At 71.6% G+C, this 49,135-nt stretch carries 46 protein-coding genes and 2 riboswitches; of the genes, 32 read left to right on the top strand and 14 right to left on the bottom strand.

Annotation, left to right across the window (positions count from 1 at the left end; genetic code table 11):
• From E1295_RS22705 to thiO, 4 genes are all read right to left on the bottom strand, one after another.
• Positions 1 to 891, bottom strand: an 891-nt coding sequence (locus E1295_RS22705) for a protein kinase domain-containing protein (protein WP_132632388.1), incomplete at its 3' end; no start/stop codon positions are given.
• Positions 892 to 1,244: 353 nt separating this feature from the next.
• Positions 1,245 to 2,000 (bottom strand): thiazole synthase, encoded by a 756-nt coding sequence (locus E1295_RS22710; RefSeq protein ID WP_132632390.1) that lies wholly within the window; start codon positions 1,998 to 2,000, stop codon positions 1,245 to 1,247.
• A complete protein-coding gene (gene thiS, locus E1295_RS22715) occupies positions 1,993 to 2,193 on the bottom strand; it encodes a sulfur carrier protein ThiS (RefSeq protein ID WP_132632392.1) in 201 nt (66 codons plus the stop codon). The genes E1295_RS22710 and thiS overlap by 8 nt, the downstream gene beginning before the upstream one ends.
• Positions 2,190 to 3,338 carry a glycine oxidase ThiO gene (gene thiO, locus E1295_RS22720; protein ID WP_166427365.1) on the bottom strand — a complete coding sequence of 383 codons (1,149 nt, stop codon included), beginning with the start codon at positions 3,336 to 3,338 and terminating at the stop codon, positions 2,190 to 2,192. Before thiO ends, thiS begins: the two co-directional genes overlap by 4 nt.
• Positions 3,307 to 3,423: riboswitch (TPP riboswitch) on the bottom strand. (Overlaps the previous gene by 32 nt.)
• A 59-nt stretch (positions 3,424 to 3,482) precedes the next feature.
• On the opposite strand from thiO, the gene E1295_RS22725 reads away from it, so the two are divergent.
• Genes E1295_RS22725 through thiE form a run of 3 tightly spaced genes read left to right on the top strand, consistent with a single transcriptional unit; the run spans position 3,483 to position 5,667 of the window.
• Entirely contained in the window at positions 3,483 to 4,646 is a 1,164-nt protein-coding gene (locus tag E1295_RS22725) for an NAD(P)/FAD-dependent oxidoreductase (RefSeq protein ID WP_132632396.1), read from the top strand.
• 30 nt (positions 4,647 to 4,676) lie between these two features.
• Positions 4,677 to 5,051 carry an Rv2175c family DNA-binding protein gene (locus E1295_RS22730; RefSeq protein WP_132632398.1) on the top strand — a complete coding sequence of 125 codons (375 nt, stop codon included), beginning with the start codon at positions 4,677 to 4,679 and terminating at the stop codon, positions 5,049 to 5,051.
• A complete protein-coding gene (gene thiE, locus E1295_RS22735) occupies positions 5,029 to 5,667 on the top strand; it encodes a thiamine phosphate synthase (protein ID WP_132632400.1) in 639 nt (212 codons plus the stop codon). The genes E1295_RS22730 and thiE overlap by 23 nt, the downstream gene beginning before the upstream one ends.
• A gap of 219 nt (positions 5,668 to 5,886) precedes the next feature.
• Here the strand turns inward: thiE and E1295_RS22740 are convergent, their stop codons facing one another.
• Positions 5,887 to 6,954 carry a polyprenyl synthetase family protein gene (locus E1295_RS22740; protein ID WP_132632402.1) on the bottom strand — a complete coding sequence of 356 codons (1,068 nt, stop codon included), beginning with the start codon at positions 6,952 to 6,954 and terminating at the stop codon, positions 5,887 to 5,889.
• A 94-nt stretch (positions 6,955 to 7,048) separates the two neighbouring features.
• Here E1295_RS22740 and metF point away from each other — a divergent pair, with 94 nt between their 5' ends.
• Positions 7,049 to 7,969, top strand: coding sequence for a methylenetetrahydrofolate reductase [NAD(P)H] (metF, locus tag E1295_RS22745; RefSeq protein ID WP_132632404.1), 921 nt, complete (start codon positions 7,049 to 7,051; stop codon positions 7,967 to 7,969).
• 524 nt (positions 7,970 to 8,493) lie between these two features.
• Here the strand turns inward: metF and E1295_RS51070 are convergent.
• Both E1295_RS51070 and E1295_RS22755 read right to left on the bottom strand, forming a co-directional pair.
• On the bottom strand, positions 8,494 to 8,802 hold the full coding sequence (locus E1295_RS51070; protein ID WP_246080239.1) for a GNAT family N-acetyltransferase: 309 nt from the start codon (positions 8,800 to 8,802) through the stop codon (positions 8,494 to 8,496).
• Positions 8,803 to 9,076: 274 nt separating this feature from the next.
• Entirely contained in the window at positions 9,077 to 9,553 is a 477-nt protein-coding gene (locus tag E1295_RS22755) for a YbaK/EbsC family protein (protein WP_132632408.1), read from the bottom strand.
• A 98-nt stretch (positions 9,554 to 9,651) separates the two neighbouring features.
• Here E1295_RS22755 and E1295_RS22760 point away from each other — a divergent pair, with 98 nt between their 5' ends.
• Positions 9,652 to 10,500 carry a L,D-transpeptidase family protein gene (locus tag E1295_RS22760; RefSeq protein ID WP_132632410.1) on the top strand — a complete coding sequence of 283 codons (849 nt, stop codon included), beginning with the start codon at positions 9,652 to 9,654 and terminating at the stop codon, positions 10,498 to 10,500.
• A gap of 25 nt (positions 10,501 to 10,525) precedes the next feature.
• On the opposite strand, the gene E1295_RS22765 is transcribed toward E1295_RS22760, so the two are convergent.
• Entirely contained in the window at positions 10,526 to 11,065 is a 540-nt protein-coding gene (locus E1295_RS22765; protein WP_132632412.1) for an ABC transporter permease, read from the bottom strand.
• A gap of 56 nt (positions 11,066 to 11,121) precedes the next feature.
• Positions 11,122 to 11,724: a TetR/AcrR family transcriptional regulator gene (locus tag E1295_RS22770; protein ID WP_132632414.1), complete on the bottom strand. Its 603-nt coding sequence runs from the start codon at positions 11,722 to 11,724 to the stop codon at positions 11,122 to 11,124.
• A 96-nt stretch (positions 11,725 to 11,820) separates the two neighbouring features.
• On the opposite strand from E1295_RS22770, the gene E1295_RS22775 reads away from it, so the two are divergent.
• From E1295_RS22775 to E1295_RS22785, 3 genes are all read left to right on the top strand, one after another.
• The gene (locus E1295_RS22775) at positions 11,821 to 13,011 is read left to right on the top strand and encodes a cytochrome P450 (RefSeq protein ID WP_132632416.1); all 1,191 of its coding nucleotides are present in this window, start codon (positions 11,821 to 11,823) and stop codon (positions 13,009 to 13,011) included.
• A 6-nt stretch (positions 13,012 to 13,017) separates the two neighbouring features.
• A complete protein-coding gene (locus E1295_RS22780) occupies positions 13,018 to 13,209 on the top strand; it encodes a ferredoxin (RefSeq protein ID WP_132341154.1) in 192 nt (63 codons plus the stop codon).
• 699 nt (positions 13,210 to 13,908) lie between these two features.
• Complete coding sequence (locus tag E1295_RS22785) at positions 13,909 to 14,355, top strand: SAV_6107 family HEPN domain-containing protein (protein WP_132632418.1); 447 nt, start codon at positions 13,909 to 13,911, stop codon at positions 14,353 to 14,355.
• A 588-nt stretch (positions 14,356 to 14,943) separates the two neighbouring features.
• Here the strand turns inward: E1295_RS22785 and bldD are convergent.
• The 5 genes from bldD to E1295_RS22810 all read right to left on the bottom strand — a co-directional run bounded on the left by bldD (position 14,944) and on the right by E1295_RS22810 (position 20,228).
• Entirely contained in the window at positions 14,944 to 15,438 is a 495-nt protein-coding gene (bldD, locus tag E1295_RS22790) for a transcriptional regulator BldD (protein WP_026214021.1), read from the bottom strand.
• A 301-nt stretch (positions 15,439 to 15,739) separates the two neighbouring features.
• On the bottom strand, positions 15,740 to 16,606 hold the full coding sequence (locus E1295_RS22795; protein ID WP_132632420.1) for a universal stress protein: 867 nt from the start codon (positions 16,604 to 16,606) through the stop codon (positions 15,740 to 15,742).
• Positions 16,607 to 18,028, bottom strand: a complete 1,422-nt coding sequence (locus tag E1295_RS22800; protein ID WP_132632422.1) for an amino acid permease — start codon at positions 18,026 to 18,028, stop codon at positions 16,607 to 16,609.
• 10 nt (positions 18,029 to 18,038) lie between these two features.
• Positions 18,039 to 18,974 (bottom strand): carbamate kinase, encoded by a 936-nt coding sequence (gene arcC / locus E1295_RS22805; protein WP_132632424.1) that lies wholly within the window; start codon positions 18,972 to 18,974, stop codon positions 18,039 to 18,041.
• A 9-nt stretch (positions 18,975 to 18,983) separates the two neighbouring features.
• The gene (locus E1295_RS22810; protein ID WP_132632426.1) at positions 18,984 to 20,228 is read right to left on the bottom strand and encodes an arginine deiminase; all 1,245 of its coding nucleotides are present in this window, start codon (positions 20,226 to 20,228) and stop codon (positions 18,984 to 18,986) included.
• A 287-nt stretch (positions 20,229 to 20,515) separates the two neighbouring features.
• On the opposite strand from E1295_RS22810, the gene pyrR reads away from it, so the two are divergent.
• The 24 genes from pyrR to ribD all read left to right on the top strand — a co-directional run.
• Positions 20,516 to 21,061 carry a bifunctional pyr operon transcriptional regulator/uracil phosphoribosyltransferase PyrR gene (pyrR, locus tag E1295_RS22815; protein ID WP_132632428.1) on the top strand — a complete coding sequence of 182 codons (546 nt, stop codon included), beginning with the start codon at positions 20,516 to 20,518 and terminating at the stop codon, positions 21,059 to 21,061.
• Positions 21,058 to 21,975: an aspartate carbamoyltransferase catalytic subunit gene (locus E1295_RS22820; RefSeq protein ID WP_132632430.1), complete on the top strand. Its 918-nt coding sequence runs from the start codon at positions 21,058 to 21,060 to the stop codon at positions 21,973 to 21,975. Before pyrR ends, E1295_RS22820 begins: the two co-directional genes overlap by 4 nt.
• Positions 21,976 to 22,039: 64 nt before the next feature.
• Positions 22,040 to 23,326: a dihydroorotase gene (locus E1295_RS22825; protein ID WP_132632432.1), complete on the top strand. Its 1,287-nt coding sequence runs from the start codon at positions 22,040 to 22,042 to the stop codon at positions 23,324 to 23,326.
• Between the two features lie 29 nt (positions 23,327 to 23,355).
• Positions 23,356 to 24,504, top strand: a complete 1,149-nt coding sequence (gene carA, locus E1295_RS22830; protein ID WP_132632466.1) for a glutamine-hydrolyzing carbamoyl-phosphate synthase small subunit — start codon at positions 23,356 to 23,358, stop codon at positions 24,502 to 24,504.
• Entirely contained in the window at positions 24,491 to 27,778 is a 3,288-nt protein-coding gene (gene carB / locus E1295_RS22835; RefSeq protein ID WP_132632434.1) for a carbamoyl-phosphate synthase large subunit, read from the top strand. Before carA ends, carB begins: the two co-directional genes overlap by 14 nt.
• 35 nt (positions 27,779 to 27,813) lie before the next feature.
• A complete protein-coding gene (locus tag E1295_RS22840; protein ID WP_132632436.1) occupies positions 27,814 to 28,680 on the top strand; it encodes a dihydroorotate dehydrogenase electron transfer subunit in 867 nt (288 codons plus the stop codon).
• A complete protein-coding gene (locus E1295_RS22845) occupies positions 28,670 to 29,647 on the top strand; it encodes a dihydroorotate dehydrogenase (protein ID WP_132632438.1) in 978 nt (325 codons plus the stop codon). Before E1295_RS22840 ends, E1295_RS22845 begins: the two co-directional genes overlap by 11 nt.
• A 53-nt stretch (positions 29,648 to 29,700) precedes the next feature.
• Entirely contained in the window at positions 29,701 to 30,393 is a 693-nt protein-coding gene (pyrF, locus tag E1295_RS22850; RefSeq protein ID WP_132632440.1) for an orotidine-5'-phosphate decarboxylase, read from the top strand.
• 837 nt (positions 30,394 to 31,230) lie between these two features.
• A complete protein-coding gene (gene mihF, locus E1295_RS22855) occupies positions 31,231 to 31,554 on the top strand; it encodes an integration host factor, actinobacterial type (protein ID WP_020541698.1) in 324 nt (107 codons plus the stop codon).
• Between the two features lie 115 nt (positions 31,555 to 31,669).
• A complete protein-coding gene (gene gmk / locus E1295_RS22860) occupies positions 31,670 to 32,263 on the top strand; it encodes a guanylate kinase (protein ID WP_220448847.1) in 594 nt (197 codons plus the stop codon).
• 5 nt (positions 32,264 to 32,268) lie between these two features.
• The gene (gene rpoZ / locus E1295_RS22865; RefSeq protein WP_132330927.1) at positions 32,269 to 32,538 is read left to right on the top strand and encodes a DNA-directed RNA polymerase subunit omega; all 270 of its coding nucleotides are present in this window, start codon (positions 32,269 to 32,271) and stop codon (positions 32,536 to 32,538) included.
• 8 nt (positions 32,539 to 32,546) lie between these two features.
• Positions 32,547 to 33,956 carry a bifunctional phosphopantothenoylcysteine decarboxylase/phosphopantothenate--cysteine ligase CoaBC gene (gene coaBC / locus E1295_RS22870; RefSeq protein ID WP_132632444.1) on the top strand — a complete coding sequence of 470 codons (1,410 nt, stop codon included), beginning with the start codon at positions 32,547 to 32,549 and terminating at the stop codon, positions 33,954 to 33,956.
• 134 nt (positions 33,957 to 34,090) lie between these two features.
• Positions 34,091 to 34,453, top strand: coding sequence for a hypothetical protein (locus E1295_RS22875; protein ID WP_166427366.1), 363 nt, complete (start codon positions 34,091 to 34,093; stop codon positions 34,451 to 34,453).
• A 128-nt stretch (positions 34,454 to 34,581) separates the two neighbouring features.
• Positions 34,582 to 35,769 carry a methionine adenosyltransferase gene (gene metK, locus E1295_RS22880; RefSeq protein WP_132632446.1) on the top strand — a complete coding sequence of 396 codons (1,188 nt, stop codon included), beginning with the start codon at positions 34,582 to 34,584 and terminating at the stop codon, positions 35,767 to 35,769.
• 393 nt (positions 35,770 to 36,162) lie between these two features.
• A complete protein-coding gene (locus tag E1295_RS51075) occupies positions 36,163 to 39,186 on the top strand; it encodes a primosomal protein N' (RefSeq protein WP_246080241.1) in 3,024 nt (1,007 codons plus the stop codon).
• 49 nt (positions 39,187 to 39,235) lie between these two features.
• Positions 39,236 to 40,708 (top strand): hypothetical protein, encoded by a 1,473-nt coding sequence (locus tag E1295_RS22900; protein ID WP_132632448.1) that lies wholly within the window; start codon positions 39,236 to 39,238, stop codon positions 40,706 to 40,708.
• Positions 40,709 to 40,745: 37 nt separating this feature from the next.
• Positions 40,746 to 42,098 carry a hypothetical protein gene (locus E1295_RS22905; protein WP_132632450.1) on the top strand — a complete coding sequence of 451 codons (1,353 nt, stop codon included), beginning with the start codon at positions 40,746 to 40,748 and terminating at the stop codon, positions 42,096 to 42,098.
• Between the two features lie 99 nt (positions 42,099 to 42,197).
• A complete protein-coding gene (def, locus tag E1295_RS22910; protein WP_132632452.1) occupies positions 42,198 to 42,746 on the top strand; it encodes a peptide deformylase in 549 nt (182 codons plus the stop codon).
• A 4-nt stretch (positions 42,747 to 42,750) separates the two neighbouring features.
• Complete coding sequence (gene fmt, locus E1295_RS22915) at positions 42,751 to 43,677, top strand: methionyl-tRNA formyltransferase (protein ID WP_132632454.1); 927 nt, start codon at positions 42,751 to 42,753, stop codon at positions 43,675 to 43,677.
• 22 nt (positions 43,678 to 43,699) lie between these two features.
• A complete protein-coding gene (locus tag E1295_RS22920; protein ID WP_132632456.1) occupies positions 43,700 to 45,130 on the top strand; it encodes an RsmB/NOP family class I SAM-dependent RNA methyltransferase in 1,431 nt (476 codons plus the stop codon).
• A 76-nt stretch (positions 45,131 to 45,206) separates the two neighbouring features.
• A complete protein-coding gene (locus E1295_RS22925; RefSeq protein ID WP_132632458.1) occupies positions 45,207 to 46,217 on the top strand; it encodes a phosphatase PAP2 family protein in 1,011 nt (336 codons plus the stop codon).
• Positions 46,218 to 46,228: 11 nt separating this feature from the next.
• The gene (gene rpe, locus E1295_RS22930; protein ID WP_132632460.1) at positions 46,229 to 46,891 is read left to right on the top strand and encodes a ribulose-phosphate 3-epimerase; all 663 of its coding nucleotides are present in this window, start codon (positions 46,229 to 46,231) and stop codon (positions 46,889 to 46,891) included.
• Positions 46,892 to 46,926: 35 nt separating this feature from the next.
• Positions 46,927 to 47,736: an oxygenase MpaB family protein gene (locus tag E1295_RS22935; RefSeq protein WP_132632462.1), complete on the top strand. Its 810-nt coding sequence runs from the start codon at positions 46,927 to 46,929 to the stop codon at positions 47,734 to 47,736.
• Between the two features lie 88 nt (positions 47,737 to 47,824).
• A riboswitch (FMN riboswitch) is annotated at positions 47,825 to 47,955 on the top strand.
• Between the two features lie 106 nt (positions 47,956 to 48,061).
• Positions 48,062 to 49,135 (top strand): bifunctional diaminohydroxyphosphoribosylaminopyrimidine deaminase/5-amino-6-(5-phosphoribosylamino)uracil reductase RibD (gene ribD / locus E1295_RS22940; protein WP_132632464.1); only part of this gene is annotated, 1,074 nt, incomplete at its 3' end.

A 49,135-nucleotide genomic window follows, 5' to 3' on the forward strand; every position in this document is an offset into this window, starting at 1 on the left:
GGACTGACGCGGCGCCGGCCCGCCCGTGGGCGGGCTGCTCATCCGCGGCAACATCCGGTGCGCGTCGACGGCCGCCACCAGCATCGCGGTGGCGTCGGCGGGACGGTCGGCCGGCTCGCGGGCCGTCGCGTGGGCCACCAGCGTGTCGATCAGCGGCGGCACGTCATGGACGAACGACGACGGCGCGGGCACGGTGTCGTGGACGTGCCGGTAGGCCACTGACATCGGCGTCTCGCCGTCGTAGGGCTGCTGCCCGGTCACCAGCTCGAACAGCATGATGCCGGCGGCGTAGACGTCGCTGCGCACGTCGGCGCCGCCCGTGGTGACCTGCTCGGGCGACATGTAGCCGATCGTGCCGATCATCACGCCGGTGCGGGTCTGGTTGGTCGCCTCGATGGCTCTGGCCAGGCCGAAGTCGACGACCTTGACCCGGCCGTCGTCGGTCATGAGCACGTTCTCCGGCTTGACGTCGCGGTGGACCAGGCCCGCCTGGTGGGCCGCGCCGAGCGCGGCCAGCACCGGGATCATGATCTCGAGCGCCTCGCGGGCAGGCAGCCTGCCGCGGTCGCGCAGGATGTCGCGCAGGGTCCGGCCGGGCACGTGTTCCATCGATAGGTAGACCACGTCGGTGTCGGTGCCCTGGTCGAAAACGTGCACAATGTTGGGGTGGGAGAGACTGGCCACCGACTTGGCCTCGCCGATGAACCTCCGGACGAACGCCGGGTCCTCGGCGAGTGAGCGGTGCATGACCTTCAGCGCCACCGTCCGGTCGAGCCGGATGTCCAGCGCGAGGTAGACGGTCGCCATACCGCCCCGGGCGATCCGGCTCTCGATGCGATAGCGCCCATCGAGGAGCCGCCCGACCAGGGGGTCCGCAGTCGTCGTGTCCACCCCGCTGAGTTTACGGGCGTTTTGCCACTGACAGGGCCCGGCCGCCCGAAACCGATGCGGAGACGTTCTCGTTCGCCCGTCCCCGTTCCGGGAGAAGCGGACATAGCCCCACCCGCGTCACGCCCTTACCGCCCGGCCGCACACCCTTGCCCATAGGCCTGTACGGCGCCCGGCGCCGCGCCGGTCCCCTTCGGAGCGGCCCGTTCCCGTCGCCGGAAGCGGCCCGGGCGTGTCGCCCGGCCCCACCCTTCCCCATGGCGAGGCACCACGCTCAGGACCCAAGTCGCGATCTGTCCGGGCACGGAGCCGGGCGGGCGCGACGGGGCGGCCCGCCCGGCTCGGTGAACCGAGCGTTACGGGGTCATCGGGGACGACGCTTCGGCGTAGCGGCGCCGGGGGATGCGCCCCGCCTGGCGGGCCAGGCGCCCGGCCGTCACGGCGTCCCTCATGGCCGCCGCCATGAGGTCGGGCCGCTGCGCCCGGGTGACCGCCGTGGCCAGCAGGACGGCGTCGCAGCCGAGCTCCATCGCCAGTGCCGCGTCGCTGGCCGTGCCGATGCCCGCGTCGAGGATGACCGGTACGGACGCGGCCTCCACGATCAGTTCGATGTTGTGCGGGTTGCGGATGCCCAGCCCGGACCCGATCGGCGCGCCCAGGGGCATGACGGCCGCGCAGCCCGCCTGCTCCAGGCGCCGCGCCAGCGCCGGGTCGTCGCCGATGTACGGCAGCACCACGAACCCGTCGGCCACCAGCCGCTCGGCCGCGTCGAACGTCTCGATGGGGTCGGGCAGCAGCGTCCGCTCGTCGGCGATGACCTCCAGCTTGACCCACGGCGTGCCGAGCGCCTCCCTGGCCAGCCGCGCCGTCAGCACGGCGTCGCCGGCGGTGAAGCAGCCCGCGGTGTTGGGCAGGACGCGGATGTCCCGCTTGCGCAGCACGTCGAGGACGGAGCCGCGGGACTCCGGGTCGAGCCGCCGCATGGCGACCGTGGTCAGCTCGGTGCCCGACGCGGCCAGCGCCTGGTCGAGCACCTCGAGGGAGGGGGCGCCGCCGGTGCCCATGATGAGCCGGGAGGAGAACTTCTGCCCGGCGATGATCAGATCATCCACCTTGCACCGCCGTCAGAACCTCCACGCGGTCGCTGTCGCTGAGCGCCGTCGTCTCCCAGGCGCTGCGCGTGACCACCTCGTCGTTGACGGCCACGGCCACGCCGGTGGTGGACGTGGTCAGCGTGCTCACGGCCTGCGCCACGGTCGTGCCGTCGGTCACCTCGTGCGCGGCTCCGTTGATCATCACAATCATGAAATATCCCGAAACCTTTCTGGCGAGCACAGCGCCGCCAGCTCGCCCTCTTCACCCAGCAGGATCACCGTCGTCAGCGGGGCCAGCAGGACGCCGCCCCGATGATGCCCGGTCGCCAGCGTGAGCCCGGGTGTGCCGCTCGGGCCGATGACGGGCAGGTTGTCCGGAGTCCCCGGCCGCAGCCCGGCCACCACATCGGAGACCTCCAGCTCGGTGACGCCCGGCACCAGCTCTCTGGCGTCACGCAGCAGTTCGTAGAGCCCGCCCGCCGTCACCCTGGTGTCGAACCCCAGCTCCTCCTGGGTGGCGCCGACGACCAGCTCGCCGTCGCCCCGGGGGACCAGGTAGACGGACGAGCCGTGCACGGTGCCGCGTACGCACCGGCCGAGCAGCGGCTGCGAGGAGCGCAACCGCATGATCTGCCCCTTCACCGGCCGCACCGGCACGCCGGCCAGCGCGGCGCTCCATGCCCCGGCCGCCAGGATCACCCGCTCCGCCCGCAGCACACCGCCATCGGCCACCCCGGGGGCCTGGACGTCCGGTGGCGTCAGGCGTACCCCTGTGACCGTGCCGTCGTCGCGCAGGAGCTCGCTCACGCGCGCCCGCACCAGGGGGACGCCCAGCCGGTCGAGGGCGGTGAGCAGGGCCGCCGTCACGCGGCGCGGATCCACCCAGGCGTCCCCGGGCGCCAGCAGGCCGCCGCGCACGGCGGGGGCCAGCATGGGCTCGAGGCGCCGGCACTCGCGGCCGGTCAGCCGTTCGACCGGCAGCTCCAGCTTCTCCATGAACGCGGCCAGCTCGTCCAGCGCCGCCAGGTCGTCGGCGCCGAACGCGACGTCCAGCGTGCCGTCCGTACGGAAGTCGAGGGCGTCCGCCCCCGCGAGCCCGGCGTCCACGGCCAGCTCGGCGGCGAAGGACGGCCAGCGGCGCAGCGCCGCCAGGCCCAGCCGCAGCAGCGGCGCCTCGGTGTAGGTCACCTCGCTGACCGGGGCCAGCATCCCCGCGGCCGCGTGGGAGGCCCCGGAGGCGGGCGCCGGGTCGGCCACCGTGACCGGCCGCCCGGAGCGGGCCAGCCGCCAGGCGATCGACAGCCCGACGATCCCTCCGCCTGCGATCACGTCCACATGCGCTCCCTTCGCCGGCATGACCCGGATCAGGTGTCTTGCGGTCGAAGGCCCGGTCAAGCCTTCCTCTCAGCCCGGTAACGGCCGGACTCCCGCGCGTCTATCCCTCACCAGCCTACGGCCTCGGTGTCACGTCCCGGCACGGCCCCCGTTATGGTCATCAACGTGAACCACGTCGTCGTCGTCGGAGCGGGCCTGGCCGGTGTGCGCACCGTGGAGGCGCTGCGCTCGCGGGGCTTCACCGGCCGCGTCACCATGCTCGGCAGGGAACGCCATCGCCCCTACGACCGCCCGCCCCTGTCCAAAGCCGTGTTGTCCGGGGAGGCCGACGACAGCTACATCGGCACCGACCTGGCCGCGCTCGGCGTCGACTTCCAGCCGGGCGTCAGCGCCAAGTCGCTGCGCGCCGGGGTCGTGGAGACGACCGAGGGCGAGCTGGGCTACGACGGCCTGGTCATCGCCACCGGAGCCGACCCCATCAGGCTCCCCGGCGACGGCCCCCAGCAGGTGCTGCGCACCCTCGACGACGCCCACGAGCTCAGGGCGATGCTCGTCCCCGGTGCCCGCGTCGCGATCATCGGCGCCGGGTGGATCGGCGCCGAGGTGGCCACCGCCGCCCGCCGGGCCGGATGCGCGGTGACGGTGGTCGAGGCCGGCCCCGCGCCGCTCGCCACCGCCGTCGGGGCCGAGATCGGCGCGCGCACCGAGCGGTGGTACGACGGCATCGACCTGCGGCTCGGCGCCATGGTCGACTCCGTGGACGAGGGCGGCGTACGACTGGTGGGCGGCGCGTTCGTCGACGCCCACGTGGTCGTCACCGGCATCGGCGTGCGCCCCGCCGTCGAGTGGCTCGCCGACGCCGACATCGACCTGCACAACGGCGTCGTCACCGACGAGCACCTGCGCGCCTCGCTGCCCGGCGTCGTCGCCGTCGGCGACTGCGCCGCCTGGTGGTCGCGCCGCTGGCAGACCCGGCTCCGCGTCGAACACTGGGACTCCGCGCTCAACGCACCGGACGTCGCCGCCGCGACCCTGCTCGGCGAGGACGCCGTCTACGACCCCGTGCCGTACTTCTGGTCGGAGCAGTTCGGGCACATGGTGCAGTACGCCGGCCATCACCCGGCAGGCGAACGCCTCCTCTACCGCGGCGACCCAGAGGGTAAATGGTCGGCCGTCTGGCTCACCGCCGACGACGCCCTGGCCGCCGTGCTGGCCGTCGATCGGCCGCGAGATCTCGTACAGGGGCGCAGAATCATCGCCTCCGGCCAACGCCTCGATGCCAAACGCCTGGTAGATCCCGAAGTGTCCCTACGAGATTGTGTTGTTTGAGCAAGCGCGCCATGTGGTAGTTGTGGTTTCGTGACACTTTCTGTTGCACAGATCGACCGGGAGACCGAGCAGCTCGTGGACGAGTGGCTCACGCTCCCCGAAGTGGCCTCACGCCTCGACCTTCCGCTGGGGCGGGCCAAGCAACTCCTCAAGGACCACAAGCTGCTCGGCGTACGCAGGGGCAGCGGCGGGCCACAGGTGCCCGCGGTGTTCCTCGACGGAAAAGACGTGATGAAGGGCCTGCCCGGCACGCTGACCGTGTTGCAGGACGCCGGCTACGACGACGTCGAGGCGCTGCGCTGGCTCTTCACCCCGGACGAGTCCCTGCCGGGGTCGCCCATCGAGGCGATCCGGGCCGGCCGTCACACAGAGGTCAAGCGGCGTGCCCAAGCCCTCGCTTTCTGAGGCCCGCCTCTATCTCTGCACCGACGGCCGCCGCGACCGCGGCGACCTGGCAGAGTTCCTCGACTCCGTGCTGGCCGGCGGCGTGGACATCATCCAGCTGCGGGAGAAGGGCTTGGAGGCCCGCGAAGAACTCGCGCTCCTCGAGATCTTCCGCGACGCCTGCGACCGGCACGGCAAGCTGCTGGCCGTCAACGACCGGGCGGACATCGCCTACGCCGCCCGCCCCGACGTGCTCCACCTGGGGCAGGACGACCTTCCCGTGACGGTCGCGCGAGAGATACTCGGCGACGACATCGTCATCGGACGGTCCACCCACTCCGCTGCCGAGGCGTCCGCCGCGGCCGTGGAGCAGGGCGTCGACTACTTCTGCTGCGGCCCCATCCTGCCCACTCCGACCAAACCCGGCCGCCCGGCTCCCGGCCCGCCGCTGCTGCGGCACGCGGCGGCGCTCGGCACCGCGCGGCCGTGGTTCGGGATCGGCGGCATCGACCTCGCCAACCTGGACGAGATCATGTCGTACGGGGTGAGCCGGGTGGTCGTCGTGCGCGCCATCACCGACGCGGACGATCCAGGGGCGGCGGCGGCCGAGTTCGCCAAACGCCTGGCTGCCTCCTGACCGACCCCTTTCCGGCCGTCCTACGGAGGCGCCCCCACCCGGGCGCCTCCCTCCTGCGGTTCCGCGCGGCGGATCAGGCTTCCTGCGGTTCCGCGCGGCGGATCAGGCTTCCTGCGGTTCCGCGCGGCGTACCCGGCCTCCGGTGGATCCGCGCGGCGAACCCGGCGCGGCGGCCCTCGGCGCACATCGGGTCCGGCGGCGGGAACGGGCGGGGCCGTCTCAGGTCTTGCGGGACGTGGCCGCGATGGCCAGCTCGGTCAGCGCCGAACGGGCTTCGGCGGTCACCGGGGACGCGTCGAGGGCGGACAGCGCCTGGCTCAGGTAGTCGCCGATCAGGTCCTCGCACTCCCGCAGCGCCCCGGTGTCGGTGATGATGCCCCGCAGCGTCGCGACCCCGGACTCGTCCAGCTCAGGGTCGCCGAGCAGCCGCCGGACGGTCTGCGCGGCCCCCGGGGACGCCGCCGCCAGCGTGCGGGCCACGAGCATCGTCCGCTTGCCCTCGCGCAGGTCGTCTCCCGCCGGCTTGCCCGTCTGCGCCGGGTCGCCGAACACCCCGAGGATGTCGTCCCTCAGCTGGAAGGCGATCCCGACGCGAGTGCCGTAGCCGGTGCACAGCTCGTCCATCCACGGCGCGCGCTTGCCGCCGGCGAGCACCATCCCGAGCCTGAGCGGCTGCTCCACCGAGTATTTGCCGCTCTTGAACAGCGCCACCCGCAGCGCCGACTCGAACGTGTTCTCCCCGTTGGCCTGCTCCAGCAGGTCGAGGTACTGGCCGCACATCAGCTCGGTGCGCATGTGGTCGTGCACGGGCTGGGCCGCCTCCAGGGACGCGGCCGGCAGGCCGCTCGTACGCCACATCTCGCCCGACCAGATGAGCAGCAGGTTGCCGAGCAGGATCGCCGCCCCCTCGCCGAACTGCTGCGCCGACCCGTGCCAGCGGGACTGCTCGTGCATGGCCTCGAAACGGCGGTGGGCGGCCGGCATGCCCCTGCGCATGTCGCTCTTGTCCATCACGTCGTCGTGCACGAGCGCGCTGGCCTGCAGCAGCTCCAGCGAGGCGGCGGCGGTGAAGATCTCGGGGACGTCGATGCCGCCCGCGCCGAACCAGCCCCAGTAGCAGAACGCCGGGCGCAGCCGCTTGCCGCCGGACAGCAGCTCGTCGGCGGCCCTGCGCAGCGGCGCGAAGGCGGCGTCGCCCCCGGCCGGCAACCTGCGTTCGACGAACTCGGCGAGGGAGCGCTCCACCTGCGGGCGCAGGACGTCCATGCGGGCGGCGTCAGTGGTCATGACACTGAGACTAGTGGCCGGAAGCGGGCGTACGGATCTCCAGGTGCCCCCTTCGGGCTGCTGCTTCACCTGGCGTCACTGTAGCCTGGTGACCATGGCGCTTGGTCGACCTTCCTTCTTTCCCGAACGTGTCCCCACCGTCCGCGACTTGCTCGCCGATGGCGGGCGGTCGTTCTCCTTCGAGTTCTTCCCGCCGAAGACCGACGAGGGAGAGCGGTTGTTGTGGCGGGCGATCAGGGAGCTCGAGTCGTTGCGGCCCACGTTCGTGTCGGTGACCTACGGTGCGGGCGGCTCCACGCGCGACCGTACGGTCGACATCGTGGAGCGCATCGCGCGCGACACGACGCTGACCCCCGTGGCGCACTTCACCGCGGTCGACCACTCCGTCCGGGAGCTGCGCCACCTCGTGGGGCGCTTCGCCGACGCGGGGGTGCGCAACATCCTGGCCGTGCGCGGAGACCCTCCCGGCGACCCGACGGCCGAGTGGGTGCCGCACCCCGAGGGCGTGCTCTACGCGGAAGACCTGGTGCGGCTGATCAGGCAGGCGGGCGACTTCTGCGTCGGCGTGGCCGCGTTCCCCTACAAACACCCGCGCTCGCCGTCCATCGAGTCCGACACCGACTACTTCGTCCGCAAGTGCCGGGCAGGCGCTGACTACGCCATCACGCAGATGTTCTTCGAGGCCGACGACTACCTGCGGCTGCGTGACCGGGTGGCGGCCAAGGGGTGCGACACGCCGATCATCCCGTGCATCATGCCGGTGACGCAGATGAGCACCATCGCCCGCTCGGAGCAGCTGTCGGGGGCGCCGTTCCCGCCCCGCCTGGCCGCGCGCTTCGAGGAGGTCAAGGACGATCCCGCCGCGGTGCGGAGGCTCGGCATCGAGCACGGGGCCGAGCTGTGCCAGCGGCTGCTCGACGAGGGCGCGCCGGGGATCCACTTCATCACCTTCAACCGCTCCAGCGCCACGCGCGAGGTGTTCCAGCGCCTGTCCGGGATGCGCCTGTCCGCCTGACGCGGCGCGTCGCGGTTCTCCACCGGGTGTGGTGCTGCGTCGCGGCTGGCCGCTGGTGTGGTGATGTGTCGTGGTTCTCGGCCTTGCGCGGTGCTGTCGCGGGCTGTCCCGCCTGGCGCGGCGCCCGTCGTGGTCCTCCGCCGGGCGTGGGTGTCCGCGCCGTTCGGCGCCCATCCGTTACGGCACAGCCGGCGGCACGCCACCCGCCGACCGGGGTCGGCCGCTTCCAGGGAGACGCCCGCTGACCCGCACGGGGCGGGCCGCCGTCACGGCGCGATGCCGGCCGGAGACGTGGTTCGAGGCGTGGGCCGGCCGCACTGGGGCCATGGGGAAGGCCCGCCACCCGCCCGCAGGGGGACCGGGCGGGTGACGGGCGCGGGCGGTAGCCGTTGAGTAAAGGATCGGTTACTTTCTGTCATGGATGATGCCCTCGGCCATGCGCGGTAAACCCACAGGTCACGTCGTCATCAAGGATTTTGCTGCACCGGGGGCTTAGGGGCCGTGGCGGGCGGTTGTGCGGATCGTCAGGGGAGGGGCAGGGGACGGCCCGCGATCGCGTACTCCTCGTAGCCGCCGGGGAAGACGAACCTCGACAGCAGGTCGGTGAAGCCCATGCTCGCGTAGAGGTGGCGGGCGGCCGTCGGCTGGTCGTGGGTGGACAGGACGGCGGAGCGTTCTGGACGGCCCGCGCACAGGGTCCTGATCATGCTGCGGCCGATGCCCTTGCCCTGGTAGTCGGGGTGGACGTGGATCTCGGCCAGCTCGAAGGCGAAGCCCAGCCAGGCGTTGGCCGTCTCCGGGCCCAGTTCGTCCTGCAGGGCCCGGAGAACCACGTCATGCCACCATTGCCCCGGCGCACCCCGGAATCCGTACGCGAAGCCCACGGTTTGGGGTTCGGAAGTGGGTAGCTGTGGGGATGAATCACGCAATTCAGCGAAATAACACCGAAAATGGGGATATGTCCCATGGTTTCGCATGATGGTCTTGCGGCCGGCGACCTGGTCCGCGGGCGGGTTCATCGCGGCCGTGTAGATGGAGATCACCGTCTCAAGCCGTTCGGTGAACCCGGCGGGACCGACCCCGCGAAACTCGATCACCCGTCGCACACTACTCGACGTCCGCGGGGGTGCCCCCGGTGATGCGCACCAACTCGTCGAACGTGGTCGGGAACACGGTCAGCGGGTGCCCGCCGGCGGCCCAGACCACCTCGTGCTTGCTCAGCCAGGTGTCCACCAGCGTCGGCACGGGCGCCGGGTGCCCCACCGGCGCGACGCCGCCGATGGGCTGGCCGGTGGCGGCCCTGACGAACTCCGGCGTCGCCCGGCGTACCCGGGAGACGCCCGCCGTGCGGGCGATCAGCTCGACGTCCACCCGGTGCGCGCCGCTCGTCAGCACGAGCAGCGGCCCGCCGTCTGCGTCGAAGATCAGGCTGTTGGCGATGGCCCCGACCTCGCACCCAAGCTGGGCCGCGGCGGTCGCGGCCGTGGGGGCCTTCTCCGGCAGGACGACGATCTCGCCGCTCGCCCCGAGTTGGCGAAGCGCTGATTCCACAATGACTGCATTGGCGGGCAACTTCTCAGACATGGACACACTCTAAACAGGATGAAGGCTTGATTACCGAATCATGGTGAGTGGTGTAAGGTCCACTGATCCGTTCGTTACTCGGGTGAGAGGTGGTACACGTGGGGGCTCGACGGCTACCCGGGGTAGCTGCTCTCCTGACGGCGGGCGCCGTCATCGTCTCGGGCTGCGGCACGCAGGCGCCGCAACGTACGCACGCGTCGTCACCAGTGCTGACGCCGACGACCACCACGACCCCCACGGCGACTTCCACGGTGGGCGCGCAGGGCGCCCCCGCCGCCGCCGTGCCCGCCGCGACGGTCGCCGCGCCGCGCAGGACGCTCAAGCTCGGCGCGAAGGGCAAGGCCGTCACCTGGATGCAGGAGCGCCTGACCGGGCTGGGCTACCGCCCCGGCAAGGCGGACGGGAAATACGGCGGCACGACGCTGGCCGCCGTGTGGGCGTTCCAGAAGGTCAACGGCATCAAGCCGACCAGCACCATCGCCAGGCGCACCTGGGAGGCGCTGGAGACCCCGAAGACCCCGAGGGTGCTGGCAAGGAACGGCAAGCCGACCCGCGCCGAGGTCGACCTGACGAGGCAGGTCATGGTCATGTACGTCAAGGGTGAGGCCAAGCTCATCACCCACGTGTCGTCCGGCAGTGGCATCGCCTACTGCGAGACGGCCGTGTGGCAGGGCAAACGGCAGCGCTTCTGCGGCTCGGCCACGACGCCGACCGGCAACTACAGGACGACGTGGCGCGCGAGCGGGTGGCACAAGTCCTACCTGGGCCAGCTGTACAACCCGATCTTCTTCAACGGCGGCATCGCCTTCCACGGGGCGCTGTCCGTGCCGCTCCACCCGGCCTCGCACGGCTGCGTGCGCATGCCGATGAACGTCGCCGAGGAGCTTCCCGGCATGCTCGGCAAGGGTGTGCCGGTGCACGTGCGGGGCAAGTTCAAGCGCGCGTGATCCCTGCGCTCGGGTGAGCGGCGGCTCAGCGGGCGGGCTCCACGCCTGCCCGCGCCGCGCGCCGGCCGGCCGAGCTCGCCATCGCCATCCCCACCGCCTGTGCCAGCCCTGCCACGAGCACGATGAGCGGTGTGGCCGCCTGCCAGCCCGGCACCCCCGCGGAGAAGTCAGGGGTGTCATACAGCCCCGCCAGGGCGAGTACGGGGTTCGCCAAAGCGACGAAGAACACGAGCGAGTACGGGACGATGAGGACGCCCGAGAGCACCATGATCACTGTGCGGCCGCGGGAACGCCGCCGCAGCAGCACGCCCATGACCAGGTAGACCACCGCCACGAGCCCCATGAACAGGGCGATCCACACGGTCAGCCGCCAGAGGTCGGTGCCCAGCGCCGTCATCTCGCCTGCGGCGGGCGGGTCGCCCTCCCACTCGGGGCCGGTGACCTCCGCCCGCACACCCGCCTTGATGGCCGCGTAGTTGACGGCCGCGTACACCGGTGCCAAAAGCGGCCCGAGCGCCAGCAGGACCAGATCGGTGGACCGCCGCCGGTGGCCGTCCTCTGCCATGCGCACTCCTCTTCCGCCTCGGCGGTGGACCGCCCCCAGAAGCCGTGTGCGCGATGCTAGTCGAGTGATCGCAGCCCTGCCAGCGCGACGTCGGCGGCCCGGCGCGCGGTGTCCCAGATCTGCTCCAGGGACCGGTTCTTCTCCAGATTGGCGATCACCGCCAGCTTCACCGACCCGAACAGCGCGCCCACCGCGGCGGACGCCTCGATCAGGCTCAGCTCGTCGGAGTAGGCCTCGTGCAGCGCCCGCGCCACCTCGAGCTGGGTGTCGAACAGCACCATCAGCGCCCGAGCCTGCAGCGTCGGCTCCGTCAGGATGAGCCGCAGCCGCAGCTCGGCGTCCTCGAAGGTGAGCTCCTCCTGCGCGCTCGACCAGGCGAGTGAGCTGTCGACGATACGGAGCAGCAGGTCGGCGGGTGTCATCCCGGGCTCCCTGCGCAGCAACGACAGCACCAGTTCCATGCGCTCGTCCGTGTCGTAGAAGACCACGTCCTCCTTGCTCGCGAAGTAGCTGAAGAACGTGCGCGTCGACACGTCGGCCCCCGCGGCGATCTCCGCCAGCGTGGTCTCCTCGAAGCCCTTCTCGCCGAACAACCGAATCGCGGACTCGATCAGCGCCCGGCGTGTGCGCCTCTTCTTGCGCTCCCGCAACCCCACCATGCCGGAACTCTACTGCATGCCATTACGATTTTCACTGGTTGCAATTTTGCATTCAATGAGGTTTTCTGGACATGTCGCTCGGAAAGGAGCAAAGACATGTCCGACCTCACCCTGCCCATGACGAGGCAGCGCCCGTTCGACCCGCCGGACGAGGTCGCGGAGCTGCGGCAGCGGGCTCCGATGCACCGCCTGACGTACGCCGACGGCCATGTCGGCTGGCTGGTGACCGGCCACGCGGAGGCCCGCGCCGTACTGGCCCACCCGGGCTTCAGCAATGCGCCGGAGAAGAAGCACCCGCCGATCGCCTCCATGGTCGACCTGGTCGAGGAGCGCAGCAAGGGGATGCCGCGGGGCTTCTTCCTGCCTACGGACCCGCCCGAGCACACGCGCTACCGCAAGCTGCTGACCGGTCAGTTCACCGTGCGCAGGATGAAGGCGCTGGAGCCGAGGATCCACGAGATCACGAACGCCTGCCTGGATGAGATGGAGGCCGCCGGCGGGCCCGTGGACCTCGTCGAGGCGTTCGCGCTGCCGATCCCGTCGCTGGTCATCTGCGAGCTGCTCGGGGTTCCGTACGAGGACCGCGGCCAGTTCCAGGAGGACTCCAAGATCCTGGTCAACCTGGAGACCAAGGCCGACAACGTGACGGCGGCGCTGGGCCGGATCGCGGCCTATCTGCACGGGCTCATCCAGCGCAAGCACGAGAAGCCGGCCGACGACCTGCTGAGCGGGCTCACCGAGGGCGGGGAGCTCGACGACGAGGAACTGACGGGGGTCGCGCTGCTGCTGCTGATCGCCGGGCACGAGACGACCGCCAACATGCTGGGGCTGGGGACGTACGCGCTGCTCACCAACCCCGACCAGCTCGCCGCCATGCGCGACGACCCGTCGGTGGTGGACAACGGCGTCGAGGAACTGCTGCGCTACCTGTCCATCATCCACCTCGGCCCCTTCAGGGTCGCGACGGAGGACGTCGAGATCGCGGGCAACCTCATCAAGGAGGGGGAGGCGGTCGGCTTGCACCTGCCTGTCGCCAACCGCGACCCGTCGCGCTACCCCGGCGGCGACCGCCTCGACCTCACCCGGCCGGCCGGGGGCCACATGAGCTTCGGCCACGGCATCCACCAGTGCCTCGGCCAGCAGCTCGCCCGGGCGGAGATGCGCATCGCCTACCCTGCGCTGCTGCGGCGCCTGCCTGGCCTACGCTTGGCGGTAACGCCCGAGGAGGTGCCGATGCGCTCGGACATGACCATCTATGGAGTGCACCGCCTCCCTGTCACTTGGTAGGTCATCATGAAGATCAAGGCAGATACCACGGTGTGCATCGGTGCCGGCATGTGCGCGCTGACGTTGCCGGAGGTGTTCGACCAGAGCGAGGACGAGGGCACGGTGGTGCTGTTGCGTGAGACGGCGCCCGAAGGCCAGGAGGAGGCCGTGCGCCGTGCCGTGACCCTCTGCCCGTCAGGGGCGATCTCCGCCTCTTGACGGGCGTCTGACAGCCTCCTGGCCGCCTCGGCGCCCTTTCCACGGCCCTGAGCCGCCGCCGCGTGCCCATCTGCGGCGGCGGCGGTCTCTCGTGCGCGAGCCTTTTCTGACGAGGTCCTTCCGCGAGCCCTTGCCGCAAGCCCTCCACGGGTCCTACGTGAGCCCTTCCGTGAGCCCTTCCGTGAGCCCTTCCGTGAGCCCTTCCGTGAGCCCTTCCGCGGGTCCTCCCGGGAGGTCCTTCCCGCGGGTGCTTCCAGTGGGCCCTTCTGTGTGGCCCTTCTGTGTGGCCCTTCTGTGCGGGTACTTCCGTATGAATCCTTCTGTGTGGGCTCTTGTGCGGGTCCGGCGCCACGCGGCCCTTTTCGTCCATGGTCATCGAACCTGTGTTCGTGGATTCGGTTGACACCGAACGTGATCGAAATTATGTTCGATCCAGTGACGGTGAGGCTCGCGGCTCGGCGTCACCTGGGCCTGGTCGCGGGTGGTTCGCTTCCCCAAGCGATCCCCGCGGCCAGGCTCCACGGGCGAAGGGCACGTCCTCGTCGTCGGCGGAGACGAACGGGCGTGTCCTGGCCGGACGGGGAGAGGGGAAGCTCCTCGTCCGGCCGGCCCGGCGGAAATGTCGGTGGCATCTGCGAATATTGACTCCACCGGCGGAACGCCGGCCGCCTGCCCACGACTCCGAAGGAGGCGCGCACAATGGCACCACGGCCTAGAGAAACGCCCGGGCCCCGGCTGTCGGCTGCGGTTCGGGCACACCTGACCGATTCACGTTCCTGCCTGGCGGAGGCGAGCGGCGCCCGCACCCCGGCATCCCGCTATGTGGCCGCCCACCTCGCCGCCCTCAGGGCCGCGGCGGCGATCCTGGCCGCCCGTCCACAACCCATGGAGGGCCGCAGGCGCCGTCTGCGCAGCGCGTGGGAGTTGCTCCCCGAGGCCGAGCCCCACCTGGCCGAGTGGGCCGCCTACTTCGCGGCCAGCGCCGCCAAGCGGGCCGCCGCCGAGGCCGGCATGGTCCGCAAGATCAGCGCGGCCGACGCCGACGAGATCATGGCCGAGGCGGAGACCTTCGTCTGCACCATCGAAGACCTGCTCGGCCTCCCCGGCCAGCCGCAGCTTCCCGCGGACGTCCCGCTGGCAGGCTGATCCCTCACCCGGGCTCCGGCCTCCCGGTCGCGCCGTCGACCGGTCTCTCAATGCTGCACCGGACTGTTCGCGCCCGAGCCCTGTCCGGCGACGTGGCGGAGTTCCGCACGCCCGCGCAACCTCCACCGGCTTCTTCCGCGCCGCCGTGGTCTCTGCCGGTTGTTCCGTGCCCATGCGACTTCTGCCGGTTCTTCGGCGCGGCGCGATCTCTGCCGGGTTCTCCGGCTTCTTCGCCCAGGGCCTCACCGCCGGGACTTCTCTGGGTGGTTCCAGCCGGCCCTGAGGGGCGTGGGCTCGGCTTTCCTGCCGTACGGCTCGGCTGTTCGACATACGGGTCGACCGAGGTTCCCGCTGCCTCAAGGCTGGTCGCCCAGGCGGCTGCCGCGTCCCGTGCCGGAATTGTTACGCGTGTTGCGGCACGTCCCGGTCAGTGGCGAGGTCGCCCAGGGCGGCACTGCCGTTGCGGGCCGGGTGCGGCCAGGTGGAGCGGTGGGGTCCGGGGGAAGGCCGATGGGCTCGCCGGAAAGCGGCGAGCCCACATGCCTCGGACGGGTGGCCTCGAAACGAGCAATCCCGGAGGAGCCGGCCTCAGAACGACTCGACGGCCCGGCGAGCCTCGGCGTCGAGAACGCCCCAGCTGATGAGCTCCTCGGTCAGCTCACTGGGCGACTTGTCGTAGATCACGGCCAGGGAGCGCAGATCCTCCTGGCGGATCGACAACACCTTGCCGTTGTAGTCGCCGCGCTGGCTCTGGATCGTCGCGGCGTAACGGGCCAGCGCGCCCGCCTTCTCCTTCGGCAGAGTCGCCAGGCGCTCCAGATCGATCACAAGCTTGGGTGTCGGCCCGAGCGGGCTGGGGGCGGCGCCGCCCGGCAGCAACTCGGAGACGGGCACCCCGTAGAAGTCGGCAAGTTCGGCAAGTTTCTGTACGGTCACAGCCCGGTCGCCGCGCTCATAAGAGCCCACGACTACGGCTTTCCACCTGCCACGCGACTTCTCTTCGACTCCATGCAGGGACAGGCCCTGCTGGGTGCGGATGGCGCGGAGTCGTGCACCCAGCGACTTTGCGTACTCAGACGGCATCGTGTGGCCCCCCGGCTCTCGTATGTATCGCTCTCAGTAGATTGTGCTCCCTTGCGGCGTATGGCCCGGCCACCGGGGGGTCTGGTGCCATGCTCGGCACCATCGGTAGCCACGGCCGGGGTTTACCCCGGTAACGCCGCGCAGTGCGGTTACGCACAGTGACGGTAAAGGGGTGGACGCCCCAGGTCAAGCTGATTGGAAAAAAGATGCCGAATCCGGTCCGTTAGGAATCGCCACAAGCGTCCCTGATGTCACAGTAATGTCCGTACTTCGTCATAGTTTGACGAGGGAGCGTGCCCACTCACGTCTGGCGAGTGAGCACCATGACAGGACATGTCGCGGCCTTGACGATCTTTATGGACGTGTCGCCGAGGAAGACCCGTCTGAGTGGCCCGGTGGCGCTGGAAGCGCATATGATCATCTCGCCGGCGAGCCACGAGGCAGCGCCGAGCGCCTGGGCCACACTCCGGCCCTCCAGCACCTCGGCCTCCACGGACAACCTCCGCCGGTGCCCCCGTGCGGCCGTCCGCAGGTCGGCCGCGGCCTGGTCGCGCAGGCGTACGAGCATCTCCTCCTCGACCCGCGCCCGCCTGCCGCTGCTGACCACCAGCGTGACCAGCCGCAGGGCCACGCCGAGCCGCGCGGCCGCCCTGGCCGCGTCCTTGACCGCCGCGTCGCCGCCGGGGCCGCGCCGGTAGGCGACGGTGAGGCGCTCGAAGGCCGCGGGAGGTTGTTCGCCGTATCCGCGGGGAGCGAGCAGGACGGGAACGGAGGAGGAGTGCAGCAACTGGTCGGCCGTGCTGCCCAGGGTGATGCGGCCCCTGCGGCCGCGCGGGGCCGAGCCGATCACCACGACGTCCGCGCCGCGCTTACGGGCCAGCTCCACCAGGCCGCGCCCGCTGCCCCTGTGCGTGTGCTTGACGTACTCGGCGTCCTCTCCCGCCAGCCCGCGGGCCTGCGCGAGCGCCGCGGACGCCTGCTCGGCGAGGTAGGCGCGCCAGGCGGTCTCCTCCGCCCTGGCGGGTCCTGGCGGCGACCAGACGGGCGGCAGCACGGTCGCCACCGTCAGGCGCCCGCCCGCCTGCTCCTTGAGCAGGACGGCCAGCGCGAGCCCGTCCCTGCCACGCGACCCGGGCGTGTATCCGGCCAGCACGTTCTCCAGCTTCATTCAGCCCACCTCGGCATTCAGCCGCGAATGGCGATAGCCGTACAGGAAGTAGCAGGCCAGGCCCACCAGCATCCACAGCGCGAACGCCAGCCAGGTGACCCCCGCGAGCCCCGCCATGACGAGCAGGCAGAAGATCGCGCCGAGCACCGGCGTGACGGGGAAGAACGGCACGCGGAAGCTGCGCGGTATCCCGGGGCTGCGATAGCGGAGCACGAGCACGCCGACGTTCACGATGGCGAAGGCGAACAGCGTGCCGATGCTGGTCGCCTCCGCGAGCTGCCCCAGCGGTATGAGCCCGGCCAGCACCGAGATGAACAGGGCGACGATGAAGGTGTTGGCGACGGGAACCTGGCGGCGCGGGTCGACCTTCTGGAACACGCGCGGGATGAGCCCGTCGCGCGACATCGCGAACAGGATGCGGGTCTGGCCGTACATGACGGTGATCACGACGCTGGCGATGGCGATGACCGCGCCGAAGGAGACGATCAGGCCGGGCCAGGTGGCGCCCATGGCCAGGTCGGCGATGTAGGCCAGGCTGGCCTCGGTGCTTTCGGGGTCGAACTCCGTCCACGGCATCGCGCCGACGGCGGCCAGGGCGACGAGCACGTAGACGAGCGTGACGATACCCAGGGAGAGGACGATGGCGAGGGGCAGGTCACGCTTGGGGTTCTTGGCCTCCTCGCCGGCGGTCGAGGCGGCGTCGAAGCCGATGTAGGAGAAGAACACCTGGGAGGCTGCGGCGGTGATGCCGGCCACCCCCATCGGGGCGAGGGGCGCGAGGTTGCCCGACCTGAACGCGGTGAACGCCACCGCGCAGAAGAACAGCAGAACAGCGATCTTGATCAGTACGAACACCGCGTTGGCCCTGGCGCTCTCCGACGCCCCGTGGAGCAGCAGCCAGGTGGCCAGCAGGACGATGAGGATCGCGGTGACGTTGACCACGCCGCCGTCCTGGCCGGGGGAGCGGGTGATGGCATCGGGCAGGGTGAAGCCGGCCAGCGACCGCAGGAACGAGTTCAGATATTCGCCCCAGCCCACGGACACCGCCGCCACGGAGACGGCGTACTCCAGCATCAGGCACCAGCCGCAGACCCAGGCCACCAGCTCGCCCAGCGTCGCGTACGCGTACGAGTAGGACGAGCCGGACACCGGGATCGTCCCGGCCAGCTCGGCGTACGACAGGGCGGAGAGCAGCGCGGTGAAGGCCGCCAGCAGGAACGACAGCACCACCGCCGGCCCCGCCTTGGGCACCGCCTGCCCGAGGATCACGAAGATGCCGGTGCCCAGCGTGGCTCCCACGCTGAACAGCGTGAGCTGCCAGAGCGACATCGTGCGCCGCAGCTCACCGCCCTCGCCCCGTCCACCCTCGGCAATGATGCGTTCGGTCGGCTTGGTACGCAAGAGCCGTTGGGCCAGTGCCATCCGACACCCCCTACAGCGTGCTCGTCAGCGGCCACCTGCCGTTGGGTGTGACGATCGTGCCCGCTGAGCCGTCGAGTATGCGTTCGGCCTGGTCAAGCTTCCCGATGGCGGCCATGTCGCCGGTGTTCTCGACGAAGCGGCACACGGCGTCGACCTTCGGCCCCATCGACCCGGCGGGGAACTCCATGGTCCGCAGCTCGTGCGGCGTGGTGTGGGCGATCTCCGTCTCCTGCGGCGTGCCGAAGCCGCGCATCACGCGGGGCACGTCGGTGAGGATCAGGAACGCGTCGCATTCGAGCGACTCGGCCAGCAGCGCGGCGGTGAGGTCCTTGTCCACGACCGCCTCGACGCCGATCAGCCGGCCGGACTCGTCGCGGACGACGGGGATGCCGCCGCCGCCCGCGCAGATGACGACCACGCCCTCGCGGATCATCTTGCGGATCAGCCGGGTCTCGACGATGCGCCGCGGCGTGGGGGAGGGCACGACCCGCCGCCAGTGCGGGCCGTCCTGCGCGACGGTCCAGCCGTACTCGGCGGCCAGCTTCTCGGCCTCCTCCTGGTCGTAGACCCGGCCGACGAACTTGGCCGGCTGCTCGAAGGCGGGGTCGACGGCCGTCACCAGCGTCTGCGTGACCATGGAGAGGACCTGCCGGCCCGGCAGCGCGTTCTGCAGGTTCTGCTGCATCCAGTAGCCGATCATGCCCTGCGTCTGCGCGACGAGCGTGTCGAGCGGGTACGGCCTGCTCAGGTCGGGGTCCGCGCTGCTCTCCACCGCCAGCATGCCGACCTGCGGGCCGTTCCCGTGGGTGATGACGAGTTCGTGCTCGACGGCCAGCCGGGCGAGCGTCTTGACGGCCGTGCGCACGTTGGCGAGCTGGACGTCGGCGTCGGCCTTCTGGCCGCGTTCCAGTACGGCGTTGCCGCCCAGAGCGACGATGACCCGCATCTCGTCCTCCTAGACCGCGTCCCGCTCGAGCGGGCAGCTCATGCAGCGGGGCCCGCCCCGGCCCCGGCCGAGCTCACTGCCCCTGATGGTGATCACTTCGATGCCGTTGTCGCGCAGGAAGTTGTTGGTGGTGGTGTTGCGCTCGTAGGCGACGACCACGCCGGGCTCCAGCGCCAGCCCGTTGCAGCCGTCGTCCCACTGCTCCCGCTCGGCGGCGTACACGTCCTGGGTGGGGGTCAGCACCTTGATGTCGTCCAGGTCGAGGGCGCGGGCGATGGCCCGGTGCATGTCCTCCGGCGGGTGGTCGGTGACCTTCAGCTCCTTGGGGGTGTCGCCGGGCTCGATCGTGTACGAGCGCAGCATCCCGAGCCCCGCGTACTTGCTGAACACCCCCACGTCCAGCATCGTCATCACCGTGTCGAGGTGCATGACCGCCCGCGCCTTCGGCATGTCGAGCGCCACGATGCTGCGCGCCGAGCCGGCTCTGAACAGCCGCTGCGCCAGCATCTCGACCGCCTGCGGCCGGGTGCGCTCGCTGATCCCGATCAGCACCGCGCCGTTGCCGATCACGAGGACGTCGCCGCCTTCGAGGGTGGCGGGCGCCACCGCCTGGCCGGGCATCCAGCAGTGGTAGCCGCCCCGGCCGGGCCGGTCGAAGCCGCCGGCGAACGTCGGGTGGAACATGTAGACGGCCTCCATGTTGACCGTCTCGCGCATGCGGGCCTTCTTGCGCATGGCGTTGATCGACACGCCGTCGTAGATCCAGCAGGACGTGTCGCGGGTGAACAGGTGGTTGGGCAGCGGCGGCAGGATGAAGCCGTCGCCGGGCGTGGTGTGGAAGGTGACCGACTTGGGTGCGCAGCCCATGGCGATCAGCTCGTCCTTGGTGATGCCGCCCGTCAGGTAGAGCTGCAGCGTGGCGGCGTCCATGCCGTCGAGGGTGTTGCGGATGTCGTCGATGGCGGCCGGGCCGAGCCAGCGTTCGTCGATGACCGCGTCGAGGATGTGCTTGCGCGCCTCGGGGATGTCGACGGTCTCGCGCAGCAGGTCGGCCAGCTCGTACACCTTGATGCCGCGGCCGGTGAGCACCTGCCGGAACTCCTCGTGCTCCTCCATCGCGCGCTGGACCCACAGCACGTCGTCGAAGAGGAACGCGTCCTTGGTGGTGGGGGTCAGCCTCTTGAGCGCCAGGTCGGGCTTGTGGAGGAGGACCTGGCGCAGCCGCCCGACCTCCGAATCGACATGAAAGGTCATCTTCGCTCTATCCCCCCCAAAAGCCGGACATGAACGGTCGTCCGTCAAGCCCTCCCAGACCTGCCCGCGCGGAAACGCGCCACACGGCGGAAGGCGGGAGATCTACCCGATCTCGAGGCGGGCGTGGGGCGCACGAACCCGGGAATGCCGGTCACCCCCTGTAGGGGAGCCGTCGCGGCGTTCCGGAAGGGTGCTCGCGTTGTGGCTGGTAGCCCCTGGTACTGTGTCTCCCGACCAACACCCTTTAAGACCCGTCCCGTGAGGCGGGAAAGGTGGTGAGATTCGTCATGTCCGATTCCCGTGCCGTGCTGGAGGCCCCCGACATCCACCGGGCGCTGACCAGGATCGCGCACGAAATCCTCGAACGGACCAAAGGCGCCGACGATGTCGTCCTCCTCGGCATCCCGACCCGCGGCGCGACGCTGGCCCGCCGGCTCGGCGACCGCGTCGAGCAGTTCGAAGGCGTCAAGATCCCCGTCGGCTCGATCGACATCACGATGTACCGCGACGACCTGCGGCTCAAGCCCGCCCGGCCGCTCGGCCACACCGAGCTGCCGCCCGACGGCATCGACGGCAAGGTCGTGGTCCTCGTCGACGACGTGCTCTACTCCGGCCGCACCGTGCGGGCCGCGCTCGACGCGCTCAACGACCTCGGCAGGCCCACCGCCGTGCAGCTCGCCACGCTGGTCGACCGCGGCCACCGCGAGCTGCCCATCCGCGCCGACTACGTCGGCAAGAACCTGCCGACCGCCAAGAGCGAGAAGGTCAAGGTCTACCTGCAGGAGACCGACGGGCGCGACGCCGTCGTGCTGATGAAGGGAGGCGCCAGGTGAAAGGGCATCTGATCTCCGCCGGTGACCTCACCAAGGACGACGCGCTGCTCATCCTCGACACCGCCGAGGAACTGGCGAGTGTCTCGGAACGTTCCATCAAGAAGCTGCCCACGCTGCGCGGGCGCACGGTCGTCAACCTCTTCTTCGAGGACTCGACCCGCACGCGCATCTCGTTCGAGGCGGCGGCCAAGCGGCTGTCCGCCGATGTGATCAACTTCTCGGCCAAGGGGTCGAGCGTGTCCAAGGGCGAGTCGCTCAAGGACACCGCCCTCACCCTGGAGGCCATGGGGGCCGACGCGGTCGTCATCCGCCACGGTTCGTCGGGCGCGCCGCACCGCCTGGCCAACTGGGTGCACGGCAGCGTCGTCAACGCCGGCGACGGCACCCACGAGCACCCGACGCAGGCGCTGCTCGACGCCTTCTCCATGCGGCGCCGCCTGGGCGCGCTCGAAGGGCGAAAGATCACCATCGTCGGCGACGTGCTGCACAGCCGGGTCGCCCGTTCCAACGTGCTGCTGCTCGGCACGCTCGGCGCCGAGGTCACGCTGGTGGCGCCGCCCACCCTGCTGCCCGTCTCCGTCGGCACCTGGCCGTGCGAGGTCTCCTACGACCTCGACGCGGTGCTGCCGAAGTCCGACGTGGTGATGATGCTGCGGGTGCAGAAGGAGCGCATGAACGCCGCGTACTTCCCGAGCGAGCGCGAATACTCGCGCCGCTACGGGCTCGACCGCGACCGCTTCGCCAAGATGCCGGACGACGCGATCGTGATGCATCCCGGGCCGATGAACCGGGGCATGGAAATCGCCGCGGAGGTGGCCGACTCGGCGCGCTCGACGATCGTGGAGCAGGTCGCCAACGGCGTCACCATCCGCATGGCCGTCCTCTACCTGCTGCTCGGGGGAGAGACCACGTGACAGAGCGCAGCGAACCAACCGGCGGGCACAGCGTTCCCACCATTGTGCCGGCGAAGGAGGCACGATGATCATCAAGAACGTCAGGATTCTCGGCGGCGAGCCGGTGTCCATCCGGATCGACGACGGCGTGATCGCCGAGGTGGCGCCGGGCCTGGACGCGCCGGGGGCGTTCGACGGCGGGGGCGCGATCGCGCTCCCCGGGCTGGTCGACCTGCACACCCACCTGCGCGAGCCGGGCCGGGAGGACGCCGAGACCGTGCAGACCGGCACCCAGTCGGCGGCCCGCGGCGGCTACACCGCGGTGCACGCGATGGCCAACACCTCGCCTGTCGCCGACACCGCCGGCGTGGTCGAGCAGGTGTGGCGGCTCGGCCGCGAGCACGGCCACTGCGACGTGCACCCGGTCGGCGCCGTCACGGTCGGCCTGGAGGGCCGGCAACTGGCCGAGCTGGGCGCGATGGCCGACTCGGCCGCCCGCGTGCGGGTCTTCTCCGACGACGGCAAGTGCGTCGACGACGCCGTCCTGATGCGCCGGGCGCTCGAATACGTCAAGGCGTTCGACGGCGTCGTCGCCCAGCACGCCCAGGAGCCCAGGCTCACCGCCGGCGCCCAGATGAACGAAGGCGTCGTCTCCGGCAGGCTCGGCCTGACAGGCTGGCCCGCGGTCGCCGAGGAGGCGATCATCGCCCGCGACTGCCTGCTGGCCGCCCACGTCGGCTCCCGGCTGCACGTGTGCCACGTCTCCACGGCAGGCTCCGTCGAGATCATCCGCTGGGCCAAGTCCAAGGGCTGGAACGTCACCGCCGAGGTCACCCCCCACCACCTGCTGCTCACCGACGGCCTGGTCGAGGAGTCGCCCGTGGGGGCCTACAACCCGATCTACAAGGTCAACCCGCCGCTGCGCACCCGCGCCGACGTGGAGGCGCTGCGCGCCGCGCTGGCCGACGGCACGATCGACATCGTGGCCACCGACCACGCGCCCCACCCGGTCGAGGACAAGGAGACCGAGTGGCCGGCCGCGGCCATGGGCATGGTCGGCCTGGAGACGGCGCTCAGCGTCGTCCAGGAGGCCATGATCGAGACCGGCCTGCTCGACTGGGCGGGCGTCGCGCAGCGCATGTCCGCGCTGCCCGCGCGCATCGGCCGCCTGCCTGCCCAGGGCCGTCCGCTGGAGGCGGGCGAGCCGGCCAACATCATGGTGTACGACCCGTCCGGCCGCACCCAGGTCGAGCCCTCCGCCTTCGCGTCGAAGAGCAGGAACACGCCCTACGAGGGCATGACGCTGCCGGGCCGGGTAGTGGCCACGTTCCTGCGCGGCAGGCCGACCGTTCTCGAAGGGAAGCTGGTGTGAACGACAGCGCTGCTGACGTGAACGACAACCTGCCGCGAAGCGGCTCCACGCCCGCAGGGGGGCACGCCGAGGGCTCAGGGGCGGTGCTCGTTCTGGAGGACGGCCGCGTCTTCCACGGGACCTCGTACGGCGCCGACGGCGAGACGTTCGGCGAGATGGTCTTCAACACCGGCATGACCGGCTACCAGGAGACCCTGACCGATCCGTCCTACCACCGGCAGATCGTCGCCATGACGGCCCCGCACATCGGCAACACGGGCGTCAACGACGACGACCCCGAGTCCTCGCGCGTCTGGGTGGCCGGCTACGTCGTGCGCGAGCCGTCCAGGGTGGTCTCCAACTGGCGGGCGAACCGCTCGCTCGACGCCTACCTCAAGGAGCAGGGCGTCGTCGGCATCGCCATGCCCGGCACCCGCGCCCTCACCCGCCACCTGCGCGAGCGCGGCGCCATGCGCGCCGGCATCTTCACCCGCCCGGCGGAGCCCGTCGAGGAGCTGGTCGAGCGGGTGCGCCGCTCGCCCGGCATGGAGGGCGCCGACCTGGCCGCGCAGGTCGCCACCCCCGAGCCCTACGTCGTGCCCGCGGCCGGGGCGAAGACGTTCACCGTGGCGGCCGTCGACCTGGGCATCAAGGGCATGACGCCGCAGCGGCTGGCCGAGCGCGGCTGCGAGGTGCACGTGCTGCCCGCGGCCGCCACCTTCGAGCAGATCATGGCGGTCCAGCCGGACGGCGTGTTCTTCTCCAACGGCCCCGGCGACCCCGCCACCGCCGACGTGACGGCGCTGCGTAAGGTGCTGGAGGCCAAGGTGCCCTTCTTCGGCATCTGCTTCGGCAACCAGCTCTTCGGGCGGGCCCTCGGCCTTCCCACGTACAAACTGCGTTACGGGCACCGGGGGGTCAACCAGCCGGTGCAGGACGTGCGCACCGGGAAGGTGGAGATCTCGGCGCACAACCACGGGTTCGCGGTCGAGGCGCCGCTCGACGGGCCGTTCGAGACGCCGTACGGGCCGGCCGAGGTCAGCCACGTCAACCTCAACGACCGCTGCGTGGAGGGTCTTCGCCTGCTGGAGCGGCCCGCCTTCAGCGTCCAGTACCACCCCGAGGCCGCAGCCGGTCCGCACGACGCCGCGTACCTTTTCGATGAGTTCTGTGAGGTCATGACCCGTGCCCAAGCGTGAGGACATCAGGTCGGTCCTGGTGATCGGCTCCGGGCCGATCGTGATCGGTCAGGCGTGCGAGTTCGACTACTCCGGCACCCAGGCGTGCCGGGTGCTGCGGGACGAGGGTTTCCGCGTCGTCCTGGTCAACAGCAACCCCGCGACGATCATGACGGACCCGGAGTTCGCCGACGCCACGTACGTCGAGCCCATCACACCCGAGTTCGTCGAGAAGATCATCGCCAAGGAGTGCCCCGACGCGCTGCTGCCGACGCTGGGCGGGCAGACGGCACTCAACACGGCGGTCGCGCTGCACGAGTCGGGCGTTCTCGACACGTACGACGTCGAGCTCATCGGCGCCGACGTCGAGGCGATCCAGGCGGGCGAGAACCGTGAACGGTTCAAGGAGATCGTCGCCAAGGTCGCCCGCGAGCACGGGCTCAACGCCGAGTCGGCCAGGTCGGCCATCTGCCACACGATGGACGAGTGCCTGGCCGCCGCCGGCGAGCTCGGCTACCCGGTGGTGGTCAGGCCGTCGTTCACCATGGGCGGCGCCGGGTCCGGGTTCGCCCACACCGAGGAGGACCTGCGGCGCATCGCCGGGGCGGGCCTCGACGCCTCGCCGACCACCGAGGTGCTCCTGGAGGAGTCGATCCTCGGCTGGAAGGAGTACGAGCTCGAAGTCATGCGCGACCGGCACGACAACGTGGTCATCGTCTGCTCCATCGAGAACATCGACCCGATGGGCGTCCACACCGGCGACAGCGTCACGGTCGCGCCCGCGCTGACCCTGACCGACCGCGAATACCAGAACATGCGCGACGTCGCCATCGCCGTCATCCGCGAGGTCGGCGTCGACACCGGCGGCTGCAACATCCAGTTCGCGGTCGACCCGCGCACCGGCCGCATGATCGTCATCGAGATGAACCCGCGCGTGTCGCGCTCCAGCGCGCTCGCCTCCAAGGCCACCGGCTTCCCGATCGCGAAGATCGCGGCCAAGCTGGCCATCGGCTACACCCTCGACGAGATCCCCAACGACATCACCAAGGAGACCCCGGCCTCCTTCGAGCCGACGCTCGACTACATCGTGGTGAAGGTGCCGAGGTTCGCGTTCGAGAAGTTCAGGGGCGCCGACCGTACGCTGACCACGCACATGAAGTCGGTCGGCGAGGCCATGGCCATCGGCCGTTCCTTCCCCGAGGCGCTGCAGAAGGCGCTGCGGTCGCTGGAGAAGAAGGACTCCTCCTTCACCTGGGCCGGCGACGTGCGGCCGAAGGACGACCTGCTGGCCGAGTGCCGCACGCCGCACGACGGGCGGCTGCGCACCATGCAGGAGGCCATCAGGGCCGGCGCCACGCCCGGCGAGCTGTTCGAGGCCACGCGCGTCGACCCGTGGTTCATCGACCAGCTCTTCCTGCTGCAGGAGGAGGCCGAGGCGGTCGCCGCCGCGCCCGAGCTGACCGTGGAGGTGCTCGAACGCGCCAAGCGCCACGGGTTCAGCGACGTGCAGATCGGCGAGGTCCGCGGCATCGACGAGGCGCGGGTGCGCGACCTGCGGCACGCGCTCGGGCTGCGGCCGGTCTACAACACCGTCGACACCTGCGCCGCCGAGTTCGCCGCGAAGACCCCCTACCTCTACTCCACCTACGACGAGGAGAGCGAGGTCCCCTACGGCGAGCGGGAGAAGGTCATCATCCTCGGCTCCGGGCCCAACCGCATCGGCCAGGGCATCGAGTTCGACTACGCGTGCGTGCACGCCTCGTTCGAGCTGTCGCGGGCCGGGTTCGAGACCGTCATGGTCAACTGCAACCCCGAGACCGTCTCCACCGACTACGACACCTCCGACCGGCTCTACTTCGAGCCGCTCACCCTGGAGGACGTCCTGGAGGTCGTGCACGCCGAGCAGCAGACCGGGCCGGTGGCGGGCGTGATCGTGCAGCTCGGCGGCCAGACCCCGCTGGGGCTCGCGCAGGCGCTGAAGGACGCGGGCGTGCCCGTGGTCGGCACCTCGCCGGAGTCGATCCACCTGGCCGAGGAGCGCGGCGCGTTCGGGAGGGTGCTGGCCGAGGCGGGCCTGCCCGCGCCCAAGCACGGCACGGCGCTGACCGTCTCCGAGGCGCTGGAGATCGCCGAGGACATCGGCTACCCCGTGCTCGTGCGGCCCTCCTACGTGCTGGGCGGGGCCGGCATGGCCATCGTCTACGACGACGAGACGCTGACCACCTACATGGCGGCCCAGGAGGGCGGCCATCCGGTGCTGGTGGACAAGTTCCTCGACGAGGCCACCGAGATCGACGTCGACGCCCTCTACGACGGCGAGGAGCTCTACCTCGGGGGCGTGATGGAGCACATCGAGGAGGCCGGCATCCACTCCGGCGACTCGGCCTGCGCGCTGCCGCCCATCACGCTCGGCAGCAACGACATCAAGCGCATTCGCGCCGCCACCGAGGCCATCGCCTCCGGGGTGGGGGTACGCGGGCTGCTGAACGTCCAGTACGCCATGTCCTCCGGCGTCCTCTACGTCCTGGAGGCCAACCCGCGGGCCAGCCGTACGGTGCCGTTCGTGTCCAAGGCCACGGCCGCGCCGCTGGCCAAGGCGGCCTCCCGGGTGATGCTCGGCGCGTCGATCGCGCAGCTGCGCGAGGAAGGCATGCTGCCCGCGACCGGCGACGGCGGCACGCTGCCGCTCGACTCCTCCATCGCGGTCAAGGAGGCGGTGCTGCCGTTCAACCGTTTCCGCGGCGTCGACATCGTGCTCGGGCCCGAGATGCGCTCCACGGGCGAGGTCATGGGCATCGATGCCTTCTTCGGCGTCGCGTTCGCGAAGTCGCAGGCGGGCGCCTATGGTGAGCTCCCGACCAAAGGACGCGCGTTCGTGTCCGTGGCCAATCGCGACAAGCGTGCGATGATCTTCCCTGTGAAGGCGCTCGCGGACCTCGGGTTCGAGATCCTGGCCACCGAGGGCACGGCCGAGGTGCTGCGCCGCAACGGCGTCCATGCCAAGATCGTGCGAAAGCACAGCGAGGGGACGGGGCCCGGAGGTGAGCCAACGAGCGTGCAGTGCATTCTCGACGGCGAGGTCGATCTGATCATCAACACGCCCTTCGGCAGCCCGGGGCAGTCCGGTCCGCGGCTCGACGGCTACGAGATCCGCACCGCCGCGGTGCTGCGCGGCATCCCGTGCATCACCACGGTCGCGGGACTCGCCGCGGCGGCGGCGGGCATCCAGGCGATCGTCCGGGGCGATGTGGGCGTACGGTCGCTCCAGGAACACGCGCAGGCACTCAGGGGCTGACCCCTTACGACCCCCGGGGCGGGAGGTGAAGACGACTGGCCGGCACTCCGGTGCAGGTGACTGGCACGGTGCTGACGACGCGCCGCGTCGACGCCTACCATGCGCTGACGGTGGTGGCGCCGGGCATAGCCGAGCGCTACCGCCCCGGTCACTTCGTGTCGGTGGCGGTCGGAGGGGCTTACACCTCGATGGTGACGCGCCGGGCGTTCTTCATCCACGACGTCAAGGCCGACTACGGCGGCACGGTCGAGCTGGTCTTCACCACCGGCGGGCCCGGCACGGCCTGGCTCGCCGAGCGGCGCGCGCGGGACACGCTCGACCTGGTCGGGCCGCTCGGGCGGCCGTTCCCGCTGCCGCGCGATCCGGCGCACTGCGTGCTGGTGGGCTCCGACTACGGCTCGGCCGTGCTGTTCCCGCTGGCCGACGCGCTGCTGGCGCGGGGCTGCCGGGTCGACTTCGTGATCGGGGGAGCGGAGGCCGAGCGGGTCTTCGGCGCGATGCGGGCCCGCAGGATGGCCGAGACGACGACGCTGACCACCGAGGACGGCTCACTCGGCCTGCGCGGCACCGTCACCGACGCGCTGCCCTCGGTGATCGCCGACACGCGGGCCGACGCGGTCTACGCCTGCGCGCCCATGGCGACGTTGCGGGCGGTGACGGCGGTGGGGATGGAGTTCGACATCCCGGTGCAGGTCGCGGTCGAGGAGTCGATGGCCTGCGGCATCGGGGTGTGCATGACGTGCGTGCTGCCCGTCATCGGCGAGGACGGGGCGACGAGGATGGTCAGGGCGTGCGCCGAAGGCCCGGTGTTCCGGGGGGAGCGGGTGCGGTTCGAGGACGTGGGGACCATCCCGTTCGACGCGCTGGGCGCCCCCGGAGGCGGAGCACGACATGTCAGTTGATATGCGGACTTTTCTGGCGCATGTAGAGCTGGCGAACCCGATCACCACGGCGGCCGGCTGCGCCTCCTCAGGACGCGAACTGGCCCAGTTCTTCGACCTGCACCGGCTCGGCGCCCTCACCACCCGCTCGATCACCATGGCGCCGCGCGCCGGCCGGCCCACCCCGCGCATGGCCGAGACCCCCTCGGGCATACTCAACTCCGTCGGCCTGCAGGGCCCCGGCATCGACGCGTTCCTGGAGCGCGAACTTCCCTGGCTGGCCCAGCGCGGCATCAGGACCATCGTCTCGATCGGCGGGGGCACCGTCGCCGAATACTCCGAACTGGCCCGCAGGCTGGCCGACGCGCCCGGCGTCACCGCCCTGGAGATCAACCTCTCCTGCCCCAACATGGAGGACCGCGGCCGCGTCTTCGCCCGCGAGGGCAGCGCGGCGGCCGAGGTGATCGCCTCCGTACGCTCCATCATGCGCTACGACGTCCCCGTCGTCGCCAAACTCGCCCCCGACGTCGCCGACATCGTCTCGGTCGCGCGGGCGTGCGTGGACGCCGGGGCCGACGCCCTGTCCATGATCAACAATCCGCTGGGCATGGCCATCGACACCGAGGCGCTGCGGCCCTCGCTCGCCGCCGTCACCGGCGGGCTGTCGGGGCCGGCCGTCCTGCCGCTCGCCGTACGGTGCGTCTGGCAGGTCCACGCCGCGCTACCCGGCGTCCCGCTGATCGGCATGGGCGGCGTGATGAGCGGCAAGGACGCCTTCCAGCTCGTCCTCGCGGGGGCCTGCGTCGTCGGGGTCGGCACGGCGCTCTTCCACGACCCGTACGCCTGCCTGCGCATCGAACGCGAGCTCGAAGACCTCCTCCGGGCCCGCGGCCTGCAGCGGCTCGCCGACGCCGTCGGCCTCGCGCACCGGCCCCCGGGCAGCGCGCCGCGGCATCTCCTGGTCGACTCCGAAGAGAGCACCCCGTAGGCACCCTTGACTTCCCCGCCCGCAATCGCTCCAGCACCTGAGGAGACCACGTCTTGACTCCCGCACCGATCGCCGTCGCCCTCGACGCACCCGACCTGGAAACCGCAGCCCGGTGGGCGGCCCTCGTGACGCCGCACGTCAGCACGGTCAAGGTGGGCCTGGAGCTTTACCTGCGCTACGGCCCCGACGTGATCGCCTCCGTCAAGGGAGCCAGCGGCGTGGAGGTGTTCCTCGACCTCAAGCTCCACGACATCCCCAACACCGTCGCCGGGGCCGCCCGCGCCGTGGCCCGCCTGCGTCCCGCGATCCTCACGGTGCACGCCGCCGGCGGGCCCGCCATGATCAGGGCCGCCGTGGAGGCGGCGCCGCACACCGAGATCGCCGCCGTGACGATTCTCACCTCCCTGACCGAGACCGACCTCGACCGCATCGGGCTCGCGGGCCCGGCCGACGCCGCCGTACGCCGATTGGCAGCGCTGTCGGTGGAGGCGGGCGCGACCGCGCTGGTGTGCTCGCCCCACGAGGTGCCGGCCGTGCGGGCGGAGGTGGGGGACGGGATCCGGCTGATCACACCGGGCGTGCGGCCCACGGGCGCCGCCACGCAGGACCAGGCGCGCGTGGCCACGCCCGAACAGGCGCTCGCGGACGGCGCGGACCTGCTCGTCATCGGCCGCCCCATCACCGGCTCACCCGACCCGGGCGCCGCAGCCGCCGCCATCGCCGCGTCGCTCCGGCGTTCTGTTTGATGCTGCATGTTTCTTCATGGCGATGCTCGGCTGGACCGTCCTTTCGGCAGGCGCCTCTTCTGGCCTTCATCGCGGCTGATGCCTCTTCTGGCTTTCCCTCGCGGCTGGCGCTCCTTTGACCTTCCTTTACGGCAGGCCTGGCTTGCCCGCACGCGCCGACGTGCGTTCCCGTCTGTCATGGCCGGTCGTGAGGGCTCACGTGGCACTCGCCGTGACGAGCGCACACTTGACCCGAGCCGTGCTTCCGTTGGCCCCGGGCCGCGCACTTCTGCTTGCCCCTGTTCGGGGGACACGTGCACCCGTACGCCCGAGGTGTCTGTGGTCCTGGGGCTCGCGTTGCCGTCGGGCCGGTGTGGCGCTGGGGTCGTGCCGGGGTGCGGTGGAGGGCGTTCGACTCGTGCGCCGTCGGTTGACGGGCTTGAGTCAGGAGGGGGTCGCCGTGCCTGTCCGTGCGCCAGCCGGCACGGGTCGATCGATCTTGGCCGGGCGGGGGAGATGGATCTTGCCGTCCGGTGCCGCTGACAAGATCATAAGGCATTCCTGAAGCGGTCGCACACCGATCGCCGAGAAGGTTTCGGCCCAGGTGTGAGCGGGATTTCGGACAATGTCGGATGGCTGAAACGTGATCTTCGTTGCGTTTCGCGACATCGTCGCGTGCCGCCTCCCTGAACGGGAAGTGCGGCGATTTGATCAGCACAATGTGATTTTACAAGCACGGACAGTGATGAAGTGGATTTTGTGGCGAGAGAAACTGCTCTTGACGTTGCTTAGGGGGCGATGACCAGCTAGTTTCCCTTCCCGTCCGAGTACATCGACAGAAATTCGAGGTGACCCGGCGTGGCTCTTCCTCCCCTGACCCCCGAGCAGCGCGCCGCAGCCCTGGAGAAGGCTGCCAAGGCCCGTAAAGAGCGTGCCGAGGTCAAGAACCGGCTTAAGCATGGCGCGGTTTCTCTGGCTGAGGTGCTCAAGGATGGGCAGACCGACGACGTCATCGGCAAGATGAAGGTGTCGGCTTTGTTGGAATCGCTCCCAGGCGTGGGCAAGGTCCGCGCCAAGCAGCTGATGGAGCGGCTGGCCATCGCCGAGTCCCGCCGCGTGCGGGGCCTCGGCGCGAACCAGAGGGCCTCCCTCGAGCGCGAGTTCGGTGGCAACGAGAGCTAATCTCTGTTCCACACGAAAGCGCAGGTTCAACGGGGGGTAGGAAGTGACCGACAGGTCCTGGTCCGGCGACGTCAGTGCCCATGAGACTGTCGGATCGGGAGCGGAGGACGGCTTCCTGCCCCTGAGCGAGAGACGGCTGACGGTCCTTTCCGGGCCGTCGGGCGTCGGCAAGTCCACGGTCGTCGCCGAGTTCCGGCGGGCACACCCCGAAGTGTGGCTGTCGGTCTCGGTGACCACCAGGAGGCCCCGGCCCGGCGAGGTGCACGGGGTCCACTACTACTTCGTCGACGGCGACGAGTTCGACCGCCTCGTGGCGGCCGGCGAGCTGCTCGAATGGGCGGAGTTCGCGGGCAACCGCTACGGCACGCCGCGCGAGCCGGTGCTGAAGAAGCTGGCGGAGGGCGTACCCACTCTGCTGGAGATCGACCTCGAAGGCGCCAGGCAGGTGCGGCGCAGCATGCCGGAGGCGTTGCTGATCTTTCTGGCCCCGCCCAGCTGGGAGGAGCTGGAGAAGCGGCTGCGCGGGCGCGGCACCGAACCGGAGGACGTCATCGCCCGCCGTCTGGCGGCCGGGCGGATCGAGATGGCCGCCGAATCCGAGTTCGACCTCACCCTGGTGAACACGAGTGTCCAAGACGTGTGCCGCCGGCTGATAGCCTTGATGACTGACCCTCAGGGGGTCACGACAACCACCAACCGAGAGGTCTGACAATCGTGGCAGGCATTTCCCCGGCCGCGGAGGGCATCACCAACCCGCCGATCGACGCGCTGCTCGACATCGTCGACAGCAAATACTCCCTGGTGATCATGGGCGCCAAGCGCGCTCGCCAGATCAACGCCTACTACTCCCAGCTCGGCGAGGGCCTGCTGGAATACGTCGGGCCGCTGGTCGAGACGCATGCTCAGGAGAAGCCGCTGTCCATCGCGTTGCGTGAGGTCTCCGAGGGCCTGCTCAACGCCGAGCCCATCGAAGGCGCGGTCTGACCCCTTCGATGAAGGTCGTCCTGGGCGTCAGCGGCGGCATCGCCGCGTACAAGGCTTGTGAGCTGCTGCGCCTGTTCACCGAGTCGGGGCACGAGGTGCGGGTCGTCCCGACCCGCGAGGCCCTGAAGTTCGTGGGCGCGCCCACCTGGGCCGCCCTGTCGGGCAACCCCGTGAGCGCCGAGGTGTGGGACGACGTTCACGAGGTGCCTCACGTGCGGATCGGCCAGCAGGCCGACCTCGTCGTGGTGGCGCCCGCGACCGCCGACGTGCTCGCCAAGGCGGCGCACGGGCTGGCGGGCGACCTGCTCAACAACACGTTGCTGACCGCGAGATGCCCGGTCGTGTTCGCGCCCGCGATGCACACCGAGATGTGGCAGCATCCCGCCACCCGCGCCAACGTCGCGACGCTGCGCGAGCGCGGCTCCATCGTGATCGACCCCGCCGTGGGGCGCCTCACCGGAGCCGACACCGGTCCCGGCAGGCTGCCCGACCCGGCCGAGATCTTCGAGGTCTGCCGGCGCGTGCTGCGCGGCCGGCCGCGCGACCTGTCCGGGCGCAAGATCGTGGTGTCCGCGGGGGGCACGCGCGAGGCGATCGACCCGGTCCGTTTCATCGGCAACCGTTCGTCGGGGCTGCAGGGCTACGCCCTGGCCCGGACAGCCGTCGCCCGCGGGGCGGAGGTGACCCTCGTCGCGGCCAACGTCACGCTGCCCGATCCCGCCGGGGCCTCGGTCGTGCGGGTGGAGTCCACGGCCGAGTTGCGTGATGCGGTGCTGGCCGCCTCGGACGACGCCGACGTCGTGGTGATGGCGGCGGCCGTGGCCGACTTCCGGCCCGTGACGCGGCACGACGAGAAGATCAAGAAGTCCGATGGCGAGCCCGAGTCCATCCAGTTGACGAAAAATCCCGACATCCTCGCGGAGCTCGGGCAGCGCCGTGTCCAAGCCCGCCTTGCCGATCCGGCCGTTGCCGGTGAGCCGGCGGGCACCCCTGTGCCGGCGGGAGCGGCGGCCCACCCGGAGAGAGGGACGGCTGACGAGGCTGGAGGGGCGGCCGGTCCGGTGAGTGCCCCGCGCCCGGCCGGGCGCTCAGGTCCTGGCGGTGCTCAGGGTTCTGCGGGCGCCGGCGCTTCGGCCGGAGAGCCTCCTCCGGCGGGCATCCGGGGCCCGCGCCCCGAGGTGATCGTCGGCTTCGCGGCCGAGACGCACGACGTGCTCGCCAACGGCCAGGCCAAGCTCGTGCGCAAGGGGTGCGACCTGCTGGTCGTCAACCAGGTGGGCGAGGGCAAGGCCTTCGGCACCGCCGACAACGCGGCCACCGTGCTCGTGGCGGGGGGCGAGCCGGTCGAGGTGCCGCTCGGTCCCAAGGAGGACCTCGCCGACGCCGTGTGGGATCTCGTGGCGGCCCGTCTCGCGTGAGCGAGGGACCGTACTAACGGTTGCATAGGGGACACGAGCGGCGAAGAACGTACAAATCGTGTCAGATCCATTTTCAAATGGCATGTTGCGACATCCCCGTACGCCTGCGGATACTTGGGGCAAGGGGGGATGGGATGCCGGTGGGTTCTGCTGTCAGGGATCGTTGTAGGACATTGCTCGCCGACCAAGGGGAGCTCCATTACGTCTTTCCCGCACATTCGGTGGGAACGATGGAGAGTGGACATTTCCTCATCGTTGTGACCGATGCCGCTATCTCGGTGCTCGCCACCAGGACACTCAGAAGCGATCGTCCCGTCGCCGTGTTCGCCTCGTTTCCGAGGCACACCAGGCTGGGCCCCATCCAGCCTGGACCGATCATCGAGCTGGGCTCTATGGCCTTCGAATTCGATGAGGAGTACACCGCCGTGGTCAAGGCCGCCGACGCGGAAATCTTCGCGCCGGAGACCTTGCCACCCGATCCGCTGCCCGACCTGTGATGCCCGACATGCGGTGTGCGGCTTCGCGGCCGGGCGCCGGGTGGGGCTAGACTTCGGCGAAGCCCAGGTCCGTCCGTCGGCCCTGAGTCGCACATCCGTCAGCAGCCGCTGCATGAGGAGCCACTGAGTTGTCACGTCGCCTGTTCACCTCCGAGTCGGTCACCGAGGGCCACCCGGACAAGATCGCCGACCAGATCAGTGACGCGATTCTCGACACCATGCTCAAAGACGACCCGAAGAGCCGGGTCGCCGTCGAGACGATGATCACTACCGGCCAGGTCCATGTCGCAGGCGAGGTCACCACCGAGACCTACGTCGACATCCCTGGCGTCATCCGGGAGAAGATCCTTGAGATCGGCTACGACGCCTCCCACAAGGGCTTCGACGGCGCCTCGTGCGGTGTCTCGGTGTCCATCGGCGCGCAGTCGCCCGACATCGCCCAGGGCGTCGACGCCGCCTACGAGCACCGTGAGGGCGACGACGGCGACGAGCTCGACCGTCAGGGCGCCGGTGACCAGGGCCTCATGTTCGGCTACGCCTGCCGTGAGACCCCCGAGCTGATGCCCCTGCCGATCACCCTGGCCCACCGGCTCGCCCTGCGCCTGTCCCAGGTGCGCAAGAACGGCACGGTCCCCTACCTCAGGCCCGACGGCAAGACCCAGGTCACCATCGAATACGACGGCGACACGCCGATCCGGCTCGACACGGTGGTCGTCTCGACGCAGCACGCCGCCGAGATCGACCTCAAGGAGATGCTGACGCCCGACATCAAGGAGCACGTGGTCGACCCCGTGCTCGCGGAGCTCGACCTCGACACCGACGGCTACCGCCTGCTGGTCAACCCCACCGGCCGCTTCGAGATCGGCGGCCCGATGGGCGACGCCGGGCTCACCGGCCGCAAGATCATCATCGACACCTACGGCGGCATGGCCCGCCACGGCGGCGGCGCCTTCTCCGGCAAGGACCCGTCCAAGGTCGACCGCTCGGCCGCCTACGCGATGCGCTGGGTCGCCAAGAACGTCGTCGCCGCGGGGCTCGCCGACCGGTGCGAGGTCCAGGTGGCGTACGCGATCGGCAAGGCCAAGCCGGTCGGGCTGTTCGTGGAGTGCTTCGGCACGGAGAAGGTCGCCGTGGAGAAGATCCAGGAGGCCGTCCTGCAGGTGTTCGACCTGCGCCCGGCCGCCATCATCCGCGACCTCGACCTGCTGCGGCCCATCTACTCGGAGACCGCCGCCTACGGGCACTTCGGCCGTGAGGGCTTCTCCTGGGAGTCCACCGACCGCGCCGAGGCCCTGCGCACCGCCGCCGGCATGTGAGCTCCCGCCTTCTGCGACCCGCTCTCCCGGCCGGTCCGCCCCGGGGAGCGGGACGCTGCCGGCCGGCATGACGTGACCGATCACCCCCTGGCTCCGCCGAGCCCAGGGGGTGATCGGTGGACGCGTCTTTCCGCGGCAGAGCGCGCTGCCGGGATGCCTTCGCCTGGTTCTGTGGGCCGCCCTGCCGCTGCGCAGCGACTCGTACGCGCCGCCGGCGAACGTGAAGTGTGTCTCCCGCGCGACGTTCCCTCACGTGCCCGCCGGCTGGGCGTCACCTGCCAAGGGGCGCGGCGTCCGGGCCGTCGGCGTACGGCGTCCAGGCTGTGCGGGCGGTGTCCAGGCTGTGTGCCGGCGGCGGACGCCGCGGGCGGTGAGGTCTGGTAGACGTAGGGCGTGACCCACTCCGACGACGCCCTCCTGCCGCTCGACGCCGTGCGGCCCCCAGCGTCGTCGTCCAAGGGCGCGAAAGGTGCGCCCGTGCCCGCTCCCGAGCGGCCGGTGGCGAGGATCGTGGTGGACAGCCCGCTGCCGCACCTCGACCGTTCCTTCGACTACCTGGTCCCGGCCTCCATGCACGAGACGGCCGAGCCGGGCGTGCGGGTCAGGGTGCGGTTCGCGGGGAAGCTCGTGGACGGGTTCCTGCTGGAGCGCGTCGAGAAGAGCGAGCACGAGGGACGGCTCACGCCTGTCGAACGCGTGGTCTCTCCCGAGCGCGTGCTCACACCGGAGATCGCCGGGCTGGCCCGTGCCGTCGCCGACCGGTACGCGGGCACCCTCACCGACGTGCTCCGTCTCGCCGTCCCGCCGCGCCACGCCAAGGTCGAGTCGGAGACCCCGAAGGTGCCGGCCCTGTCCGGCCAGGCCGCCGCCGCACCCGTACCGGCCGCGCGTGCCACCACCGACGCACGAGCCGGACTTGACGATGCGGCCGCGGCGGGGAAGCCGTCCCGCCCCGTCGAAGGAGAGCCGCCTCAGCCCGGCGACGCTCCCGCCTCGGGACGTCCGCGCTCCGCCGAGCCGGACGGCTCCGGCAGATCGGGCGGGGCTCGGAAGTCGGACGGGGCTCGGAAGTCGGACGGGGCTCGGAAGTCGGACGGCGCCAGGGAGTCGGACGGGGCCGGGGAGGAACCCACGCCGGGGGAAGCGTCCCGCGTGGAGGAGAACCGGCGGCCGGGGGGGTCGGCGAGCGACGTACGCACCGGTCAGTCGGCGAAGGACGTACGTGCTGGTCAGGAGTCGAGCGACGCACGTACGCGTCAGGAGGCGTCGCGCGGGAGCAGTGAACGCGCTGCGGACTCCCCGGGCGCCGCAAGGGCCGCAGGGGAAACCGGCCACGCTGAGCAGGCGGTACCGGCCGAAAAAGGGGAGGCGGTGCAGGGGGAGAGCGCGTGGGACGACTATCCCACCGGGCCCTCCTTCCTGGACGCGTTGCGCTGCGGGCGGGCACCCCGTGCCGTGTGGTCGGCCCTTCCCGGTGCCCGCGGGTGGGCGAGGGCGATGGCCGAGGCCGTGCACGCGACGCTGGAAGGCGGCAGGGGCGCGGTCCTCGTGGTTCCCGACGGCAAGGACGTGGCGCTGGTGGACGCCGAGTTCGGGCGGGTGCTGGGCCCCGGCAGGCACGTGGCGCTCATGGCCGATCTGGGTCCGGCGGAGCGGTACAGGCGGTGGCTGAAGGTGCTGAGAGGCCAGGTACGGGCCGTTGTCGGCACCAGGGCCGCCATCTTCGCCCCCGTGGCGGATCTCGGCCTGGTGGCCATCTGGGACGACGGCGACGATCTGCACGCCGAGCGCCTGGCCCCGTACCCGCACGCACGGGAGGTGCTCGGGCTCAGGGCGCACAGGACCGGCGCGGCGATGCTGATCGGCGGATACGCGCGCACCGCCGAGGCCACGCAGCTCATCGCCTCCCGCTGGGCCCGGCCGATCGTGGCCGCCCGTACGACGATCAGAAGCCTGGCCCCCCGCGTGCGTCCCGCGGGTGAGGACGCCGAACTCGCCAAGGACCAGGCGGCGCGGCAGGCCAGGCTGCCGAGCATCGCCTGGCGGGCGTTGCGGCAGGGGCTGGAGAAGGGGCCGGTGCTGGTGCAGGTGCCCAGACGCGGCTATCTGCCCGCCCTGGCCTGCCGGCACTGCCGTACGCCCGCCCGGTGCGTCCTGCCTCCCACCAGGACGGCCGCCCCCGCCCTTTCGTCGCCGAGCGCGAGGCCGTCCGGTTCGCCGGCCATGGTGGGGGCGATGCAGCTCGGCGGCCCCGACCCGCTCACCGAGCCGCCCGCGGCCGGGCCGCCCGGTGGAGCGGATCCGGGCAGCGGGTCGTCGCCGGCCGGTCGGCCCGGTCCCGAAGGCGCGGTGGGAGACCCGTCCGGGCCCGGGAACGGGGCCGCTGCCGGTGGCCGCTTCCAGGCCGGCCCGCAGAGCGCGGATGCCCGGCCGGCGCATTCCGACCGCCCGCAGCGCGCGCCCGGCCGAGCCGACGGCCCGGCGACCGGTCCGGCCGATGGGACGGGCACCGGTCGTGGCGAAGGCGCCGGGGCCGATGGGATAGGTGCCGGTCGTGAATCGGGGGCCGGTGGGATGGGCGTCGGTCGTGGTGCAGGGGCCGGTGGGAGTGAGGCGACGGATTCCGGCCCGGTGGGCGAGGGCGGGCAGTTGTGCCATGGTCCACTGGCGCTCAGAGGCGGCCACGCCGCCCCCTACTGCCGCTGGTGCGGCCGGGTCGACGCTCGCTGGCGGTGCCCGTCCTGCGGAAGTCCCCGGCTGCGCGCCGTCGTCACCGGCGCCCGGCGTACGGCGGAGGAGCTCGGCAGGGCCTTTCCCTCCGTGCCGGTGCGCACGTCGGGTCGTGACGGCGTGCTGGCCACCGTGCCGTCCACCCGCGCGCTGGTCGTCGCCACCCCCGGCGCCGAACCCGTCGCGGAAGGGGGGTACGCGGCGGCCGTGCTGCTGGACGGGTGGGCGCTGCTGGGCAGGGCCGACCTGAGGGCGGCCGAGGAGGCGGTGCGCCGCTGGATGAACGCCGCCGCCCTGCTCCGCCCCGGCGCCGAGCTGGTGGTGCTCGGGGACGCGGCGCTGCCCGCCGTACAGGCGCTGGTCAGGTGGGATCCCGTCACGCACGCCGAGCGCGAGCTGGGCGAGCGCGCCGAGCTCGGATTCCCGCCCGCGGTGCGGATGGCGACGCTCACAGGCGCGGCGAGCGCGGTCAGGCAGATGCTCGACGAGGTACGCCTGCCGCCCGACGCTCAGGTGCTCGGCCCCGTGCCGGTGGACGAACAAGGGCAGGAGCGCGCCATGATCCGCGTACGCCGCCAGGGCGGTGCCGCGCTGGCGGCCGCGCTCAAGGGCGCCAGCGGCGTGCGCGCGGCACGCAAGACCCCGGAGGTGGTGAGGGTGAGTGTCGACCCGCTCGACCTGATTTAGACCGTTTCCCCGATTCGCTCATCTCATGGCCAGCCGTTAGCGTGCCTCTGTGTCGATCGAATGGGTGAACCAGGCCATCGACGACCTGCGTGCTTGGGGGCGCTCGCGGGACGTCGAAGTGGACGCGGACGAGGTCCGCCTGCTCTGCGACTACGCCAGCGACTACCTCAACGTCAACGAGCCGGGTGACTTCACCCCTGAGACGTTCGATGAGCTGCTGCTGTCCATCTATCCGCGCAAGGTCATCGCGCCGCCGGAGAGCGCGGAGGAGACCGTGTCCGCGGCCCGCACTCTGGTGGCCTTCCTCAGCGAGCGCGGGGCGGTGAGCGAGGAGACGGCGGAGCTCATGCGCGGCCGGCTGGAGGACATCGAGACGCGCATGCCGGAGGAGCTCGCCGACCCGGCCAACTTCGGCATGGCCAAAAGCCTGTTCAGCTCGATCGGGCCCGAGTCGCTCGAGCAGTCGATCGCCATCCCGTCCGGTGAGGTGCCCGATCTCGGGGAGGCGCCCTGCGACTGCCCGGGCTGCACGCCGCTGCCGGCCGCCCGGCTGGCCCCTGCCGACGACCTGCGCGCCGCGCTCGCCTCGGTGCCGATGCTGGCCGAGCAGCCGCTGCCGGAGGACGGCGGCGACCCGCTGGAGGGCTGGGCGCGGGCGGTGGCCCGCATGCTGGAGCCGGGAACGCGCGGCGCGGTCACCGGCTCCGCCGAGCTCGACGAGGGCCTCTACGACCTGTTCGACATGCTCTACCGGCTGCAGGTGCGGGTGCCCGTCACGGTGATCGGCGACTATCTCGACGAGGTCGCCGGTGACGGCGGGGCCGACCTCGGCGCCGTGCTCGACCGGCTGGCCTGGCACGGCATGATCGAGGTGAGCGGCGACACCGCGGAGCTGACGCCGCTGGCGGTGTGGGGGCTGCGCGAGCATTACGTGTCGCTGGGGCTCGACGCCCCGCAGGCGTCCGACCTGGCCGAGGCCGACGCCCGCGGGCTCATCGAAGGGCTGCTCGAAGGCGTGCCCGCCGAGCTGGCCGAGGACGACATCAGCCGCTGGCTGACCGGCAGGGACGCAGGGGAGGCCGCGGCCGAGCTGCTGGGCGCCGCCTCCGGCGCGCCGGCCGTGGCCCGCGGCATCGCGATCACCATCGTCGACCGGCTCGGCTCCGAGGCGGAGCAGCAGGTGCGCGACTATCTCGACGACCAGGAGCTGCGCCCGCACGCCATCCACTGGCTGGCCGCCAGGGGGCTGCCCGCGCCGCAGCTCACCCAGGAGGAGCTGCTCTGGGTCAGCGTCGACATGCTGGCGCTGGCGATGCCGGCCGCCGAGGAGGACCTCGAGGTGTTCGCCGAGAACATGGCGGCCTCCGGCCCGCCCGCCCACATGATCGAGGAGATGTGGCGGGTCGACCATCCCGACGTGGTCGACGTGCTCGAGCTGCTCGGACGCTCCATACCGGACGGCACGGTCGCCAAGGCGGCCCGCAAGGCCGCGTTCAAGGCCCGGTCCCGGGCCATCCGTTGAGTACGCTCATGTGACTCGTGTGCAGTAAGTTTCGTGGGTGGCCAACAATGTCTTCGACCTCGCCGAGCTGCGCAAGCTGATCGATGAGCAGGCCGCCGTGCCGTCACGGCCTCCTGTGGAGACTCCCGTGGGGCATGAGGCGCTGACGTTCCCGCCGGTCCGGCCGGCGCCCGACGCCGAGCTGGCCAGGGCGGTGCCCGTGGTTCCGCTCGTCGCCGACGCGATCAGGCTCACGGCCTGGACGGGCACCCGTGAGGTGTCCGCGGAGGGGCACCTCGGCGAGGCCGCCGCGCGGGCCGCGGCCGACGAACTGGGGGTGCCGGCCGCACGGCTGCGTCTCATCTGGATCGTCGCCGTCAACACCGGGCTGCTGCAGATCGCCGGCGGGCGGGCCTCACGAGGTTCGCTGTCGATGCAGCTCACCGTCGAGGCCACCCTGGAGTTCTGGGACGGCGTGGTCATGGACGTGCTCGACCGCGCCGACGAGGGCCTGACGGGCTCGGCCGTGGTCGACGGCCACCTGGCCGAGATGCTGGCCACGATCTACTCCGTGCGCTCGGGCGTCGCCACGGCCAACCTCGCCCGCGGCATCCTGCAGTCCCACGAGGTCGCCTGCGCGCCTGGGCCGGCCGAGATGCGCAGGATCGCCGCCGCGCTGCCCGCGGAGCTGCTGGAGGCGCTGTCGCTGCTGACCTACTGCGGGCTCGTCGAGCAGACCGCCGCGGGCCGCACCGCGCTCACCCCGCTCGGCGTCTGGGCCGTCCGCCGCGACCTGCTGCGCGAGGGCCATGACGCGCCGACCACGGCCGAGGTGGAGGTGTACGCCGACCTGTCCGCGGCCGAGCTGGTCGACGAGCTGGTCAAGGGAGCGGCCACGCAGAGCGCGGTCGCGGGGTGGCTGGAGCGCCGCTCGCCCGAGTCGGCCGCCCGCGCCCTGATCGAGATCGCCGCCTCCGGCACGGCCGGGCAGCGCGGCGCGGTCGGCGCGGTCCTGGAGGAGCTCGGCCCGGAGGCGGAGCAACCCGTCAGGGAGGCGCTCGGCGATCCGCTGATGCGCCGCTACGCCGCCTCGTGGCTGCACATCCGCGACCTCGAGGCGCCCGCGCTCAGCCCGGAGGACCACACCTGGATCGCGGTCGACTCGCTGGCGGCGCTCATGCACCTGTCGGGCCACGCGGCCGGGCGGCTCGACACCCCGGAGCCCGGCGAGGACCTCGTCAAACTGGTCGGCGAGATGCCCGCGGTCGAGCATCCCGACACGATCGCGGTGCTCGACATGCTCGCGACGGCCCACGACGACCAGGCCGTGGTCAAGGCGGCGCGCAAGGCCGCGATGAAGGCGCGTTCGCTGGCGCACGAGGGCTTGCGCACGACGGCCCGCCGCAGCTGAGCGGGCCGCCGCCGGGCGCGGGCGGCGAGGGAGGCCGCTCGCAGGTGACAGGCTCCACTAAACTGGGCTGATCCACGTTCGAGAAACGGAGTGACCCCCTTGGCGATCCAGTCGATCCGGCTGTTCGGAGATCCGGTGCTGCGCACCCCGGCGGCCCCGGTCGTCGACTTCGACAAGGAGCTCCGCAAGCTGGTCAAGGACCTCACCGACACGATGATGGACGCTCCGGGCGCGGGCCTGGCGGCGCCGCAGATCGGTGTCGGGCTGCGGGTGTTCACCTACTACGTCGACGATCAGCTCGGCCACCTGATCAACCCCGACCTCGACCTGTCCTCGGACATCGACGAGGAGGGCGAGGAGGGCTGCCTGTCCTTCCCCGGCCTGTCGTTCCCGACGCCGCGCGCCGTCCGCGCCGTGGCCAAGGGCTTCGACATGCACGGCGAGCCCGTCGTCCTTGAGGGCACCGACCTGATGGCCCGGTGTTTCCAGCACGAGACCGACCACCTCGACGGCATCCTGTTCATCGATCGCATGGACCCCAAGCAGCGCAAGCTCGCCATGAAGGCCGTGCGCGAGGCCGAGTGGAGCGGGCTGTCCGCCCCGGTGATCAAGGCCTCTCCGCACCCGACCGGCGGAAAGGCGCTCTGACGACATGCGCGTGGTCTTCGCGGGCACACCTGCGACGGCGCTGCCGTCGCTGCGCACCCTCATCGACTCTCCCCGGCACGACGTGGTGGCGGTCGTCACCCGCCCCGACGCCCAGTCGGGCCGGGGCCGCAAGGTGCACCCTTCTCCGGTGGCCGAGATGGCCGAGGAGGCGGGCATCGAGGTGCTGCGCCCGCAGAAGGCCGGCGATCCCGCCTTTCTCGACCGGCTGCGCGCGATCGAGCCCGACTGCTGCCCGGTCGTCGCCTACGGCGCGCTGCTGCCGCAGGAGGCCCTCGACGTGCCGCGGCACGGCTGGATCAACCTGCACTTCTCGATCCTGCCGGCCTGGCGCGGAGCCGCTCCCGTGCAGCACGCCATCCTGCACGGCGACGAGATCACCGGCGCGAGCACGTTCCAGATCGTCAAGGAGCTCGACGCGGGGCCCGTCTACGGCGTGCTCACCGAGGAGATCCGGGCCTCCGACACCAGCGGCAGCCTGCTGGAGCGCCTGTCGATCGCGGGGGCGGGCCTGCTCGCCGCCACGCTCGACGGCGTCGAGGACGGCACCCTGGAGGCCCGGCCGCAACCGGCGGAGGGCGTGAGCCTCGCGCCCAAGATCACCGTTTCCGACGCCCGGATCGCCTGGGACAGGCCCGCCCTGCACGTCGACCGGCTGATCAGGGCCTGCACCCCGAGTCCCGGGGCGTGGAGCGAGTTCAGGGGGCAGCGGGTGAAGCTCGGCCCGGTGCGGGTGCTCCCCGGTGAACGGCTGGCGCCGGGCGAGATCGTCGCGGCGAAGACCGCGGTGCGGGTGGGCACCGCGACCGACGCGGTGGAGCTCGGCGAGGTGCAGCCTCAGGGCAAGCGGCTGATGGGCGCCGTCGAGTGGGCCCGGGGCGTCCGCCCCGAGGGCGAAGAGAGCTTCACGTGATCCGGCACGACGGGCGCCGGGCATGAGCGACCCAGGCAACCGGAGGGCCGGCGGCAGCCGTCGTCGCGGGCCTCGCAGACCGGTGCGCGACCACGCCCGTAACGCCGCCTTCGACGTCGTGCGCGCGGTCGACGAGCGCGACGCGTACGCCAACCTGCTGCTGCCGCGCCTGCTGCGCGATCGCGGGATCAGGGGGCGGGACGCGGCGCTGGCGACGGAGCTGGCCTACGGCACGCTGCGCGGCCTCGGCACCTACGACGCGATCATCGAGAGGTGCAGCGACCGCGCGCCCGACCCCGATGTGCTCGACGCCCTCAGGCTCGGGGCGCACCAGCTGCTGCGCATGCGCGTGCCGCCGCACGCCGCCGTCGGCACCACCGTCGACCTCGTACGCCTGCGCATCGGCGCGGGCGCGGCCAAGTTCGTCAACGCGGTGCTCCGCAAGATCGGCTCCAGGACGATCGAGGAGTGGCTGCCCATCGTCGCCCCCGACCCGGCGGACGACCCGGTGGGCCACCTCGCCGTCGCCCACGGTCATCCCCGGTGGATCGTCTCGGCGTTCCGTGACGCGCTGGGCGGCCCTGACGAGATGCCCGCGCTGCTCGAGGCCGACAACGCCCGGCCCCTGGTGACGCTGGTCGCCCGGCCGGGGCGCAGCTCGGTGGCCGAGCTGGAGAAGGCGGGTGCCGCGCCGGGCCGCTACTCCCCGTACGCCGCCTATCTGCGTGAGGGCGACCCCGGCCAGATCGAGGCGGTCGCCGAGACCCGCGCCGCCGTGCAGGACGAAGCCAGCCAGCTGGTGGCGCTCGCCCTGACCCGGGTTCCCGTCGAGGGCGATGGCGAGGAGCGGTGGCTCGACCTGTGCGCGGGCCCCGGCGGCAAGGCCGGGCTGCTCGACGCCGTCGCGGTGCACGGCGACCAGGCGGGGCTCGATGCCGCAGAGCCGGAAGCCTTCCCGGGAGGGGCCCGGCTGCTGGCGGCCGACCTGCAGCACCATCGGGCGCGGCTCGTTCACCAGACCACCAGGGACGCCTGGGTGGTCACGGCCGACGGCACCGAGCCCGCCTGGCGGGAGGGCGTGTTCGACCGGGTCATGCTCGACGCGCCCTGCACCGGGCTCGGCGCGCTGCGGCGGCGTCCGGAGGCACGCTGGCGGCGCGACCCGGCCGGCATCGGCGACCTGGGCAAGCTGCAGCGCCGGCTGCTCGGCACGGCGCTCGACGCCGTGCGGCCGGGGGGCGTCGTGGCGTACGTGACCTGCTCTCCCCACCTGGCCGAGACCCGGGTCGTGGTCGGCGACGTCGTCACGCGCAGGAAGGACGCCGAGCAGCTCGACGCGCGGGCCTTCCTGCCGGGCGTCGACGGGCTGGGGGAGGGGCCGTACGCCCAGTTCTGGCCGCACCGGCACGGCACCGACGCCATGTTCCTGGCTCTGCTGCGCAAGCGTCACTGATCCGTTCGCGCGCCGTCCGCCCAGGTCAGCGGGCCGATACGGCGCCGGTCCGGCGGCCGGGGGCATCGGGCCACGCATGACGGCGCCCGCACGGGACACGAAGGGCAGGGTGGATCTCCTGGACGAGTTGCACTCGGCGGAGCTCGGGCCGATCATCGGGCTCCAGCAGTGGCCCGAGTGGGTGCTGCCGGTGATGAAACTGGTGTCGGCGCTCGGCACCGACACCTTCTATCTGCTGTGCCTGCCTCTGCTCTACTGGTGCGTCAACCCCGTGCTCGCGCTGCGCCTCGGCCTCACCGTGATGGTGGCGGCGGCCACGAACGCGCTCGCCAAGCTGGCCTGGCACCAGCCGCGACCGTACTGGATCGACGCGCGCATCCGCCCGCTGTCGCTGGAGGGCGCGTTCGGGCTGCCGTCGGGGCACGCGCAGAGCGGCACGGCGGGCCTCGGCCGGCTCGCCTCGCTGGCGGGCAGGCCGTGGGCGTGGTGGGCGGCGGGCGGGCTCGTCGGGCTGGTGTGCGTGAGCCGGGTCTACCTCGGCGTGCACTTCATCTCCGACGTCGTGGCAGGGGTGGTGTTCGGGCTGGTCGTGCTGGTGCTCGTCGTGAAGCTGGAGCGTCCGGTGACGGTGTGGTGGCGGGGGCAGGCGCTGTGGGCGCAGCTGGCCGCCTCCGCGGCGTTGTCGTTCGTGCTGATCGGCGCCGCCGCGCTCGTCAACGCCTCCTACGCCGGGTGGTCGCCGCCTCCGGCGTGGAGCCCGGCGGGCGCCATCGATCCCGAGAACCTCGACCGGGTGATCATCGTCGCCGGGCTGCTGGCCGGCACGCTGGCGGGCGCCTCGGTCATGCACCGGCTCGGCTGGTTCGACGTGGGCGGGCCGCCCGGCGTGCGCGCCGTTCGCTGGCTGCTCGGCATGATCGTGGCCGGGGCCGTCTTCTACGTGATGCGCGAGCTGCTGCCGCAGACCGGGGTGGTGCTGTATGCCGGGTACGCGCTGCTGGCGCTCTGGGTACAGCTGGGGGCGCCGGTGATGTTCATCAGGCTCGGGCTGATGTCGCCTGCCGGACAGGTTCAGCCCGTTCAATAGACTGGCTCATCATGGCCGTACAGATCTCGCCCAGCATCCTCGCCGCCGACTTCGCCAGGCTCGCCGACGAGGCCGCCGCCGTGCCCAACGCCGACTGGCTGCACGTCGACGTGATGGACTACCACTTCGTGCCCAACCTCACCCTGGGGCTGCCCGTGGTCGAGTCGCTGCGCAAGGCGACCGACAAGCCGCTCGACTGCCACCTCATGATCGCCGAGCCCGACCGCTGGGCGCCACAGTACGCGGAGGCGGGCGCCGGCAGCGTCACCGTCCACGCGGAGGCCGCCCGTGCTCCCGTCCGCACGCTGCGCGAGATCCGGGCGCTCGGGGCGCGGGCGGGCCTCGCGCTCAACCCGGGGACGGCCGTCGAGCCGTTCGAGGACCTGCTGGGCGAGGTCGACATGCTGCTGCTGATGACCGTCGAGCCCGGGTTCGGCGGGCAGAAGTTCCTCGACGTGGTGCTGCCGAAGCTGCGGCGGGCGCGCGAGCTCGTCGACAAGCACGGCGGGCACGTGTGGCTGCAGGTGGACGGCGGCGTCGACGGCGAGACCATCGAGCGCTGCGCCGAGGCGGGCGCCGACGTGTTCGTGGCGGGCAGCGCCGTCTACGGCGCGTCCGACCCGGCGGCCGCCATCGACGAGCTTCGGGCCGCGGCCGAGCGGGCCGGCGCATGACATGAAGGGCCCGTTATCTGGGTAACTCTTCACTTATGGGCGACCATGGCATCTTCGGGCCCCGCTCGGTGACGTGGCGGGTGATGGGCGAGCCGATTCTGCTGGTGGGCGGCATTCGCGCCCTGCTGATGCAGGGGCTGCATCCGAGGGCGATGCGCGGGGTGCTGCAGAACTCCGCGCTCATGGATCCGAACGAAGCCTGGTCGCGGTTCGTCCGCACGACCGAGTTCGTACGCGTGCGCACGTACGGCACCCGCGCCGAGGTCGAGCGGGCCGGCCGCCGCGTACGCAAGATCCATGCCAAGCTGACCGCCCACGACCCCGACACGGGCACCACGTTCCGCCTCGACGAGCCCGACGCGCTGCGCTGGGTGCACGTCGGCGAGGTCGACTCCTACCTGTCGGTCGCCCGAAGGGCGGGGGTGCGGCTGACGGACGACGAGGCCGACGCGTTCGTCGCGGAGTGGCGGCGGGCGGCCGAGGTGGTGGGCCTGCGGGCCGAGGAGGTTCCCGGGTCGGTGGCCGAGTTGCGCTCCTACATCGACGCCGAGCGGCCCGGCCTGCGCTTCGTCCCGGAGGCGGCCCATCCGCTGCGCCTGTCGCTCAACGCCCCTCTGCCCGTCCTGCTCACGCCGCTCAAGCCGGCGATGCCGGCGCTGACGCTGCTCGCGTTCGCCACGCTGCCGCGCTGGGCGCGGCGGCTGTACGGCCTGCCCGCCACACCGGTCGGCGACCTGTGGGCGACGGCCACGCTGCGGACCCTGCACACGGGGATCGGGCTGGTTCCCGGGCACGTCCTGCACAGCCCGGCGGCCAAGCGCGCGCAGCGCATCATGGCAGCGTAACGAGCAGACCAAGCGGTCGGTTGGTCATTGTGCCCGGGGTGGTCGCGCGCCCTGATCGGGGCATGGCAAACTGGTAGGCGAGAAGAGCTAGCGTGCTCCGGGGTCGGTGAAAGTCCGAACCGGCGGTGACAGTCCGCGACCCGGCCGATGCCATCGGCCGGTTGACCCGGTGAAATTCCGGGACCGACGGTTAAAGTCCGGATGGGAGGAAGCGCGCGAGGTGTCCGGTGTCCCAGCCGGGCGCCTGCTGTGGTGCACGGGTGCACCATCGCACGTCCCCCGGGGCCCGCCGTGGCGAGAAGCTACTGGCGAGTAGGAGACCCGGGTGGAGACTCCCGAGCAGGACGCCGCGCACATGGCGCGCGCCGTCGAGCTGGCCGGGCGCGGGCGCGGCGGCACCAGTCCCAATCCCGTCGTGGGCTGCGTCGTGCTCGACGCGGCCGGCCACGTGGCGGGCGAGGGCTTCCACGCCTACGCGGGCGGCCCGCACGCCGAGGTCGTCGCGCTGGCGCAGGCGGGCGAGCGCGCCCGCGGCGGCACCGCCTACGTGACCCTCGAACCGTGCGACCACACCGGCAGGACGGGCCCGTGCAGCCGGGCCCTGCTCGACGCGGGGGTCGCGCGGGTGGTGATCGCGGTGACCGACCCCAACCCGAAGGCCGCGGGCGGCGCCGCGCGGCTGCGGGCGCACGGGGTGTCCGTGACGTCCGGCGTGCTCGCCGGCGCGGCCGAGCGCGGCAACGAGGAATGGCTCACGTACGCGCGCCTCGGGCGTTCCCACGTGACCTGGAAGTTCGCCGCGACGCTCGACGGCAGGTCGGCCGCCGAGGACGGCACCAGCCAGTGGATCACCTCACCCGAGGCGCGGGCCGACGTGCACCGGATGCGCGCCGCGGCCGACGCCATCGTGGCCGGGATCGGCACCGTCCTGGCCGACGACCCCAGCCTCACCGCCCGGGTGCGCGACGGGGGCGGCGGGACGCCGTTGCGGGTCATCGTCGACACCGAGGGCCGCACCCCCGCGCACGCCAGGGCGCTCGACGACAAGGCGCCCACGCTCGTCGCGGTGGCCGACGACGCCCGCACGTCGCCCGAGGCCGACCTGCTGCGCCTGCCCCGCCACGAAGGCGGCCTCGACCTGGGCGCCCTGCTGCGTGAGCTGGCCGCGCGCGAGGTTGTCGGCGTGTTCCTGGAGGGCGGCCCCACGCTGGCCGGCTCGTTCGTCAGGCAGGGCCTGGCCGACCGGGTGCTCGCCTACGTGGCGCCCGCGCTGCTCGGCTCGGGCAGGGCCGCGCTCGGCGCGGCCGGGGTGGGCACGATCGGCGACGTCCACCGCCTGACCTTTGATGACTTTTCCCTCATCGGGCCGGATCTTCGGCTGATCGCCCGGCCCGCCCAC

It is taken from the genome of Nonomuraea mesophila (assembly GCF_004352805.1).
GTDB lineage: Bacteria > Actinomycetota > Actinomycetes > Streptosporangiales > Streptosporangiaceae > Nonomuraea > Nonomuraea longispora.

Coding starts and splice junctions, on each gene's coding strand:
- thiS (WP_132632392.1), bottom strand. CDS start 2,193: ATGATTGTGATGATCAACGGAGCCGCGCACGAGGTGACCGACGGCACG.
- thiO (WP_166427365.1), bottom strand. CDS start 3,338: ATGCCGGCGAAGGGAGCGCATGTGGACGTGATCGCAGGCGGAGGGATC.
- E1295_RS22740 (WP_132632402.1), bottom strand. CDS start 6,954: ATGACCACTGACGCCGCCCGCATGGACGTCCTGCGCCCGCAGGTGGAG.
- metF (WP_132632404.1), top strand. CDS start 7,049: ATGGCGCTTGGTCGACCTTCCTTCTTTCCCGAACGTGTCCCCACCGTC.
- E1295_RS22755 (WP_132632408.1), bottom strand. CDS start 9,553: ATGTCTGAGAAGTTGCCCGCCAATGCAGTCATTGTGGAATCAGCGCTT.
- E1295_RS22765 (WP_132632412.1), bottom strand. CDS start 11,065: ATGGCAGAGGACGGCCACCGGCGGCGGTCCACCGATCTGGTCCTGCTG.
- E1295_RS22770 (WP_132632414.1), bottom strand. CDS start 11,724: ATGGTGGGGTTGCGGGAGCGCAAGAAGAGGCGCACACGCCGGGCGCTG.
- E1295_RS22775 (WP_132632416.1), top strand. CDS start 11,821: ATGTCCGACCTCACCCTGCCCATGACGAGGCAGCGCCCGTTCGACCCG.
- E1295_RS22780 (WP_132341154.1), top strand. CDS start 13,018: ATGAAGATCAAGGCAGATACCACGGTGTGCATCGGTGCCGGCATGTGC.
- E1295_RS22785 (WP_132632418.1), top strand. CDS start 13,909: ATGGCACCACGGCCTAGAGAAACGCCCGGGCCCCGGCTGTCGGCTGCG.
- bldD (WP_026214021.1), bottom strand. CDS start 15,438: ATGCCGTCTGAGTACGCAAAGTCGCTGGGTGCACGACTCCGCGCCATC.
- E1295_RS22795 (WP_132632420.1), bottom strand. CDS start 16,606: ATGAAGCTGGAGAACGTGCTGGCCGGATACACGCCCGGGTCGCGTGGC.
- E1295_RS22800 (WP_132632422.1), bottom strand. CDS start 18,028: ATGGCACTGGCCCAACGGCTCTTGCGTACCAAGCCGACCGAACGCATC.
- arcC (WP_132632424.1), bottom strand. CDS start 18,974: ATGCGGGTCATCGTCGCTCTGGGCGGCAACGCCGTACTGGAACGCGGC.
- E1295_RS22810 (WP_132632426.1), bottom strand. CDS start 20,228: ATGACCTTTCATGTCGATTCGGAGGTCGGGCGGCTGCGCCAGGTCCTC.
- pyrR (WP_132632428.1), top strand. CDS start 20,516: ATGTCCGATTCCCGTGCCGTGCTGGAGGCCCCCGACATCCACCGGGCG.
- E1295_RS22825 (WP_132632432.1), top strand. CDS start 22,040: ATGATCATCAAGAACGTCAGGATTCTCGGCGGCGAGCCGGTGTCCATC.
- E1295_RS22845 (WP_132632438.1), top strand. CDS start 28,670: ATGTCAGTTGATATGCGGACTTTTCTGGCGCATGTAGAGCTGGCGAAC.
- coaBC (WP_132632444.1), top strand. CDS start 32,547: ATGAAGGTCGTCCTGGGCGTCAGCGGCGGCATCGCCGCGTACAAGGCT.
- E1295_RS22875 (WP_166427366.1), top strand. CDS start 34,091: ATGCCGGTGGGTTCTGCTGTCAGGGATCGTTGTAGGACATTGCTCGCC.
- fmt (WP_132632454.1), top strand. CDS start 42,751: ATGCGCGTGGTCTTCGCGGGCACACCTGCGACGGCGCTGCCGTCGCTG.
- E1295_RS22920 (WP_132632456.1), top strand. CDS start 43,700: ATGAGCGACCCAGGCAACCGGAGGGCCGGCGGCAGCCGTCGTCGCGGG.
- E1295_RS22925 (WP_132632458.1), top strand. CDS start 45,207: ATGACGGCGCCCGCACGGGACACGAAGGGCAGGGTGGATCTCCTGGAC.
- rpe (WP_132632460.1), top strand. CDS start 46,229: ATGGCCGTACAGATCTCGCCCAGCATCCTCGCCGCCGACTTCGCCAGG.
- E1295_RS22935 (WP_132632462.1), top strand. CDS start 46,927: ATGGGCGACCATGGCATCTTCGGGCCCCGCTCGGTGACGTGGCGGGTG.